This window comes from Microcoleus sp. N9_B4 (genome assembly GCF_036701635.1).
Taxonomy (GTDB): Bacteria; Cyanobacteriota; Cyanobacteriia; order Cyanobacteriales; family Microcoleaceae; genus Microcoleus.
The window spans coordinates 120,464-167,679 of the sequence record NZ_JAUBRC010000010.1 but is presented as its reverse complement, the minus strand read 5'-3'; the positions used below and the strand labels follow the sequence as shown (position 1 = coordinate 167,679).

The 47,216-nt window shown below is 45.3% G+C and carries 32 protein-coding genes and 1 pseudogene; 14 read left to right on the top strand and 19 right to left on the bottom strand.

The annotated features are described in order from the left end of the window. Window positions 1–293: 293 nt before the first annotated feature. On the bottom strand, window positions 294–770 hold the full coding sequence (locus QUA43_RS09605; protein ID WP_333373228.1) for an orange carotenoid protein N-terminal domain-containing protein: 477 nt from the start codon (window positions 768–770) through the stop codon (window positions 294–296). Window positions 771–1,058: 288 nt separating this feature from the next. On the opposite strand from QUA43_RS09605, the pseudogene QUA43_RS09600 reads away from it, so the two are divergent. Beyond that, window positions 1,059–1,196, top strand: a pseudogene (locus QUA43_RS09600) (Uma2 family endonuclease); the annotation flags it as partial. A gap of 98 nt (window positions 1,197–1,294) precedes the next feature. Here the strand turns inward: QUA43_RS09600 and QUA43_RS09595 are convergent. The 4 genes from QUA43_RS09595 to QUA43_RS09580 form a co-directional block, all read right to left on the bottom strand. After that, window positions 1,295–4,426, bottom strand: coding sequence for an MFS transporter (locus QUA43_RS09595; RefSeq protein ID WP_333373225.1), 3,132 nt, complete (start codon window positions 4,424–4,426; stop codon window positions 1,295–1,297). A 369-nt stretch (window positions 4,427–4,795) separates the two neighbouring features. Beyond that, window positions 4,796–5,101 (bottom strand): hypothetical protein, encoded by a 306-nt coding sequence (locus QUA43_RS09590; protein ID WP_333373222.1) that lies wholly within the window; start codon window positions 5,099–5,101, stop codon window positions 4,796–4,798. An 80-nt stretch (window positions 5,102–5,181) separates the two neighbouring features. Beyond that, window positions 5,182–6,195 carry a hypothetical protein gene (locus tag QUA43_RS09585; protein WP_333373219.1) on the bottom strand — a complete coding sequence of 338 codons (1,014 nt, stop codon included), beginning with the start codon at window positions 6,193–6,195 and terminating at the stop codon, window positions 5,182–5,184. 66 nt (window positions 6,196–6,261) lie between these two features. Next, entirely contained in the window at window positions 6,262–6,576 is a 315-nt protein-coding gene (locus tag QUA43_RS09580) for a hypothetical protein (RefSeq protein WP_333373216.1), read from the bottom strand. Between the two features lie 85 nt (window positions 6,577–6,661). Here QUA43_RS09580 and proS point away from each other — a divergent pair, with 85 nt between their 5' ends. From proS to QUA43_RS09565, 3 genes are all read left to right on the top strand, one after another. After that, window positions 6,662–8,467 carry a proline--tRNA ligase gene (gene proS / locus QUA43_RS09575; protein WP_333373213.1) on the top strand — a complete coding sequence of 602 codons (1,806 nt, stop codon included), beginning with the start codon at window positions 6,662–6,664 and terminating at the stop codon, window positions 8,465–8,467. 393 nt (window positions 8,468–8,860) lie between these two features. Then, a complete protein-coding gene (locus tag QUA43_RS09570) occupies window positions 8,861–11,833 on the top strand; it encodes an adenylate/guanylate cyclase domain-containing protein (protein WP_333373212.1) in 2,973 nt (990 codons plus the stop codon). Window positions 11,834–11,965: 132 nt separating this feature from the next. Then, window positions 11,966–14,026, top strand: coding sequence for an adenylate/guanylate cyclase domain-containing protein (locus QUA43_RS09565; RefSeq protein ID WP_333373209.1), 2,061 nt, complete (start codon window positions 11,966–11,968; stop codon window positions 14,024–14,026). An 85-nt stretch (window positions 14,027–14,111) separates the two neighbouring features. Here the strand turns inward: QUA43_RS09565 and rpmB are convergent, their stop codons facing one another. From rpmB to rppA, 5 genes are all read right to left on the bottom strand, one after another. Continuing rightward, on the bottom strand, window positions 14,112–14,348 hold the full coding sequence (rpmB, locus tag QUA43_RS09560; protein ID WP_006634309.1) for a 50S ribosomal protein L28: 237 nt from the start codon (window positions 14,346–14,348) through the stop codon (window positions 14,112–14,114). A gap of 162 nt (window positions 14,349–14,510) precedes the next feature. After that, window positions 14,511–16,499: a molecular chaperone HtpG gene (gene htpG / locus QUA43_RS09555; protein ID WP_333373207.1), complete on the bottom strand. Its 1,989-nt coding sequence runs from the start codon at window positions 16,497–16,499 to the stop codon at window positions 14,511–14,513. Window positions 16,500–17,112: 613 nt separating this feature from the next. Next, a complete protein-coding gene (gene rppB / locus QUA43_RS09550; protein WP_333373205.1) occupies window positions 17,113–18,444 on the bottom strand; it encodes a two-component system sensor histidine kinase RppB in 1,332 nt (443 codons plus the stop codon). A 183-nt stretch (window positions 18,445–18,627) separates the two neighbouring features. Next, window positions 18,628–18,852, bottom strand: a complete 225-nt coding sequence (locus QUA43_RS09545) for a hypothetical protein (protein ID WP_333297073.1) — start codon at window positions 18,850–18,852, stop codon at window positions 18,628–18,630. 160 nt (window positions 18,853–19,012) lie between these two features. Further along, window positions 19,013–19,702, bottom strand: a complete 690-nt coding sequence (rppA, locus tag QUA43_RS09540) for a two-component system response regulator RppA (protein ID WP_333373202.1) — start codon at window positions 19,700–19,702, stop codon at window positions 19,013–19,015. A gap of 206 nt (window positions 19,703–19,908) precedes the next feature. On the opposite strand from rppA, the gene QUA43_RS09535 reads away from it, so the two are divergent. The 3 genes from QUA43_RS09535 (at window position 19,909) to QUA43_RS09525 (ending at window position 23,134) form a co-directional block, all read left to right on the top strand. Continuing rightward, window positions 19,909–20,913: a multicopper oxidase domain-containing protein gene (locus QUA43_RS09535; protein WP_333373199.1), complete on the top strand. Its 1,005-nt coding sequence runs from the start codon at window positions 19,909–19,911 to the stop codon at window positions 20,911–20,913. Window positions 20,914–21,073: 160 nt separating this feature from the next. Next, entirely contained in the window at window positions 21,074–22,102 is a 1,029-nt protein-coding gene (locus QUA43_RS09530) for a helix-hairpin-helix domain-containing protein (protein WP_333373197.1), read from the top strand. Between the two features lie 87 nt (window positions 22,103–22,189). Then, entirely contained in the window at window positions 22,190–23,134 is a 945-nt protein-coding gene (locus QUA43_RS09525; RefSeq protein ID WP_333373195.1) for an FTR1 family protein, read from the top strand. Window positions 23,135–23,247: 113 nt separating this feature from the next. Here QUA43_RS09525 and QUA43_RS09520 read toward each other — a convergent pair whose 3' ends face one another. The 5 genes from QUA43_RS09520 to QUA43_RS09500 form a co-directional block, all read right to left on the bottom strand. Then, complete coding sequence (locus QUA43_RS09520) at window positions 23,248–23,727, bottom strand: hypothetical protein (protein ID WP_333223868.1); 480 nt, start codon at window positions 23,725–23,727, stop codon at window positions 23,248–23,250. Window positions 23,728–23,766: 39 nt separating this feature from the next. After that, the gene (locus tag QUA43_RS09515) at window positions 23,767–26,880 is read right to left on the bottom strand and encodes an efflux RND transporter permease subunit (protein WP_333373192.1); all 3,114 of its coding nucleotides are present in this window, start codon (window positions 26,878–26,880) and stop codon (window positions 23,767–23,769) included. 90 nt (window positions 26,881–26,970) lie between these two features. Then, window positions 26,971–28,917: an efflux RND transporter periplasmic adaptor subunit gene (locus QUA43_RS09510; RefSeq protein ID WP_333373190.1), complete on the bottom strand. Its 1,947-nt coding sequence runs from the start codon at window positions 28,915–28,917 to the stop codon at window positions 26,971–26,973. 202 nt (window positions 28,918–29,119) lie between these two features. After that, complete coding sequence (locus QUA43_RS09505) at window positions 29,120–29,317, bottom strand: hypothetical protein (protein WP_333373187.1); 198 nt, start codon at window positions 29,315–29,317, stop codon at window positions 29,120–29,122. 473 nt (window positions 29,318–29,790) lie between these two features. Continuing rightward, window positions 29,791–30,522 carry a DUF305 domain-containing protein gene (locus QUA43_RS09500; RefSeq protein WP_333373186.1) on the bottom strand — a complete coding sequence of 244 codons (732 nt, stop codon included), beginning with the start codon at window positions 30,520–30,522 and terminating at the stop codon, window positions 29,791–29,793. 321 nt (window positions 30,523–30,843) lie between these two features. Here QUA43_RS09500 and QUA43_RS09495 point away from each other — a divergent pair, with 321 nt between their 5' ends. From QUA43_RS09495 to QUA43_RS09475, 5 genes are all read left to right on the top strand, one after another. Beyond that, window positions 30,844–31,038, top strand: a complete 195-nt coding sequence (locus QUA43_RS09495) for a heavy-metal-associated domain-containing protein (RefSeq protein ID WP_333072949.1) — start codon at window positions 30,844–30,846, stop codon at window positions 31,036–31,038. 36 nt (window positions 31,039–31,074) lie between these two features. Next, window positions 31,075–33,330, top strand: a complete 2,256-nt coding sequence (locus tag QUA43_RS09490; protein ID WP_333373183.1) for a heavy metal translocating P-type ATPase — start codon at window positions 31,075–31,077, stop codon at window positions 33,328–33,330. A 124-nt stretch (window positions 33,331–33,454) separates the two neighbouring features. Beyond that, window positions 33,455–33,691, top strand: coding sequence for a hypothetical protein (locus QUA43_RS09485; RefSeq protein WP_333373181.1), 237 nt, complete (start codon window positions 33,455–33,457; stop codon window positions 33,689–33,691). Between the two features lie 74 nt (window positions 33,692–33,765). Beyond that, the gene (gene gloA, locus QUA43_RS09480; RefSeq protein WP_333373178.1) at window positions 33,766–34,194 is read left to right on the top strand and encodes a lactoylglutathione lyase; all 429 of its coding nucleotides are present in this window, start codon (window positions 33,766–33,768) and stop codon (window positions 34,192–34,194) included. Window positions 34,195–34,273: 79 nt separating this feature from the next. After that, entirely contained in the window at window positions 34,274–34,882 is a 609-nt protein-coding gene (locus QUA43_RS09475; RefSeq protein WP_333373176.1) for a YdeI/OmpD-associated family protein, read from the top strand. A 104-nt stretch (window positions 34,883–34,986) separates the two neighbouring features. Here QUA43_RS09475 and QUA43_RS09470 read toward each other — a convergent pair whose 3' ends face one another. From QUA43_RS09470 to QUA43_RS09460, 3 genes are all read right to left on the bottom strand, one after another. After that, window positions 34,987–36,765 carry a hypothetical protein gene (locus QUA43_RS09470; RefSeq protein ID WP_333373173.1) on the bottom strand — a complete coding sequence of 593 codons (1,779 nt, stop codon included), beginning with the start codon at window positions 36,763–36,765 and terminating at the stop codon, window positions 34,987–34,989. A 276-nt stretch (window positions 36,766–37,041) separates the two neighbouring features. Next, window positions 37,042–38,031, bottom strand: coding sequence for a DUF459 domain-containing protein (locus QUA43_RS09465; protein ID WP_333373171.1), 990 nt, complete (start codon window positions 38,029–38,031; stop codon window positions 37,042–37,044). 5 nt (window positions 38,032–38,036) lie between these two features. After that, window positions 38,037–39,452 carry an MBOAT family O-acyltransferase gene (locus QUA43_RS09460; RefSeq protein ID WP_333373168.1) on the bottom strand — a complete coding sequence of 472 codons (1,416 nt, stop codon included), beginning with the start codon at window positions 39,450–39,452 and terminating at the stop codon, window positions 38,037–38,039. A 275-nt stretch (window positions 39,453–39,727) separates the two neighbouring features. Here QUA43_RS09460 and QUA43_RS09455 point away from each other — a divergent pair, with 275 nt between their 5' ends. Continuing rightward, a complete protein-coding gene (locus QUA43_RS09455; protein ID WP_333373166.1) occupies window positions 39,728–42,679 on the top strand; it encodes an AAA family ATPase in 2,952 nt (983 codons plus the stop codon). Window positions 42,680–42,854: 175 nt separating this feature from the next. Here QUA43_RS09455 and QUA43_RS09450 read toward each other — a convergent pair whose 3' ends face one another. Then, entirely contained in the window at window positions 42,855–43,085 is a 231-nt protein-coding gene (locus QUA43_RS09450) for a photosystem II protein, Psb35-related (protein WP_006634333.1), read from the bottom strand. Between the two features lie 574 nt (window positions 43,086–43,659). Here QUA43_RS09450 and treS point away from each other — a divergent pair. Then, window positions 43,660–47,028: a maltose alpha-D-glucosyltransferase gene (treS, locus tag QUA43_RS09445; RefSeq protein ID WP_333373164.1), complete on the top strand. Its 3,369-nt coding sequence runs from the start codon at window positions 43,660–43,662 to the stop codon at window positions 47,026–47,028. The last annotated feature ends 188 nt before the right edge of the window (window positions 47,029–47,216 follow it).

The following is a 47,216-nucleotide window of genomic DNA, read 5'->3' as shown; positions in this document are numbered from 1 at the left end:
GTTGGAGAAATCCAATTAGAGCAAGTCAGCTCGTAGATAGAAGAATCCTCATGCCTTCAGGCCCAGGAGTGTCAATAGCTGTAAAGTGCGGGTATTCGCCGTCAACCTAAAAAAACAGAACAGCCAGAAACCCGGTTTCTTGAAGAAGCCTGGTTTCTGTCGCGGCGTATTAGTTTGAGCTACTTACTAATCTTTTTGAGGACTTACGCCTCAAACGGCTAAAAACCGGGTTTTTTCCTAAATGCGTCGTTGCTACATCCTAGAAACCGGGTTTTTTTTCGTAAGTCCTATTTTTAAATGCCAGCCCCCGGAGCGGCTTCAGCACCCATTTCTAAAATTGTACCGCGAAGGAAATCAATTTGCTGCTGGAAGTCCATACCTTCAATCTTTCCTAATAAAGCTTTTCCTGCTTCGGGCAGTTGATAGTCTGGAGGCACAGGGATAATAGTTCCTTCGTCCATTCCTACTGCTAGGAAATACCAAAAAGCCAGCTTGGTTTCAGGACTCATTGAGCCGTACATCCGGCTGATTTCAGTATTGGCTTTTGAGGCAATGTCGCGCATTACTTGTAGTTGTTCTTGGTGGGGCAGCGGCTTGACTTGCTCGAACAAACCCTGAGCAATTTCGGAACCGGAAGCACCGGGAGCCGCTGGCGTTATTGACTTGCCCATTTGGGTGTAAACAAACCACAGCAAACCTAATTGGTCGTCTACACTCAACTTCTTAATATCTGCTTTTCCTTGGTCGTAAGCACTGGTAGTAAAGGTCATTCAAGCCTCCAAAATAATATGTATTGCTCAGTTTTCTTATTTCTGAGAAAACTTTTGTTTGCTACTTAAGTTAAAGTACCTAATAAATAGTGATGCTAGAATCTTGCTTAAGACAGAGATGATCCCGGACATAAGTTCGGGGAGTAAATTCACCAAAATTGGGAAAATTTGCAACCAAAGGATGAGGGAAATTTGACAAGATTGTTGTTAGCGGATCTGATGATTAGCATTGTTTAGCCGATCGCCGATCGCCTATAATCGCAACATACCTGTATTGAGGTGGCTGTTATGTCGATCGCAACTGCAAAACGCTTCACCATAGCGGAATATCACCGCCTGACAGAACTGGGCTTCTTTGGTGAGGACGATCGAGTTGAGCTAATCAAGGGAGAACTTGTCAACATGGCTGCTAAAGGTACTGCTCACTTTGAATTATAAAAAACTTTGATATCATTCCAAAGAAAATAGGCTGGCAAACAGCCAGCCTAGAATCAGGAGAACTTTATTTCAAACTCGTTGAAAGTCTAGCTAAACAAACCCGAAATACCACCGACTGCTATTGCTCCAGCCAAAGCAGAAACAACCACAGAAGTTAGAGCCGTACCGAACAGCCACCACGCAGCAGTTGCTGCGGCTTCGCGTGCATCTTCTGCTTGCTGCTTGGCATTGTTTTTGAGCTGTTTGATGCGTTTTTTGGTTTCATTTTGCAGGCGTTCCGATCGCAATAAAACGCTGTCCCGGGCTCCTTCCATTTGGTCAACAATTCGGTGAGCGTCAGTCTCGGAAATATCGGAACGAGAACTCAGCAGGGCAACTAAAGTACCGCGATCGAACTCACCTAAACGCTCTTTAATCGCGTCAAATCCTGCCTGCGGGTCATCAAACACTTTGCGGAAGTCCCGCTTGATCCCTTCGTAGTTGAGTTCTGGTCGATCGAGCGAATTGAGGTAATCCCGGATTTTGCCGAAAATACCATCCATTGCTGACTGAAACTTGTCCTGAACCATTTGAACTTGTTCGACAATTTGGTTGCGGACAGATTCAATTTGGTCGGCAATTTTGTTGGCTTCCTCTTCCGAGATGTCTTCCCGCTGCGACAGCAATGCTACCAGAGTCGATCGATCGAAGTGTTTCACGCGATCGCCCAAACTTTGCATCCCCATTCCCGGCTCGCTAAAGAGCAACTGCAAATCGCGTTTGATGCTTTCAGGATTGAGTTCTTCCTTGTCCGTATTCCGCAAGTAATTTTCCAAACTTCCTTGGAAATCCCGGACTGTTTTTTGAGCGCGAGAGGCCAAGCGGCGGGGCGATTTCACGATGCTGCGAATCGAATCTTGCACGCGATCGATCGTCCGATTGATCTGTTCTTCGCTCAAATCTTCCCGCTGCGACAGCAACTTGACTAAAGTTTCGCGATCGACCTGAGAAAGTCTTTCCCGAAGTGCCAAAGCACCCTCTTTCGGACTTTCAAACAATTTGGTCAAATCCCGATTGATGCCTTCAGGATCGAGTTCTTCCAGGTTAGTATTCCGCAGGTACTCGCCAATTTTTGCAGTAACTTCCTCGTACTGTTGCTTAGCTCTATCTGCAACTATTTGCGGCGCGTGGATAATGTTGTCGCGCACAGATTCGATCCGGTCGATCGCCTGATTTATCTGTTCTTCGCTGAGGTCTTGGCGCTGTGACAGCAACTGCACCAGCGTATCGCGGTCGAATTGAGACAAGCGTTCTCTCAGCGCTTTAAATCCGGCTTCCGGGTCGTTTAACAGGGTTTGAAACTCGCGCTCGATCGCTTCAGGATTGAGTTCTTCCTTATTAGTATTGCGGAGATAGTCTTCTACCTTTTGTCGCAATTCTTGCGCTTTCGATTTCGCTTGCTCTTGCAATTCTTGAGCTTTAGAAATCACGCGATCGCGCGAACTTTCGAGCCGCCCGATTAACTGATCGGCTTCCTCTGGACTAAAATCTTCCCGCTGACCCAGCAACTGCACCAAAGTATCGCGGTTAAACTGCGAAAGGCGATCGCGCAAAGCTTCAAAACCAGCATCGCGATCGTCCAAAAGCGCTTGGAAATCCCGCTCGATACCTTCAGGATTCAGCTCATCTTTGCCGGTCGATCGCAAATAATTCTCAATCCGGCTCCGCAAATCTTGAGACTGTTCTTCACCAGCAGCAGCTTGCACAATTTCCAACACTTCTTGTCGGACACCTTCAAGCTGTTCGGCAATTTCCGTCACCTGTTCAGGAGCAAACCCCTCGCGGCGGCCCAGAATCCCTACAAAATAATCTGGATTAAACAGCTCTAACTGGCGCAAAACTGCCCCCGGAGAAGCTTCCGGGTCGTAAATCACATCCCTAAATTCCTGCTTGATTGTCTCCCGGTTGAGATGCCACGGTTGGGCATTCATCAAGTAGTTTTCCACATCAGCCTTAGCTGTATTGAAAGGCAGCGCAGGCACTTTATCGCCCACCTGAGAAGCAAAAGATTTAGCTTTTTGAGTCCCTTGTGCTGTCAGTTGTTGTAACTGGCCAGAGATTTTTTCAACATCCAAATCCGACAAATCCGTCCGCGACAAAACAGTGCCCACAAGAGCTTCCACACCCAACTGCATCGCTCGCTTCATGCCGCTGCTGGATTCCGATTTGTTTTCCCTACTTTCGAGAATTTGAGACAGCTTGGCGTTGAGTTCGTCAGACTTCAGCAAATCCGGAGCCGCAAACTTGAGAAAATCAACCAACTCCAAATTCGGGTCTTTTTGCTGTTGCTGCTTGCCGAAAGTTTGCTTCCAAACGCCTTCGAGTTGGTCAGCAACTTGAGTTATTTCCTCTTGAGAAAAGTCTGTGCGACTCTTAATTAAATCCACAAAAGTTTGGCGGTTAACATTCTTCAGAACATCGCTTCCCGCAAGAGATTTGATATCTGCATCGCCCAGCAACTTTTCAAATTGACCGCGAATTTCCTTAACATCTAGTTTCGGTAACTGCAAAGAGCCCACATAATCTTGCAGCGTTTCGCGAATGCTATCGGGGTCTACCGCCGAACTCAATTCGCGGCGGACAGCGGCAACAGATGCCTCTACAGTGTTGACCATTTGGTCGCTGGCCATCTTGCCGCCGATCGCAGCACCAGCAGTACCCATGACGCCTTGAACCCCTGAAAAAGCAGTTTTTATCAAGGAACCGATCATGGAACCGACGGCGCTAGAACCGAGCCACACCAGCGTTAAAAAGTACGCCGACCAAATGACCACACCAATAATTGCCGCTCCGTCTACCGAGGCAATGGAAGTTAGTTTGACCGCCAGAAAACAAGCCAAAAATAAAGCCAGGTTAACGGTGACTAAAATCCAACCCCCGACTAAACCTTCGATTTTCCGAACTTTACGGCCTATACTTTCCGACTCATCATCATCGTCATCGTCGGGTAAAGCCTCGTCCCAATTTGAGATTTTGGCCGCGATCGAGAAATTTGTTAACAGGAATTGGAAGCCGAAAGCCATAATGACTCCGGCGATTAATGCCACGAAAAACTGCGGGCTTAAAAACATCAGTCCTCCGATATCGGGGTGGTCAAATGGCACATCTATTTCTACTGGCATTTGGGCAATATTGAATTTGGGACTGTACAGCGACATTAATAACTCGCTTTCAAACATAATTTACCTCCTAAGTTTTTATGCCTAACTAGGCATAGCGAAAACAGTCCCCAACTTTTTTATAGGGGATTTGGTAATCTTTAGATGATGGTTTGTTTTGGTTCGGCTTTATCTTACGGAAGGCCTTATTAGTGAAATTGGGATGAGTAGTAAATTAGTTCTTTAGTGATCTCATCCTTACTGCTTATTATGGCTGTGGAAGCTAAAAAATAAATCCGTCTAAAGTCAGAAATTAGTTTTTATAAGACTGATAGCAGCAGAGTTCGCATAAAAGTGGCAAGTTTGATGCGGGGGGCGATCGGCACCAATTATCAATAGTAGTAAAGTAATTTTCGGCGCACCCTACATATCGTAGAGTGCGCTAGCGAGTTAGGATTCCGTTGGATGTTCAGGCTCAAAACGAGCGAGTAATTGCGATCGATCGAGCTGCATACTCAGTCGCGCGATTTCAAGAAATTCTAGTTGAATCAAAGGCTCAATTATTTGGGCTAATTCTTCATCAATTTCGCCAAATCTTACTTGTAATATACTTTCAAGATTCTGGCGTTTACCTTGCTGAATACCTTCCTCGATACCTTGCTGAATACATTGCTCGATACCTAGCTGAATACCTTCCTCGATACCTCGCTGAGTTGCTTCTTCAAGCCGTTGTAAATAGAGGGGTGATAGTTCCATAATTAACTCCAGATTTTGTCGATAATAAATAGTAAAGTGATATTTAGCGCACCCTACCGATTGTAGAGTGCGCTGCTGAGTCAGGATTCCGGTTGATTTTTTTGTTCAAAATGAGCTAGCAATTCAGAGCGATCGAGCTGCCTAATTAGTCGCGTGCGATCGAGGGGTTCTAGCTGAATCAAAGGCTCGATTATTTGGGCTAATTCTTCATCAATCTCGCCAAATTTTAGTTGTAGCAGACTCTCAACCATCAGGCGTTGAGCGCGCTGCATAGCTTGCTGCATACCTTGCTGAATACCTTGCTGAATACCTTGCTGAATACCTTGCTGCATACCTTGCTGAATACCTTGCTGCATACCTTGCTGCATACCTTGCTGGATACCGCGCTGAGTTGCATCTTCCAGCCGTTGCAAGTAGAGGGGTGACAGTTCCATAATTAACTCCCGATCTTCTCGATCTATGTCTTGACGTACTTCTAATATCGTTCGCAAGTTGTACAACAATTCTAGCGCATTCAACCGAAACACATTATCTGAGGGTAATTCTCTCAATTCGGCAATAGCTTGCTTCTGCACGTTTCCCTTCCCCAAAACTCTCAGCCACAGCGTTTCTGGAGTCCGGGGGAGTTGGTGAATGGCAATAATCGCTGCTTTCAGAGATGGGCCCATAAAATAAACTCCACTTACCCAATTTTCCGGTTCGGGAATCGCTCGAAATCCAGCTAATATCGTGTCGGAAACAGTCGGCGACAGTATCCAGAGTTGGGGCAAGTCTGCCTCTGCAATCCGGGTATTTTCTCTAACTGCGGCGCGTTCAAATTCGCCGTGGATATCGAAGAGTTTGCCCAGACAACTGCGAATTTCTCCGATCTGGACTGGACTGCGGAAGGGTTCAAATACAGCGGGTTGTGCTGCTATTTGACCCAGAAGGCCGAGGGCTGTTGCTTCGACTTCCGGTTCTGCTTTCGGGGAAAATAAAACGTCAACCTGCCTTACTTCTCCAGCAACATCCCGGCTGGTTTCTACATTACCGAGAGGGGTTAATAGTTCTTTCAGATACTGTTTGGCAAATTGGTCGTGGATGAATCTAGTCATGATAATTTTTAGCTATCAACTGTTTAAAAACCTCGCCATCAACTGTCAACTTTCAACTTTCAACTTTCAACTGTCAACTGTCAACTGTTTGCAGCATTTACCCTCACAGTTGCGAATGCTGCGAATACATCCGTACTCCTCGAAACGTTGACTGTGTTTGCGAACAGTAGGATAGGCCAGTAAATATAAGGGAATTCCGATTATTTTGTAAAGCAATCGACCAGCAGCATGAACAATATCCCAAATTTCGCTTAAATTAGGTTCTTGAACAAATTCTCTTATTTCATCTTTTAAGGCAAGCCACTGAGATTGCACAGTAGGAGAGTGACAATTATCAAATACTGCCATACCTTTTTCGTAGTTTTGCCAAATTTTATTCATATATTTAATCAAATCGGGCTTAGTTCTGATAATATCAGAAGTTGATCTAAAATTACAATCATCCGGTATTTTAAGGAAATCAGCCATGCGACTCTCTCAAATGCTTTTTGTTACCCTGCGCGAAGACCCGGCAGAAGCAGAAATTCCCAGCCACAAACTATTACTCCGTGCCGGATACATCCGGCGCATCGGTAGCGGTATTTACGCTTATCTACCTTTAATGTGGCGAGTTCTCAAAAAAGTATCTCAAATTGTGCGCGAAGAAATGGACGCTACCGGCGCTCAAGAATGCCTCCTCCCGCAATTGCAACCGGCCGATTTGTGGCGGGAATCCGGCCGCTGGGACACCTACACTCAAGCTGAAGGTATTATGTTTGCCATGACAGATAGGCAGCAGCGAGAATTGGGACTGGGCCCAACTCACGAAGAAGTGATTACTACAATTGCTAAAGATATGATTCGTTCCTATCGGCAATTGCCTGTACATCTATATCAAATCCAAACTAAGTTTCGCGATGAAATTCGCCCGCGTTTCGGGTTGATGCGCGGTCGCGAATTTATTATGAAAGATGGCTATTCTTTCCACACTAACGAAGAAAGTCTGAAAAAAACTTATCAGGATATGGCTCAAGCTTACAGCAATATGCTGCGCCGATCGGGCTTGCAATTCCGAGCAGTAGATGCTGATTCTGGAGCAATTGGCGGTTCTGGTTCTCAAGAGTTTATGGTGCTGGCTGAAGCGGGCGAGGATGAAGTTCTTTATACAGAAGATGGTCAGTATGCAGCTAATGTGGAAAAGGCTGTATCGATGCCGGCTGATGTGGAACCGTCGCCCTTTGCAACTTTTGAAAAGCGGGAAACGCCGGGAACTGAAACAATTGATAAACTTTGCAAATTTTTGAAATGTTCTCCGACGCAAGTTGTCAAAAATGTGCTTTACCAAGCTGTTTACGACAATGGCATCACAGTCTTGGTATTGGTAAGCATTCGCGGCGACCAAGATGTGAATCAGGTAAAGTTGCTGAATGAATTGACGAAGTTAGCGGGAAATTATCAAGCTAAAAATGTTTTATTTTTAACTGTTCCCGATGCGGAAGCTCAGCAGAAATGGGCGGCGAAATCTTTACCTCTGGGTTATATGGCTCCCGATGTTGCTGATGATTATATCGCTGGGAGCAAGGAGGTAAACTCTAAGTTTTTGCGTTTAGTCGATCGCACTGCAGTTGAGCTGACAAACTTTGTCACTGGTTCAAACGAATCAGGATACCACGTTGTCGGCGCTAATTGGAATCAAGAATTTCCGCTACCAGCAACGGTTGTAGGTGTCAGAAGCGCCAAAAAGGGCGATCGGGCCGTGCACAACCCCCAACAAACCTTGCAAAGCGCCAGAGGCATCGAAGTCGGCCACATCTTCCAATTAGGCACAAAATACTCCCAAGCAATGGGCGCCACCTACACCAGCGAACAAGGCGAAGAAATGCCCTTTATGATGGGCTGCTACGGCGTCGGCGTGTCGCGGCTAGCTCAATCGGCCGTAGAACAATCCTACGACAAAGATGGGATAATTTGGCCAGTGGCGATCGCCCCGTATCACGCCATTATTAGCATCCCCAATATTTCCGACGCCCAACAAGTAGAAGTCGCCGAAAAACTCTACGCAGAACTCAACCAATCGGGCATTGAAACCTTACTAGATGACCGCGACGAACGAGCCGGAGTTAAATTCAAAGATGCTGATTTAATCGGCATTCCCTATCGGATTGTTCCGGGCCGTTCGCTGAAAGCAGGAAAAGTTGAAGTCGTGGAAAGAGCAACTCACAAATCACATGAAATTCTCATTGATGAAGTAAATTCTACTTTAAAACAGTGGATTGAAGCCGCCATCAACTAAGCCTTTTTAATTGGTAAGGTGCGCGCTGCACCTACATTTAGGCTCGCAATGTGCGCGGTGTACACCCTATATTAGCTTCCCTCTTGGGAGCATCTCAATCAAAGCAGCCCAGCTAAAAAATGGAGTTTGGAGGCAGGATACAGGAGGCAGGATACAGGAGGAAAGAGGAAAAAAGAAGGAGGCAGAAGAAGTGTTTTTACAAATATGAGATGCTCTTCCCTCTTCCTTCTTCCCTCTTCCCTCTTCCCTCTTCCTGACATCCATTACATCCATTACATCCGTTACATCCGTTAAACAATCCGTTGCCGAACTTCCTTCTTCCCTCTTCCCTCTTCCCTCTTCCTTCTTCCTTCTTCCTTGAGATGTGAAATTATCTAAAACTTAAAGCTCGGTATGAATCTGAACCTAAATCAGTTTCTGCGATTCCCTCAATCCCGAATTGGGCGGTACTTAGCCCAAGTAACTGTCGTTGCTGTCGCTTACGCCGTGGGGGCGAGGCTAGCAATTTCAATTCAAGGTGTCAATCCCTTTGCTGCCTCGGTGTGGCCGCCTGCAGGAATTGCCCAAGCCGGACTTTTATTGTTTGGGAGTAAAGTCTGGCCTGCCATAGTTTTGGGCACATTTTTGCTCAATTTGGTTAACCCAACTGAACAGATATTTGCACTTTGGGTGGGAGGAAACGCCGGGGCGATTCTGCAAGCTGTTTTTGCAGTAACTGTCCTGGGCTGGTTCCGGTTTCGTCCCTCTATCGAGCGCTTGAAAGATGTAATTAATTTAATCTTGTTTGGCGGTCTAATTGCTACTCAAATTAGTTGCACTATTGGCGCGTTTTCTCTATTTTTAGCAGGCAAAATAGAGTGGAGCGAATATTGGTCTGCTCGATGGAATTGGTGGTTGGGAGACACAATGGGAGTTTTAATTATAACTCCATTAATTTTAATATTAACTCGTCCTAAAGTGGCCGCAGATTGTTTAAAGATACAAACAGAAACCAAGAAAAATTATTTGACTCAGCGGGTAGTATGGTTAATATTATTAATTGGGGTGAGCTGGCTGGTCTTTGAGTCGAAACAAGAAGCTTCTATTTCTCGTTATCCCCTGGAATATTTGCCGTTTCCTTTAATCATGTGGGCGGCGCTTCAATTTGGTCAGCGAGCTGCTGTTTTAGCATCGTTTATTGTCTCAATTATCGCAATTTTGGGCAGTTCTCATGGAGGGGGGCCATTCACAGCCAAAGCCGACAATATTAATCAGGCTATCTTATTTTTGCAAGCTTTTATGGGTGTAATTACGATTACCTCGCTGTTGTTGGCAGCGACAGTAGCTGAACGCACATCAGCAGAGTATTCTCTGCGGGAGAGCGAAATTAAATATCGAGAATTGGTGGAAAATGCTAACAGCATTATTTTGAAACTGGACGCTGACGGCAATATTACTTTTTTTAACGAATTTGCTGAAAAATTCTTTGGTTACAAGGAGGAAGAACTTCTGGGAAAAAATGCCTTGGGAACCATTATTCCACCGACGGATATTGAAGGAAATAACTTAGAGTTGGTTCATAGTCAAATTTTACAAAATCCCGATCGCTTTACCAGCTATGAAAATGAAAATATCCGGCGCAGTGGCGATCGCGTTTGGGTATCTTGGGCAAATAAACCGCTGGTTGATGCAGCGGGAAAACTTTTGGGTATCCTCTGCATCGGGACAGATATCACCGATCGCCGAAAAGCTGAAATAGCGCTGCAAAAGCTCAATGAAAAACTGGAAATCCGAGTTGAAGAGCGGACAAATGCCCTGAAACAAAGCGAACTTCAGCTACAGAAACAGAAATCTGCCTTAATTGATTTAGCCAAAAATAAAGCGCTGAATCAAGGCGACTTAACAAAGGCGCTTCAAGAAATAACTGAAACTGCTAGCCGTACTCTGGAAGTTGCCCGATCGAGCGTCTGGCTGTACGATCGTACTAAATCCAAGATCGAGTGCCTAGATTTGTTCGATCGCACTCTCAACCAGCACTCACACGGCTTGGAATTAGCAGCAGCAGACTATCCTGTCTATTTTCAAGCACTGCGAGAAGAACGTGCAATTGCTGCCTTTGACGCCCAAAAAGATTTTAGAACTAGAGAATTTGAGGAATCTTACCTAATTCCCTTCGGCATCACTTCCATGCTAGACACGCCTATTCAAATAGGCGGTGAAACAGCAGGAGTTCTCTGTTTAGAACACGTAGGAATGCCCCGCCCTTGGACGATTGAAGAACAAAGTTTTGCTGTTTCTCTAGCAGACTCTGTAACTTTCGCAGTGGAAGCGCGGCAACGCCAGCGGGCTGAACAAGCGCTGCGGCAAGCTGAAGAAAAATACCGCAGCATCTTTGAAAATGCGATCGTCGGCATTTTTCAAACTACCCCAGATGGGGAATATCTCAGCGCCAATCCTGCTTTGCTTCGCATTTACGGTTACAGTTCGCGCGAGGAATTGGTCGGCACATTAACTGATATTAGCCAACAACTTTATGTTGACCCCGAACGCCGCGCAGAAGTTGTCCGCTTAATAGAAGAACAAGGCAAAATATCAGATTTTGAATCTCAAATTTACCGACGAGATGGCAGCATAATTTGGATTTCAGAAAATACTTATACCGTGCGCGATTCCTACGGAAATTTGCTTTATTACGAAGGTACTGTTCAAGACATCACAACTCGCAAACAAGCTGAAGCAGCTTTGCGCTTAGAACAAGAAAAATCCGATCGTCTCCTACTCAACGTTTTACCGCAACCCATCGCAGACAGATTAAAACAAGACCAAAGCATCATTGCCGATACTTTTGCCGAAGTAACAGTATTATTTGCAGATATAGTCGGTTTTACGCAAATTAGTTCCAAAATTTCTCCGCCCGAATTAGTTTCCTTGCTTAACGACATTTTTTCCACATTCGATCGCCTAGCAGAAAAGCACGGATTGGAAAAAATTAAGACCATTGGCGACGCCTACATGGTAGTAGGAGGGCTGCCGATGCCCCGCAGCGATCATGCAGAGGCGATCGCCCAAATGGCCCTCGATATGCAGCAGGCAATTACTAACTTTAGCCATACCCACAATCAAGATTTTAGCATCAGAATTGGCATTAACACCGGCCCGGTTGTCGCCGGAGTAATCGGTATTAAAAAATTTATTTACGATTTATGGGGAGACACCGTTAATACCGCTTCCCGCATGGAATCCCACGGCTTGCCGGGGTGCATTCAAGTCACGTCTGCAATTTATGATATATTGCAGGACAAGTATATATTTGAAAGTCGCGGCGCGATCGAAGTTAAAGGAAAAGGCAAGATGAACACTTATTTTCTTACAGGCATCAAGTTATAGCAGTAAGGAAAAAGGCTTTTCGGCTTCGCTCAGCATAAAAAGAAGGAAGAAGCAATATAATAACTCATGTTTCAGCAATTAATAACATCCTAATATTCAGTCGCGGTTACTATAGTTAGTTAAAAATACAAAATGAACCCACACAACAATCGGTTTCTGCGATTGCCTCAATCTAGCAATTGGCAATACTTAGCAAAAGTAGCTGCCATTGCTTTTGCTTACGCTTTGGGAGCCAAAATAGCAGTTTCAATCCCAGGCGTCAATACATTAGCTACCTGCGTCTGGCCGCCGGCAGGAATTGCACAAGCGGCAATTTTATTATTTGGTCGCCGCGTTTGGCCGGGAATAGCTTTAGGCGTATTTTTTTACGAAACTATTAACCTTAAGGTATCTTTAACACTTGCAACAATTAGTGCCTTTTGCGCTTGTTTACAAGCTTTGTGTGCATTTACTTTGTTGCAGAAACTCAAGTTTCGCCCGTCACTATATCGGCTGATTGATGTAGTCTATTTAATTTTTGGCGGCGCTATAGTTGCCACTCAAGTAAACTGCACTCTCGGCACGTTACGCCTGTCTTTAACTGGTTTAGTTGACTGGAGCGAATATTGGCACATTCGATGGAATTGGTATCTCGGAGATACATTGGGAGTTTTAATTTTTACTCCCCTGCTTTTGATTATATACAATCACAAACCAGCGCCCAGCCCTTCACAAAATACAGCTTCTCAAACAATTCTCAATCGCATCGGTGCCGGAATATGCCTGCTGTTATTAGTAACAGTCAGTTGGCTAGTATACAACTCAAAAAGTGACAGTAATCTCTCCGGTTATCCCCTTGAATACTTGCCATTTCCCTTAGTAATTTGGGCAACTATTCAATTCGGCCAGGCCGGGGCGGTTTTAGCATCTTTCATTGTATCCAGTATCGCTATTTGGGGCGGTTCTCAGGGAGGTGGCCCCTTTATTGCCAAAGCGGAAAATATCAATCAGGCAATCTTATTTTTGCAGGCTTTTATGAGCGTAATTGTAGTTACATCGCTGCTGTTGGCCGCCACTGTAGCCGAACGCGCCTCAGCAGAGGATTCGCTGCGGCAAAGCGAAATTAAGTATCGGGAATTAGTGGAAAATGCTAACAGCATTATTTTAAAACTAGATAGGGAAGGAAATATTACTTTTTTTAACGAATTTGCACAGAAGTTTTTTGGTTACGATGAAAAAGAGATAATTGGCAAAAACGCCGTGGGAACAATTATTCCCCAGACAGATACAACAGGAAATGACTTGGCAGCAAAGTTGAGAGATATTTTGCAAAACCCAGAACAATACACGCGAAATGAAAATGAAAGTATCCGGCGCAGCGGCGATCGGGTTTGGGTATCCTGGGCAAATAAACCGCTGTTTGACGCGGCAGGAAATTTCGTGGGAATGCTGGCAATCGGTACGGATATCACAGACCGCAGGCGGGCTGAAATGGCACTTTACAAGCTGAATGAAGAGTTAGAATTTAGAGTGAAAAAACGAACTAATGCTCTGAATGATACTTTAAGTGCACTGCGAGTTCAACAGGAACAATCAGAACGCTTGTTGTTGAATATTTTGCCGGAAGAAATAGCAAATCGGTTGAAGCGGGGAGACAGTACGATCGCAGATACTTTTGCTGAGGTTACTGTCTTGTTTGCCGACATAGTAGGCTTTACTCAATTGAGTTCGCAAGTTTCTCCAACGCAATTAGTAGCCTTGCTGAATGACATCTTTTCGACATTTGACAACCTAGCAGAAAGGCACGGTTTGGAAAAAATTAAGACGATTGGCGACGCTTACATGGTAGTTGGAGGGCTGCCAATTCTTCGCCCGGATCACGCAGCAGCGATCGCAGAAATGGCCCTCGATATGCAGGAGGCAATTACTGACTTCAGCAATCTCCACAATCAAGATTTCAGCATCAGAATCGGCATTAACAGTGGCCCGGTTGTTGCCGGAGTTATTGGAATTAAAAAATTTATTTACGATTTATGGGGAGACACCGTTAACACTGCTTCCCGCATGGAATCTCACGGCTTGCCGGGGTGCATTCACGTAACAGAGACAACTTATCAGCAGTTGCGAGAAAAGTATTCCTTTGAAAACCGCGGCGCGATCGAAGTTAAAGGCAAAGGCCAGATGACTACTTATTTACTGAAATGCCGAAAATAGCTCTAGTAAAGGTTTTTCTCTAAAAGTAAGGGCGATCGCACCAGTTAATTTGCCCGATCGCCCTTTTCTCAATTAGCCAAGTTTTTTAAAGCTTGTACAGGTTAATTCCAGCTTCCTTCGCCATGATTTCCAAACCCTTGTGTTGCAAGGTTTTAATTGCCTTTGTAGAAAGGTGCAATCTTACCCAGCGCTTCTCCTGCGGCCACCAAACCCGCTTCCACTGCAAATTGGCGTCTTGCAATTTGTGAGTGCGGTGGTGCGAGTGAGAAACTGCAAAACCGTTATTCGCCTTCTTCCCCGTTAGCTGACATTTCCGTGACATACTTCCCTCCAGATTACCGTTTTTTGCGTGCAGCATTTCATTATACCCGAAGGAAGAAGGAAGAAGGAAGAAGGAAGAAGGAAGAAGGCTTGACTTATCCCTTTACCAATAGAAATAAACTCTTGCTCCCCCCCTTAGCAAGGGGGGGTTGGGGGGGGTTAATTACATTGCACGTTCGGTCAACTTTGTCAAGACTTGATTCGATCGCTCGACAAAATCCTTCATCCCTTCAGCATCGAAACCCTTCTGGGCCATCAAAGCCAAGTCGTAAACGTGGTGACAAATCATACTCGCCAACTCAGCCGACGGAGACTCCCCGCCACCTTGAATAATCGCACCCTGACTCAAACTCGCCAGATTTTGAATCAGCGGGTGAGACGTATTCACCAGCAAAACGTGTTCTTCGGGGAATTCGGCCGCTTGCTGCTGCAAAAGCGCCGTCATATCCCGCATCCGGCGCAAAGCTTCCGGCAAAAGTACGATCGCAGGTGGCGTCGCCTCCGCAGAGTCAGACTTCAAAGCTTCTGTGCGAATGTTCACTTTCGGCTTATTGAGAGCTTTTTGGAACATTTCTTTAACTTGTTCGCTGCGAGTTTTATTCGTCGCCGGATCGACAATTTCCGCTTCTTTCTCTTTGTCAATTAGCGTTTCGTCGATGTCGGAATCAACCCGCGAGAATTTGACATCTGAGTGTTCTCGTTCCAAGAAGCTGATAAAGTGCGTGTCGATGAAAGAATCCATAAACAGCACTTCTAAACCTTGGCTTTTGTGCATAGCAACGTAAGTTGCTTGAGACGCCGGATCGGTACAATAAAACACACGATTTTCGTGGCGTTTTTGATTGCGTTCCAAATACTCTTTCAGCGTCGTGTAAGGTTGCGTCGAAGTAGAATTGTCCGACTTTGGAGTGACATCTTGCCACAAATCTCCTTCCTCTGTTTGCACCTGAACTTCTGGCGTTACAGTTTCTGGCTTCTCCGCTGTTGGCTCGTAGGTGCTGCGGTAGATTAAAATATCTTCGACTTGCTTTTTGAACTTGTCATCGTTGAGAGTTCCAAACTTGACAAAAGTGCCGATATCTTGCCAGCAGCGGATGTATTCGTTGCGGTCGTCGCGGTAGAGTTCTTTCAGGCGATCGCCCACTTTTTTTGCAATATAATCAGCGATTCTCCGCACAGTGCGATTGCTTTGCAAAGAACTGCGAGAAACGTTCAGGGGAATGTCGGTACTGTCAATAACTCCCCGGAGTGGCATCAAGAATTTGGGGATAATTTCTTCGCAGTGGTCGCTGACAAAAACCTGGTTGCAGAATAGCTTAATATTGCCTTGGGTAACATCGACATCCGGGCGCAGTTTTGGAAAGAAAAGAATGCCGTTGACAATAAAAGGATAATCTGTATTCAGGTGTACCCACAGCAGCGGCTCGTCTTGGAACGGGTAAAGGTAGCGGTACAGTTCTAAGTAATCTTCTTTTTGCAAATTGCTGGCTGATTCCCGCCAAATTGCTTTGTGCTTGTTGAGTTCCTCTCCCTCAAATTTGATGGGAACTGGCATGAAATCGCAGTAAGTTTTGATTAACTGCTTAATGCGACTGGGTTCTACATATTCTTGTTCTTCGTCTTGGAGGGTAAGAGTAATAGTAGTGCCGCGTTCGGTGCGGGAAGATTCTGACAGTTCAAAAGCGGGAGAACCGTCGCAAGACCAGTGTACTGCTTGGGAGCCTTCTTGGTAAGAAAGAGTATCAATGTCTACTTTCTTCGCCACCATGAAAGAAGAGTAGAAACCTAAGCCGAAGTGACCAATGATTGCGTCATCACCACTGCCTTGGTATTTTTGAATAAATTCTTCGGCGCTAGAGAAAGCGACTTGGTTGATGTATTTTTTTACCTCATCGGCGGTCATGCCGATGCCGTTATCGGAAATTGAGAGGGTTTTGTTTTCTTTGTCGATCGCTATGTTGATTTGCGGTTCGCCCACCTCGCCGCTGTATTCGCCGGAACGAGAAACCATTTTGAGTTTGGCAATGGCATCGACGGCGTTAGAAATTAGTTCCCGCAAGAAGACTTCGTGGTCAGTGTATAGCGACTTCTTGATAATCGGGAAAATATTTTCGGTATGGATTGAGATTGTTCCCTGTTCTAAAACTGTCATAATTTTTCGCTAGGTATTTGTCGGTAATGAACCGTGATTAGTCATTGGTCATTGGTCATTGGTCATTAGTTATTAATTGTTAGTCGAGCTGATTTTTCCTGTTATACGTTGTTAACTACTAACTACTGACTACTGACTACTGACTGAGGACTAATGACTATTTAATGATTTTCGGCGATCGTGCTACGTTTTGCCGAAGGGATTACCCTAAAAAGATGATTCGGTTTCCCTCACCATAATTGAGCGAGAAGCCAATGGCTTACATCATGGGGAGGAACGCGGCGGTTGAAACCGCCCTCAATATGCTAGAATTAAATTGCAAGTAAGAACAACCATCTACGTGAAGAAGTGTTTTATTAAGGAGAAACCCCTGAGTTATCTCGTCTCGGCATGACCGTAGCCTGGGTAAACAAGTAATGGTGAACATGGAGCGTACCTATCTGGCGTTGTGATGGACTCCGAAAGTAAAACAAAAGTAAGCGCAATTGCAATACCTCTGGTAATGGTAGTTGTTTTGAGCGTGTAGAGGTGATTTGTCAGCACCTGTAAGACCTCCATTATAGTCTTATGAATCCCCGTCTATGAAAGGGCTGGGGAGATGTCAAATAGTAGCTCACAAAGGTAACTGCAGGAGAAAGGTGCTGCCGGAACCCAATTCGCTGCGGGCGCTGAGGCTGCCGCGGTGTGCGCGGGCGATGGTTTGGGCGATCGCCAATCCCAGTCCCGAACCGCCTGTATGGCGCGATCGATCGCTGTTGACTCGGTAAAATCGATCGAATATTCGCTCTAAATCTGCCGCGGCGATCCCAATACCGGTATCTTGAACCTGAACGATCGCCTCGATGTGATTGCAATCTAAAATAACTGTTACTTTCCCGCCCGCCGGAGTGTATTGAATGGCATTAACAATTAAATTAGCAACTAAGCGATAAAGTTGGTCGGAATTGCCGACAACATTCAATTGCTGTTGCACCCGCACGGACGCTGTTAGGGCTACCTTAGAAGTGATCGCCAAAGCTGCCAATTCCTCTACTAAATCGCTAACCAGGTCATTCAAACAACACAATTGAGGGCGATCGCGTATCGCTTGATTATCCATGCGAGCCAGTAGCAGCAAATCAGCCACTAACTGAGTCAGTCGTCGGTTTTGGCGATCGATCGTCCGCAAAATTTCCCGAGCCTCTTTTTCATCCCATTGAGGCGTCAACAGTGCTGATTCTACTGTCGCCTGCGAAGCTGCTAAAGGCGTCCGCAATTCGTGAGCAGCATCCGCTGTAAACTGTTGGATTTGTTGGTAGGAAGAATAAATCGGTTTCATGGCTAATCCTGCCAATAACCAACTAGCAAAGCCGATCAAAATCAATGCTGTAGGTAATCCTAATTTTAAAACCCATTTCACTGTACTGAGATAATCATTAAAGTCTTGCAGGCTCCGCCCAACTTGAAAATATCCCCAATCTTGCTGTGTTTGGGTGTGTAACGCTACAGAAATTTGGTGATAAACATTACCTTTGGTGTCAGTTATTGTTTGCCAGTATTGGGAGTTAAATCCTGCTGGTAATTCTTCGGGATAAGCGCCGGCAGTAGCAATTAGTTGCCCCGAATAATCAAATAAACGAATGTAGTAATAGCCTTGGTTGATAGCGCTTAAAATATGGCGGCTTGGCAACTGTTTTTTAAGGCCATTCACTCCTATTACGCGGAGGTTGGGCAAAAGCTCATTGACTATTGGTTCTAGGCGTCCGGGCTGCTGCAATTTTGTTTCTAGACTGTCGTGTAGCGTCCCCGCTACCGATTCTAATTCCCGGTCTATGGCTACCCAGTGAGCGTGGGCGATCGCCTTATATACGCCAAATCCCAACAAGCTTAAAATCAAACCCATTACTGCTGCATAGGAAATGGCTAATTGCCAGCGAGTGCGGTTAAATAGTTTATTTTGATTCATTTAAACTTAAATTTTATATAATTGTTAAGAACAGGCAAGATGCCTGTTCCACAAAATTCAATTTTACTCGTTCCCAGGCTCTGCCTGGTAACGCATATCTGGAGGCTCTGCCTCCAATTTTCATGGAGTCTCTTCGAGGCAGAGCCTCGGTAAATGGATTTCCAGGCAGAGCCTGGAAACCAGTTAATTTTCATGTTTTAGGAGTTCTGCATATTCGCTCATTCCGAGTTCTGCAAGTTGTCGGTCTTCTTCGGCAAATTCGCTGTAGAGTGCAGCTAAGTTACTTTCATCTATTTCTGGAATAGTAGCTAATCTGGCACGGAATTTCAGAAATGCAATAAATTCAAATACTTGTTTGAGTTGTTCGATATCCAGCTTTTCTAACTCTTGTTGGATTAAATCTTTCATGGCAGTTATTTTTCCGATCGACTTTTCTATATTCTACGGGTTCCCAGATTCTGGCTGGGAACCCGTAGAATGCTTAAGAACAGGCAAGATGCCTGTTCCACAAAAATTAAATAAATTTTTTTGTGGGGAGGAGGGGTGGGGCCGGAGTTCCCGCCCTACTTTAATTGCTCATGCGGTATCCGACGCCGTGAACGGTTTCAATTAAATTCGTGCCGCCAACCGACTCAAGTTTGCGCCGCAGCAAGCGCACTTGAGCTGCTACCACATTGCTAAAGGTATCTGCACTCGCCTCCCATAGCTGATTCCGAATTTGGTCAGTGGTGATAATTTGGTTGGGATGTTTCATAAAGTATTCTAGCAGTTGAAATTCTTTGTTTGTCAGCGAAATTATCTGGTTGTTGCCGTTGCGATCGAGATGGCACACAGTTCGAGTTCCGCAATCCAAAACCAGATTCCCTACCTGTAGCTGTTGCGGTTGAATTTGGGGCGATCGCCTTTGCAAAGCTCGCAATCTTGCTAACAGTTCCGCCATGCCAAATGGTTTAACTAAATAATCGTCAGCCCCGGCATCTAGTCCCGCAACTTTATCTTCCATTCGGTCTTTTGCGGTCAGCATCAAAACGGGCAGGGCGCTATGTTTAGCACGCAATCTCCGCAGCAGTTCCAATCCAGACAATCCTGGTAGCAACCAGTCAAAAATAGCCAGGTTATATTGCATCCAGTGACTGTCTAAATATTCCCAAGCTTCACTGCCATCTAGGGCCCAATCAACTATATATTTTTCCTGCTTTAAGGTTCGCTCGATCGCTTTCCCTAAATCGGGCTCATCTTCAACTAGCAAAACTCTCATAACTCTAATTTATAGCGGTAAATCCTTATACATTGTTAGCGATCGGCAGCATCTACCCCAACATCTAACCTCACATACTGAGATGAAATCAGCATGAAATTTTCTAATTTCGCAGAAAAAAATGATAGTTGACAATTATTGACAACAAGCTGGAAATGTCTTATACTCAAACGCAATCAAATTTTTGAGAATAATTTTCAATAAGTATGACAGATTTATCCGATCGCCCCGCCATGAAAAAGCCGGGGCGCTGGAGTCGCCGCCAACTGCTACAGCTAGGAATAGCTGGGGCTGGGGTAGCGGGCGGCGCGATCGCACTTCAACACTTGACTCGCAAACCGACATCAGTCGCGAGAATACCGCCCATGCCCGCAGATGCACTCACCGTCAGCAATATCAACCCGATGCAAATTGCGCGGGATTTTGATTACGGCACCGTGACGCGCGAAAACGGGCGCACGGTTCGGGAATTTCGCCTGGAAGCTAATACTTCGATCGTCCAACTTAATAGCGCCGTCACTTTCAACACCTGGAACGTGAACAATCGCGTGCCGGGGCCGACATTGAGGGCAACAGAGGGCGATCGTATCCGCGTCATTTTTTATAACAAAGCCGGACATTCTCATTCGCTGCACTTTCACGGCGTTCATACCAGCGACATGGATGGCGTTAAACCAGTGAAAAACGGTTCGGTATTTATTTATGAATTCGATGCCAATCCCTACGGAGTGCATCTTTATCACTGCCATATTGCTCCCGTAACGCGCCACATCGGTAAAGGACTCTATGGAATGTTCATCATCGATCCGCCAAAACCCCGTCCTCCCGCCGATGAAATCTTGTTGATCATGGGAGGGTACGACGTAAACGACGACGAAAAAAACGAACTATACGCTTTTAACGGGTTGCCAAATTATTACATGAACAACCCTATTTCAATCTATAAAAATCAGCTAGTTAGGCTGTACGTTCTCAACCTGATTGAGTACGAACCAGCCGTGACTTTTCACCTGCACGCCAATTTTTTTGACGTATATCGCACGGGAATGACTTTAACTCCCAGTGAAAGAACTGATGTCATCACAATGGGAGTAGCTGAAAGACATATCTTAGAATTTACCTACGGCTACGCTGGAAAATATATGTTTCATCCCCATCAAGATGCGATCGCCGAAGCTGGCTGCATGGGTGTATTTGAAGTCATCACTTAAACCAAATCCTGCTACCACGGTGCGCCGATTCAAATAAAGTATGAAATTATTTGACAAGCTCGATCGCAAATAGGTAGAATGAATAGCTCGCAAATAATTGAGAATTATTCTTAATAACTTGTGAGTCGAAATGCACATAACGTAAAAATTAGCAACTGCCATGTTACCATCCTTTCGCTTATTACCGACCGCCACGGCTACAGCCATCCTCGTTGCTCTGACCGGTTGCGTTTCCCCCACAGCCAGCAACACCGACAGCACAGTCTCACCCGCTGCCACAGCCACTCCCGCATCCACAAACGGTCACAGCATGAACCACGGCGGCAAAGGCGGCATCAACATCAATACAGCCATTCTTTCAGAGTTAGATAAACTCGAAGCCAAGTTAGGAGTACCGGCACTTTCTAACAAAATTCAAGCCAGCCGCCCTTACGGCAAAGTCGAAGAATTAGTCTCAAAAGATGTCATTACTCAAGCCCAATTTGACCAAATCAAAGACTTGGTAACTATTGAAAATGTGGTGCTGACAGGCGAACCAAAAGATGTAGACTTCATGACTAAAATGGGCTTGATGAAAGGGCATCTTTTTGTAGCAAAAGAACTCTTGGATCAAGGCAAACCCGACCAGGCCGAACCTCACATCGGGCATCCAGTCGAAGAAATTTATGCCGATGTGGAAGATCAGCTAAACGAGCGTAAAATTCCCGAATTTAAGACTACTTTAATTAAATTGCAGGATTTAGTTAAAGCGGGTGCAAAAGATCCGGCTCAAGTGAATGCCGAATTTGACACATCAATGCAAGCAGTTGACGGAGCAATTGCCGCTCTTCCCGAAGCCCAACGAAAAGATCCGAAATTCGTGCTGCAAGTGATTAACGGCTTGCTGGATACAGCTAATTCCGAATACGGAGCGGCAGTTGCTAACGGCAAAATTTCCGCAATTATTGAATACCAAGATTCGCGGGGTTTTGTCATGTACGCGGAAATGCTGTACAAAGATATCGCCGATCAAGTGGCTAAAACTAGCCCCGAAATTGACAAAGCAATTGTTGCCAACATGACTGAACTGAAGACAAATTGGCCAACTGCGATCGCACCCCCCGCCCCTGTAAAAACAACCGAACAAGTCAGCCAGCTAGTTAAAACGATCGAAAGCGACAGCCAAAAAGTTCTCAAACCCGCATCTTAAAAACATTACTCCCATCAACAGCGGTAATTGGTAAATAATCTGCCAATTACCTCGCTCGTTAACCAGTCCCATTCCCACCATAAAAAAATGAATTTTGGCGAAGCATTGCCCACCTTTGTAATTACTCTCCGCGAAGGAGTCGAAGCCGCCTTAGTTGTCGGAATCGTTCTCGCTTGTCTCAAAAAATCAGGACAAAGTTATTTAAGTCCTTGGGTTTTCGGCGGTGTTGGCGTTGGACTGATTGCCAGCGCTTTGATAGGTGTACTTTTCGGCTGGACTATTCAAATTTTGTCCGCATCTAATCAGCCTTTTGCACCGATTATGGAGTCGCTGCTAGAGGCAATTTTTGGGGTTATAGCGATCGCAATGCTGAGTTGGATGCTGATTTGGATGACCAAGCAAGCGCGATTTATGAAAGCCGAAGTCGAAGGCGCTGTAAGTGCTGCCTTAACGCACAACTCTCATGCCGGTTGGGGCGTATTTAGTTTAGTTTTTATTGCCGTTTTACGCGAAGGGTTTGAAACTGTTTTGTTTGTCGTCGCCAAGTTTCAACAAGGGATTATTCCGGCAATCGGCGCTTTGGCGGGCATTCTCTCAGCCGCCGGACTTGGTGTCCTGCTGTTTAAATGGGGAGTCAAAATTAATATCCGCCTGTTTTTCAAATATATGGGCATTTTATTGCTGTTTATTGTAGCGGGTTTAGTGGTATCTACTTTGGGAATTTTTGACAGCGCGATGAATATTTTATCGCAAACAAACCGCGAATCAGCAGCACTGTGTTTCTATTACGAAAGATTTACTAAAATCCACTCTTGCATTCTCGGGCCGATGGTCTGGAATACCTCGCAACTGCTTCCCGAAGAAAAGTTTCCCGGTTTGTTGCTGAGCGCGCTGTTTGGCTACACGGATAAGCTCTATGTCGTGCAGGCGATGGCTTATTTCGTATTTTTAATTACCGTGGGCGGGATTTACTTTCAAAGTTTGGCAGGTCGAGTGTTTTTTCCGTTTAAAAAAACTCAGGTAACGAAATAGGAAATTAAGTGCGATCGAAACGCGATCGGCTTTGTAGTCGAAATGCAGGAGGCAGTTGTTTGTTGCTAATAACTAATGCGCCCCTAACTTAGAGCGCATTAGTTATTAGCCATCTATTGATTGAAGGTAAAACGACCGTCAACTTTTTCTCCGTTAATATCCGCAGTCACTTTCACGGGATAACTTCCTGCATCTTTGCCGGGAAACACCACAGCGTAATGTTTGCCCTCAGCATCATACTTGAGAGCTAGGGTTTGCTGCTTTCCATTCGGCAACTGCACTTGAGCCGTCACTTTGGCGTTAGGAACTGGTTCCTTTTTCTCCCCTTTTTGCAAAAAAACATCTAAATGAGTTCCGGTAGCTTCTTTTTCAGGTACAAACTCTAAATAGTAAGCTCCAGACTTTACAACTTGCCCTCCTTGAGTTGCTGTTGCAGGAGCGGTGGCGGGAGCCGAAGACGCAGGTTGAGAGGCGACAGGAGGGGATGCTGGAGTGGTATTTGGATCGCTTGCTTGGTCGCTTTTACTGCAAGCTCCCAAAAATAACAATCCGACACTACCTAAAATAATTAAATTTGACTTGAGCGATTTCATTGGTTTGACTCCTTGCTGACTGACAATAATTAGAAAATATCACACCTTAACTACCTTTCCGTCTTCAATAACTGGCTGAGGTTGTTGAGGTCGTAAAAAATGCCCAAATTGAGCATACAAAGCTGGCAAAACTAACAGAGTTAAGGCTGTAGAAGTAAATAACCCTCCTAAAACTACTACTGACAGCGGTTGCAAAATTTCCTTGCCCGCCCCGCCTTCAAATACTAAAGGTGCTAAACCCAAAGCTGAAGTTAAAGCGGTCATCAGGATGGCGTTGAGCCGTTCCATCGAACCTTTAATAATTGCTTCCTTAAAAGGCAGTCCTTCAGCAAATTTAGTGTTGTAGTTGTCTACTAAAAGCAAGCCGTTACGGGTAGCAACGCCGAATAATGTGACAAAGCCAACCAGGGAAGCTACAGAGATGATGCTGCCAGTCAAAGCTACCGCAATTACTCCTCCCACTAATCCGATCGGCAAATTAATCATAATCATAGCAGTTGAAGGAATTGACTTGACGGACAAGTACATCAATACTGTAATTACCAAAAAGGCGATCGCACTAAATATCATAATATTTTGCGAAGCTCTTTGCTCAGCTTCAAATTGACCGCCGTACTGGATAAAATAGCCAAAAGGCAACTGTACCTCTCGTTTGACTTTAGCTTGAATTTCATTCACAACCGATCGCAAATCTCGACCTTTAGCATTCGCCGCCGCCACAATCAAGCGAGAAACATTCTCGCGGTTAATCGTATTTGGCCCCGTACCGTATTTTACAGTAGCAACTTGGGCCAGGGGAATTTTGTTGCCGCTTGGGGTATCAACCAGCAAATTCTGAATAGTTTCTAAGTTATTTCGAGCTTCAGGCTGCAACCAAACAACTAAATCAAAAGTTTGCTGCACCTCCAAAACTTGAGACACAACTTTGCCATTCAAAGCAGTTTCAATTATTTCTGAAAGTTCTCCAATCTTTAAACCGTATCTACCCGCAGCTTGACGGTTAAACTTAATTTGAATTTGTGGCACAGGCACCTGCGGTTCGAGTTGCAAATCCACAATTCCTTCAACTGTTTTCATTTGCTCTTCAACTTTGGCACCGATGCTGCGAAGTTGCTCCAAATCCGGGCCAAAGATTTTGACAGCAATCTGACTTCTGACACCTGATAAAACCTCATCCATCCGGTGAGAAATAAAACCCCCGATATTTGGTGCAACTCCCGGCAATTTACCAAACTCCTGCCGCAGCGCTTCCAAAGTTTTCGGCCTGTTTTTCATGCCCTCCTCGCTTAAACCGATATCAATGTGAGCTAAATTGACTCCCGCAGCATCAGCATCTCCCGGAGCTCTGCCCGATCGCACTTGCACGTATTGAAACCTGGTATCATCCTGAAGTCCATCTTCAATAGCAAAAGCTGCGCTATCTGTTGTCTCCAAAGACACCCCCGGATAAAGCATAATAGTATTCACCAAAGTTTGCTCCTGAAACTCCGGCAAAAACACCCGCCCAAAAGATGGCAAAATAATTAATGCAGCCACTATACTAGCAGCCGCAAAAGCTAAAATAATCGCCGAATAACGCATTGAAATTCTGATACAATAATGATAAATATGCTTGCAAAATCTCGGCAACCAAGGTTCTTTACCACTCATGCGTTTGGTAGGCAACAAAATAGCGCAAAGGGCCGGAGATATTAACAGCGATTCCAGACTAGAAATCACCACAACTACCAGATAAGTAATCCCCATAGGCGTAAAAATTCGACCTTCTACACCGGGCAAAGTAAAAATAGGAGAAAACACCACAATGCCAATAACAGTGGCTCCAATTAACGAATCGCGCACCTCCTGACTGCCATCAAAAATCACATCCATCACCGGACGCGGATGAAGAGAAGACGTATTTTCTCTCAAATTGCGGTAGGTATTTTCGGCATAGACGATCGCATCGTCGATCGCAGTGCCGATCGCCACCGACAAACCCCCCAAAGTCATCGTATTCAGCCCCAGCCCCAGCCAATACATCGCCAGCAGCGCCAACAGCCAAGTCAGAAAGAAATCCAGCAAAACAACCGCCAGAGTGCGCCAATTCATCAAAAACGGGATGAGAATAAGGGTGACAATGATGCTGCCTTCAACTAAAGCCGATCGCACATTCTCCACCGAGGAATTAATATATTCTTCCTGTCGAAAAGTCACAGTAACTTTAATATCTTTTGGCAGAGCTTCCTGCACCTCAGCCATTGCTGCCTCAACCGCTTTCGTTACCGTCGGAGTATCAGCAACTGGCTGTCTGTTTACCATCACAATCACAGCTTTTTTGCCGTTAAAACTGCCATCGCCCCGCTTGATTGCAGCACCAATCTTGACCTCAGCCACATCACTAATTCTGACGGGTGTTCCGTGGCGAGAGTCGATCGCCGATTGCTGCAAATCTTCCAGAGACTCAATCCGCCCCACCCCCCGGATTAAAGTTTCTCGATCCGGCGTAATTAAATACCCCCCCGGCGCGTTAACATTCGCAGCCGCCGCCGCTTCAGCTACTTGCTGCAACGACACATTAAAAGCTTTCAACTTGGCAGGTTCTACTAATATTTGATACTGCCTTTCTTCGCCACCGTAAGCTACTACTTGAGCAACGCCAGTCACAGCCAAAAGGCGATTTGTGACTTGCGAATCAACTAGACGGCGCACTTCCATCAAAGGAGTAGTTTCCGAGGTAAAAGCATAGGTAATAACAGTGCCCACAGGAGAAGTTGTGGGAGAAATTTGTGGTGTTTCTACCCCAGCCGGGAGTTTGCTTTGCGCTTGCTGCAACCGTTCTGTGATCAACTGCCGCGCTTGATAAATTTCAGTTCCCCAATCAAAGATTACCTTAACCGAAGAAAGCCCCACAGCGGAAGACGATCGCACTGCTGTTACCCCAGGAGTTCCATTAATCGCACTTTCGATCGGTAGTGTTACCAAAGACTCGATTTCTTCCGGCGCGAGCCCCGGTGCTTCCGTCTGAATTTCCACCTGCGGGGGTGCAAAAGGAGGGAAGACATCAAGGGACATTTGGGGGATGATATACAATGTCCACAGACTAACAATAATCGTAGCGATAACAACTAGCCAGCGACGGTTAATTACCCATCTGAGAATTGTGCTGAACATTTAATAATTTAGGAATTGGGAATTGGGCATTGGGCATTGGGCATTGATAAAAACAGCTATCCGTCAATCCGTGACTTCCGTGTCGTGCTGTTACTTTAAACTCTTGACTTCTGTCTCTTGAGTTTTAACGTGATGGTTGTTATTGTGTAACAGCAATTCATCGTCCCAGGTCGATGTAGAGGCGGAAAAACCATTATTTGCAGCATTGTTTCCAGAATCCGCTGCTATTGCTGGCAATTTGCGCCGATTTCCCCACAACACGCCGGCTGTGAAAGTCAGGGATGCGATCGCAACTCCTCCCCCTATTCCCGCCCACCATAAAGACACGGGTAAATTATTAAAATTAACCTCTGCTGCCTTGGGAGTTGCCTCTTTCTTTTCCTCGTCTTTTGAGGCCTTGCTGCCGCCCCGCAAAGATTGTGCGTAAAGTTGAGGTGCTCGCTGCGTTACTATCAAATCTCCCTCGAATAAACCCCTCTTCACTTCAACTAAATCTCCGGCTGTTTGACCCAGTTCAATTTCAACAGCTTGATAAGCATTGCCATTTTGGAGGTAAACGGTTTTTTTACCGCTAACATCCACTACCGCCGCACTCGGAATTGCTAAAATATTTGTGGCAGTTTTGTCTGTTAAAATCTCCAACTCCGCAAACAGTCCTGGCTTTAATTCACCGTTAATATTATCTAGTTCTGCTTTGACTGGCACAACCCGCGTTTCTCCTTCCACGGATGACCCAATTAAGGCGATTTTTCCCTTGAAAGTGCGATCGGGTAAATTAGCGACTTTTACCCTGACTTCCTGACCCTGTTTTACTTGATTCAGGTCTTTTTCGTAAATATTGGCTGTGGCAAAAACGCGGCTGTCATTTAACAGACTCATCAACGGTTTTTCAGCGTTTACTGACTCGCCTGGGGTGATTTCGCGATCGGCGACCGTCCCCGAAATCGGAGCAACTACGGTAACGAGTCCTTTTTCGTTGGCAGCAGTTCCTAATTGTTGCAGCCGCGCTTGATAGGCTGCATCAGCCAAGCGAATGCGCGACTGAGCGACTTCTACGGCAGTTTTGCCGCGTTTGAGTTGGTTCTCGGCTTCTAGGACTTCCCGGCGGCTCAGAGCTCTGGTAAGTTGAGCTTTTGCTTCTGCTACTCTGCCTTGAGATTCCCGCAATTCCCGCATTGGCAGGTCTACTTCGGCTTGTTTAATTTCGGTTTGGGCTTTGATAACTTCAGGACGGCTTTTTGCCTTAGCAACAGTGGCTTGTGCTTCGGCGAAGTGGGCTTGCGATTCCAGCATTGTGCGCCGCGCGATCGCCCCAGATGCCACTAATTCTTTGTCGCGATCGAACTGTTCTTTAGCAATAGTTAATTCTGTTTCTGCCCGCGCTATTTCTGCTTGCGCTATTTCAACTTGACGCTGATAGTTTTCTTTAGCGGCTTGCACCACGGAACGATTATTTACTAATTCTTGTTCTTGCTGGTACTGCTTAGTTACCGCTGTCAACTGGGTTTGGGCTTGGGCGATTTCTGCGGCGGATATTTGACTTTGGCGATCGTAATTTTCTCGTGCTAATTTGAGATCGCCTTCCGCTTGCTGCAAATCTGCCTCAGCTTCGGCACGTTTCGAGAGAGATTCAACTCGCAACTGTCCTAATTCTGAACTCGATAAAACCGCAAGCGGTTGACCTTTTGATACTTTGTCCCCAGGCTTAACCAGCAACTCTACTACTTTCCCAGCAACAGGAGCAGTCACTTCTACTTTTTGGTTGGGTAAAGTCTCAATTTGTCCGGTAGTTTTAATGCCCACAGCCAATCGCTGAGCTTTCACTGACTCAACTTTAATTCCGATCCGCTTCGATGTTTCCGCATCAACAGAAATAGCAGTAGGAGTTTGAGTTGTTTCGCCGCTTTGGTGAAATTCATTTCCGTGGCCAGCGTGGGCAAAAACAGCGGCAGGAGAACTTAGGAAAATTAGGCTGAACAAACTTCCCGAAAAGCTGCTAATAATTGCCGGATATTGAGCATATTTGTGAAATATCATCGTTGGCATTGTCCTTGAAATCAGGTTGAGTGCCACAGGTTTAGCAGTTGGTATTTTGCCAAGGTAAGTAAGTGATACCCATTAAGTAAAGTTACTTATTAGCATTTTCCAAGAAGCGACCGCTAAGCAATGACCAAGAGCTAGAAATGCTCTACTCAACCTAGTATTTCATGGTCAAATGAAATTAGGATGAAATTTCGCATCAGCAGCCCAGATGCCCACCAGATTCTAAAATACGAAGATAAGTTTCGCCTAATGACAAGCGATTGGGCTGTATATTTTTTTCCGGTTTTTTTATCTCTGCTCGCGCTTCAATTTCGTTTTTCAATGAGCTCACTAGCTCATCTACGGCTGTATTTGATTTATAAGTGGTGTTTAATTCCAAGCTATTCAATATCATACACTACCCCTTCTATCTATATAGCTTTTTGCTGACCTATCTACTACTTTATAGGTAGAGCCGATCCATTGTCTACAGTATTCTTACGTAACTTTCTACTACTTGAGAGGTATGAGGGTTCAATTATCTACAGTATGTGTAGATACTCTCAGGAAACTGAGGTGGAGTCAGACAAATGCTGACAGCCACAGTCGAGCTACATTACTTTGTCTACCAAGGTTGTCGCCACTTTTTCATTTGCTCAATTTCGGGCTTTTGTGAAGCAAGTATTTTCTTAACTATTGAGCTACTGTGATTAATGTCACTCATTTTCTGGATTTGGGTCACGTTTTGTTGAGGTGAGCTAAATTACTGGGGAGCATTTCATATTTGTAAAAACACTTCTTCTGGCTCCTTCCTTCTGACTCTTTCCTCCTGGCTCCTGTCTCCTGCCTCCAATTTCTAGCTTGGGTGCAAAAGTCAGATGCTCCCAATTACTGTTTATACCAAGCTTGGCGCCACTGTTTCATTTGCTGAATTTCTTGCTTTTGCGAAGTCAGAATTTCTTGAGCTAATTTCTTCATTTCCGGGCGTTTTGACTTCTTCAAAGCATCTTCAGCCATCATTAAAGCTCCTTCGTGGTGAGGAATCATCGCATTGATAAATCGCAAGTCAAATTGGTCGTCAGCGGCCCCTAAATCCATGCTCATCATCATGCTTTGCATTTGTTCGGGAGTCATTGCCATCATGTGACCCATGGGACCGTGATAAGCCATCGGCGTACTGCTGGCTTTGGGATACCAAGTTTTTCGCCACTCTTTCATTTGATTTATTTCGCGTTTTTGAGCAGCAATTATATCAGTGGCAAGTTTCTTCATTTCCGGGCGTTTGGATTGTTTAAGCACATCTTGAGCCATGTTTACAGCACCTTGATGGTGTACTGTCATGCCATCAATAAATCGCAAATCGTAGTCGGCATCAGCAGTGCCTAAATCCATTGACATATCGTGATTCATGCCATGATTCATGCCATGATTCATGCCACCCATGCCACCGCCTTGTACCACGTCTTGCTTGTTGTTTGCTTCGGTTGCAGCCGTAACATTTGGGGCGGGAGTTTCACTGGAAGGGGCATTTGAACAAGCTGCAAGCACTCCACTGGTAAAAGCGGCTGTGGCGGTCAACATCAGCGCTGCAAAGCCTGTTTTCAATGAAGTTGGTTTCATAGAGCTTATATCCTTAAAACTGCCATTTATTTTCAGTTTTTCATATATAAATGAAATTAGGATGAAATTTTTGTGGCAAACTTGTAAAGAATTATTTCTGTGCCGTCGATCGCACTCAAATTTAAGATTTACAGAACTCACTTGAATCTAATTATGTAGGGTGCACAGTGCGTGCCTTACCCTAGGGGTAGCGTGTCAAACCAGTTTTTTCATAATTCCTGATTTATTTTGCAATTCCCCTTGACTCTCCTGTGTACTGGAGACTTTACAATGGAGTTAATTCATTGATTGAGCAGAGTAGTTTCTGCTGAGGTTCAAATTATGACTTTACAGCTAAAAGTTCCTAAAATGGCTTGTTCTGCTTGTGCGACTACAATCACAAAAGCAGTCCAAGCCATTGACTCAGCCTCAACGGTTGAGGCGGATCTCAAGACAAAATTGGTCACGATTCAAACCGCTAAGTCAGAAAGTGAAGTTAGGAAAGCGATCGCATCGGCGGGCTATCCAACTATTTAAAGACAAAGGGTAAATGTCTCATTGAGGATGGCATCTATGGACAATCTCACACTTAAATTGCGGGGCATGAGTTGTGCTTCTTGTGCTTCATCTATCGAACAAGCAATTCAATCTGTTCCCGGCGTAATTGAGTGTCATGTCAATTTTGGGATGGAACAAGCAACCATCCAATACGACTCCAAGCAAACCAACTTAGAAACCATTCAATCTGCTGTTGATGATGCGGGATACCAAGCTTTGCCGCTTCAAGAAATGGCAGCGCCAGAGGATGATTCCGAACAAGCCGATCGCAAATCTGAATCTCAAACCTTGCAGCGGAAACTCTGGACAGCAGGTATCATCAGCATCCTGCTAGTTGTGGGCGCTATTCCAGCGATGACCGGCTTGCATCTGCCATTTATTCCCGCATGGCTGCACAATTATTGGGTGCAATTAATCCTGACATCCCCCGTACAATTTTGGTGCGGGAAATCGTTTTATGTGGGAGCTTGGAAATCCCTAAAACGGCGGGTGGCGACAATGGATACTCTGATTGCCTTGGGTACAAGTGCTGCTTACTTTTATTCTGTATTTGTGACATTTTTCCCAGGTTTATTCACAGCCCAAGGTTTAAATTCTGGCGTTTACTACGAAGTTGCCGCCAGCGTTATCGCCTTAATTTTGTTGGGGAAAACCCTAGAAAATCGGGCCAAGGGAGAGACTTCGGAGGCCATTCGCAAACTCATGGGTTTGCAAGCAAAAACTGCTCGGATAATTCGCAACGGGGAAGAGTTGGAAGTGCCGATCGCCCAAGTGGAAATTGGCGACATCGTGCAGGTGCGGCCGGGAGAGCAAATCCCCGTAGACGGAGAGGTAATTGAGGGTGCTTCGACGGTAGACGAAGCAATGGTTACGGGAGAAAGTTTGGCTGTCAAAAAGCAGCTTGGCGACGAAGTTATCGGAGCCACAATTAACAAAACTGGCAGTTTAAAGTTTCGGGCGACAAGAGTGGGAAAAGATACATTTCTAGCTCAAATTGTCAAGATGGTGCAGGACGCACAGGGGTCAAAAGCACCGATTCAAAAGTTAGCAGACCAAGTGACTGGTTGGTTTGTTCCTGTAGTAATTGCCGTCGCTTTAGCTACTTTTATTATCTGGTTTAACGCGACGGGAAACTTCACTCTCGCCACAGTGACAATGGTGGAAGTGCTGATTATTGCCTGTCCCTGCGCTTTGGGTTTAGCGACTCCGACTGCTGTGATGGTTGGCACGGGTAAAGGTGCAGAAAATGGGATTTTAATTAAAGGAGCCGAGAGTTTAGAATTGGCTCATAAAATCCAAATTATCGTATTAGATAAAACTGGAACTCTCACGGAAGGTAAGCCGACTGTAACTGATTTTGTGACAATTAAAGGAACGGCGAACAGCAATGAGTTAAAGTTGCTGCAATTGGCGGCGTCAGTAGAGCGAAATTCGGAGCATCCTTTGGGGGAAGCTGTTGTTAGATACGCTCAATCTCAAGAGGTTAATTTGACGGATGTTAAGGATTTTGAGGCGATCGCGGGAAGCGGCGTGCGCGGGGTTGTGGAGGGAAAGTCGATCGCCCTGGGAACGCTGAGGTGGATGCAGGAGTTAGGCTGCGATACTGAATATTTGGAACTGCGCGCGAGAGCTTTGGAAGCTGCGAGCAAAACGGTTGTTTGGATGTCTGTAGAAGGCAAAATAGAGGCAATTCTCGGCATTGCTGATGCTCTCAAACCGTCGTCAGCGCAGGCGGTGAAAGCACTTCAAAAACTTGGTTTGGAGGTGGCGATGCTGACGGGGGATAATCGCGCGACTGCGGAGTCGATCGCCCAATCCGTAGGCATTACTCGTGTTTTTGCCGAAGTTAGACCCGACCAAAAAGCAGCTCAAATCCAAGCCCTGCAAGGCGAAGGAAAAATTGTCGCGATGGTGGGAGACGGGATAAACGATGCACCGGCTTTGGCCTTAGCAGACGTGGGAATTGCGATCGGCACCGGCACAGATGTGGCGATCGCCGCCAGCGACATTACCTTAATTTCAGGAGATTTGCAAGGCATAGTTACAGCAATTAAACTTTCCCGCGCCACCATGCGGAACATCCGCGAAAATCTGTTTTTTGCGTTTATTTATAATATCGCTGGAATACCGATCGCGGCGGGGATTTTGTACCCCATTTTTGGCTGGCTGCTCAATCCAATTATCGCCGGTGCAGCAATGGCTTTCAGTTCAGTCTCTGTACTTACTAATGCTTTGCGATTGCGGAATTTCAAACCCAAATCTATTGCATAAATTTAGTCATTAGTCATCAGTCAACAGTCATCAGTCATCAGTCATCAGTCATCAGTCATTAGTCAACAGTCAACAGTCAACAGTCAACAGTCAACAGTCAACAGTCATAGGATAAATTTAAAAAATGTTGAACCAGCGCCAAATGTTAGGAAGCCTCGGAAGTTTAGGAATTATGCTCGGAATTGCATCGGGGGTTCGAGCAAATCAAATCTCAACTCATCCGGCAAAATCAACAGCTCAATTTCGGCATATCGAACAGCCGTTAAGTTTAAAAATAGGCGTAACAGCAGGCGGACTGACATTAATTGGTTTAGAATTATGGTGGTTTTTGTTCAGTAAAAAGCCAGCTAAAACCAAGTAAACTTTGCCGAGGCGGTTTTTTCCAGGGAGATATCGCTAAAATTGAGGAAGCTTAAAAAATTTGGAGTGAGCTAAATGCAACTACTACACACGATGCTCCGAGTCGGCAACCTGGAAGAATCCCTCAAATTTTACACTGAGGTTCTGGGCATGAAATTGCTGCGGCAAAAGGACTATCCAGACGGTAAATTTACTCTGGCTTTTGTGGGCTACGGCGATGAATCGGACACTACAGTTTTGGAATTAACATACAACTGGGGCGTCACAGAGTACAATTTGGGTGATGCTTACGGTCATATTGCGATCGGCGTTGACGACATTTACGGTACTTGCGAAGAAATTAAAGCCCGCAGCGGTAAAGTTATTCGGGAACCCGGCCCGATGAAGCACGGTTCAACAGTCATCGCTTTTGTGCAAGACCCAGATGGATATAAAGTTGAATTAATTCAACTGGAAAATCAAAGCAGCAGCAGTCAGAAAGTAGCTGCGGTAAGCGCATCCTAGAACCTCTCTTGCTAGGGCGTCCTGGAAACCAACTTTTTGAGTTAGTTTCTAACTCTGGTTCCGGGGCACCTTACTGTCGATGATAGACCCTTCTTTGATTATGCCGAAATTTGACGACAAACTCGATACGATCTATGCCAGCGATCGCGCCTGCTGGCGGCAATGGTTGGAGCAAAATCATCAGGACTCGATCGGCGTTTGGCTCGTCTATTACAAGGTCAAAAGCGGTCGATCGAGCGTTCTGTACAGCGAAGCCGTGAAAGAGGCACTTTGCTTTGGTTGGATTGATAGCAAAGTCCAATCCTTGGACGAAGCGCGTTATCGGCAAATCTTCACACCCCGCAAGCCCAAAAGTGTATGGTCGAAACTGAACAAGCAATATATCGAAGAACTGATCGCGCTGGGACAGATGACCGAGGCGGGGTTAGCAAAAATTGCAGCGGCAAAACAAGATTTTTCATGGACGATCTTAGATGAGATCGAAGCGTTAATTATTCCAGAAGACTTAAAACAAGCCTTGGCGTTAGACGAGACTGCGAACAGATGCTTTACAGAATTCAATAACACCACTAAAAAAAACATTCTCCTTTGGATTCAAAGTGCTAAACGTCCAGAGACGAGGTTGAACAGAATCGAGAAAACGGTGAGTTCATCTGCACAAAACAAAAATCCATTGCTGAAACTATGACCAAGGTCATTAGCAGCCACTCATCGCAGTGGCGGCTGCGTTTTAGTATGGTGCCCCGGAAACCCACTTTTTGAGTGAGTTTCTAACTCTGGTTCCGGGGTACCCTACTGATGCGATCGCACCGACGGTACAAACTGCTGCAAGTAACTCTTTTGCCACAAAATAGAAAAACTGTTGCCTATTTGACTTAAACTATCAAATTTAGGGATTAATTTAGATTCTCGGCGCTTGTCTAAGGCAGCGAGCGCGGAAAAGAATACAGCTAATACTAACAAAAATACCACCATCACACTAAATAAAATAGTCCAATAAACTAGAAATTCGCTTGTGTAGCTGATGGTGAATATCGAGTTAATCACTGAATCCGATAAATACAAGAGCAGCCCTACTGAAAACCAGACTCCCAACAATACCCACGTCCACTTAAACATATCTGTGGCAGTCTTCTTATTTTTAGACACAGAAAGTTCTAAATCTCTAATTAGGCTGTTAATTTTTGATGTGACTTCATACAAAGTATATTGCAAAGACTCTCTGATATAATTTAGCTCGTTGTCAAGGTTTATGCACTGCTCGGAGGTGCTTTTGTCAAAACTGAGGTTTTGGAGTTTCTTGCGGTGCACAGACAGTTTATGGCTTAGGGTGTAATCCCATTTTTGCAGCCGCTCTATAGTCAAATACAAAAGTTCCCTATTAGCATCTAACAAGCTCTGGCAATCTACGATCGACTTCACTAACTTGCTGAGATTGTTGATATGCTCGTCTACAGTATTTTGGTATTCCCTCTGTTTTGCTGACAAGAAACTTGCGAGTTCGACATCCCGATCGCCGCACAGCGCCAAAGCCTCACAATACAAGTCGTCAATTTCCCTTTTACCGAAATACAGTGACGCTTTGTACTCCTCGATTTCGGGAAGAGTCAGGGATTCTAAAGGCTGATATTTTACATTAAATTTATATAGGAGCGCTGTCAGAATCTGCGCCGATTTTCGCTCCAGCTTGTCTTTGTAGGGTGCTAAAATAATTGCAGCTAAATTTTTGACTTTCGCTTCGGGGTGATGCAGAAACTCAAAAATTTGGGCAAGTATTTTAGATAATTCCAAGTCATTAAAATTATTTTCTGCAACTTCCAAAAAGTTTTTTACCGCTGCATCGTTTTCGGCATTCAATTTGTACGGGCCTCTAAGTGCGATCGCAGCAAATACTCGATCGATCCAAAACAGATATTCCTCGCAATCCATTGGCAGACTGGGCAGCAGCCAGCTAGGGCCGTACACCCAAAAATCGAGACAATTCTCATATTCCTTGTGGCTGTCATTTCTGCTGCTGTCGTCCAAAGCAAATTTGTTGCTTGCTAACAGTTTAATTTGCTCTTCTACAATCAGCCGCTCAATTTCCCCTGCATTGATTGTGACATTGACAGCACCTTCCTTGCCTTGCCCTTGCCCTGCTTCATCCAACGAAATTGACTTAATACTAACAGCCGCAGACCACCGAATTAAAGGAGTAGATCCCCCTACCGCTTCCTGTTCTAACGCCGCCAGCAGATTTTTGCTAAAATTACTTGCTCTAGCCTTTCTCTCACTTGATATCAGTCCCTCTCGCACCTTCCCCAATGCCTGAATTGCCAAAGCGCGAAACAGCAAATTCGGATGCGGTTTTCTGACGGATTCCGGTATATTTTCTCTGAATATTCCGCTGTTGGGTACGCCCAAAACTTCAGCAAAAGGATCGATACCGCACTGTTGCAGGATTTTTTCAACTAGGTTTATTCTTTGCCAAGGTTGAGTATATTTAGTGAGAGTGAAGATTAGCGCTGTGCCGCTGCACCCCATTGACTCAGGGATGTTAGTGCGATCGAGTTTCCACAAATTGCTCGTCATAATTTGTCGCGATGACAATTACTATATCTTGGCGCTGTTGTTTGATGCTCAATTCAATTTTAGATCTACTGCTGCTTTTTGTCAATATTAGTCCTGGACGTATAGGCAATTAGAAACCCGGTTTCACGAGTAAATTTATTATAACTCAAGCCTATATTTTCCCTATAAACCTAGTTGATCAAGGCCAATGTGCGCCCCTAACTAAATATATAATTTTGCAATAATTGGTCAAATGTCCAAATTTTAGGTTGGGCAACGAAACCCAACCTACTATAGTTATTTCTTTGTCGGAGCTTTTAATATTTTGTCGCTTACCATTTTGTCAACGATTAAGTCGCTGATAATTTGAGCTCCGTGGGAGGTAAAGTGCAAGCCGTCATTATTTTTCACATAGCCTCGCTTACCGGATTTATTAGCAACTACTGGAACAAATCTTCCTGCTTGTGCAAAAGTCTCCCAAGTAGAAATAAATTCGATTTTGGATGAAGATTTGCTGGCACTTTTATAAATATCGTTCATGATCGGAAAAGCTTTGAGATACGAAGATTTGTTAGGAATCGATTGACCGACCCAATACACTTTTCTCACGGATGACGAATCCAGTAAATTGGCATATTTTTCAACTCTTTCTTGATAAGCTTTTTGCCATTCTTTGGTCATAACAGCCCGGGCTTTTCCTTGAGAATCTATAATATTTTGACGGTCATTAGCCCCGAACAAAACTATCACTACATCCGGCTGGTAATTATTAAGAGTTTGGCGAGTTCGGGCATACCAATCATAATAATCTATCCGATTTAATCCGGTCGAGACCTTGTAGTCAATTTTCGTATCGGCGATATTGTATTTTTTCTTAAGAGTGTACTGGAGTTGAATTCCTAAGTCGAACATTACGGAATCTCCAATAAATAAAAATCTGCGATAAGGTCTGGTCAGTTTGGGTTTAGCTGGGGTTGGTTTTTTAGCGGGAGTTGGTTTTTTAGCATTAGCAGGCTTTGGGGGTTCAACGGCTGCTTTTGTTTCGGTTTGGACAGGAGGAAGTTCTGATTCTTTCGGGAGGCTATCGAAGTTAATATCTTTAATTTTGCTCCAAAAATCTTGTTCGGATTTTCGGAAACCGTCTATTTCGATCAGGCGCGCAGCTTGTTTAATTTCTGGACTGGCGAAAGGAGTTGAAGCAAAGCTTTTGAGAAATAATGATAAGTTTGAAAATATTAAAGTGAGAATTACAGAAGTAACAATCAGCAAAATTTCCCGGTCTTTCATATTTCTTAGAAATTAAAGTAAATAAAAGGCGGCATGGTACTCGGCCCCAACATCAAGATAGTATACACGAGCAGCGAAACAAAGACAACCCGGAAGAAAATGTTTTTTAATGACAATACGGTTTGCAATAGTTGGGAGATGCGATCGCCCCACAAGTTGATCGCGCCAATGACTGCAATTACTACATACAATTGCCAAAAGTTAAACTGAAAAGTTGTGACGGCAGGATAGACAATTCCTTGAAAAAAACTCACCGCAGTTTCCCAGTTGGGAGTGCCGAAAAATACCCAGCTACAAGTAACAAAAGTAAATGTTAGCAGCCAACTGCAAAATTTAGCAAATCTGGGAAAGGCATAGTCTAATTTAAAGTGGATAGCTTGGGGGATATCTTTACATAAATGGTTGACAATTAATCCTAAACCGTGAATTGCTCCCCAGAAAATAAAGTTTAAACCTGCGCCGTGCCACAATCCACCGATCGCCATTGTCATCAGTAAATTTACGTACTTCCTCAACTTGCCGTATTTGTTGCCACCAAAGGGAAAGTAAACGTAATCCCTCAGCCACTCGGAAAGACTGATGTGCCACCTTTTCCAAAATTCTTGCAGGCTGAGCGATCGGTATGGCATATTAAAGTTGGCAATGGGTTTAAAACCCAGCAAACAGGAGATGCCGTTGGCTAAATCTGAATAGCCACTGAAATCTACGTAAATCAAACAGGAATAGGAAATTGCCGCGAGGATTAAATCGATGCTGCTGTACTGCTGGGGGACTTTGAATGGCAAGTCAGTGAAGTTAAACAAAAAGCTCGATAAAGTATATTTTTTGAAGAGTCCCGACAAAATCAAAACTATAACTTCTTCAATTTTATAGTCATATTTTTCCGGTGAATTTAGCTGCAAGTAAAATTCGCGAGCTCGCGAGATTGGCCCGGAGGCAATTTGGGGAAAGTAGGTAATGTAGGCGGCATAGTCTACAAATTTCGGACAAGGGATTTTTTGCTGGTAGCAGTCGATTAAATGAGAAATCATTCTAAAAGTGTAGAACGACACGCCGACGGGGGCGATTATTTGCAAAACTGGAAAGTTGGCTGGAATTTGTAGCTGGTTCAGTACCTCAAATAAAGAAGTTACAAAGAAGTTGCAATATTTAAAGATGCCGAGATAGCCAATGTTGAAAATTAGACCGGAGATTAAAGCAAATTTTTTATACTTACTCTTGCAGAGAACCCGGAGAATGATATAATTGTAGACTGTAGAGAAAATGAGGAGCAAGAGAAAGTCAAAACTCCAAAACGAATAAAATAATAAACTCGCAACTAACAAGACAATTTTATACAAATCGACTTGGGGTTTCACAGAGACGATCAGGCTAAAAATAATTAGGAAAAAAACTAGAAATTGGTAAGTGGGAAATAGCATAAGTCTCAGCCGATAAAAAATCTTGTTTCGGGCAATATTTTTATAAGTACGGCCAGCGAACCTCTCCCCAAGGGTATCGCCAGAGTCGGTCTGAACGCACCAAAATTCGGGGTGGATTGCGGAGTGTAAGCTTTTGCAACAGGTCAATTAGGTCACAACTTCCGCCCTAGTTAACCGCACTCATAAATTCATAATCCTGTTTAAAGATTATGATGGTTGTGAGACGATGTATTAACGGATAACAACAGGAATCCCCTTGATTGCGAGGAACCAACGTGCAGCCAACAGACCCTAGCAAATTTACAGATCAAGCCTGGGAAGCCATTGTCAAATCCCAGGATGTAGCCCGCCGCTTTGCCAATCAGCAGCTAGAGGTTGAACATTTAGCCATTGCCCTTCTCGAACAGCAAGGCCAGGCCAACAGCATTCTCAGCAAAGCTGGAGTCGATGCCCCCCGGTTGGCCCAGCAGTTAGATGCTTTTGCCAAACGACAGCCCAGAGTTGCCAACGCTGACCAACTATACCTCGGTCGCGGCTTAGAAGTGATGTTAGATGTTGCCGAGGCCACCAGGGCGACTTGGCAAGATAATTTTATCGCCGTTGAACATTTATTAATTGGCTTAGTAGAAGACGAACGAGTCGGCCGCAGGTTGCTGACAAAAGGCGACGGCCCGCCGGGTCGCCCCGGTTACGATCGCAAACCCCCAGCCGGTACACTCGATCGACCAAAACTCGAAGAAGCCATCAAATCTTTCCGCGCCACTGCTAAAGCCCAAGAAAAAAATTCCGAAACGGGGAAAGGCAGCCGCAGCAACGCTAAAGCCCAAGATCAAGATGGCGAAGCTAACTCCGACGCCCTCAGCAAGTACGGCCGCGATTTGACAGAAGCCGCCAAAGCCGGCAAACTCGACCCAGTAATCGGCCGCGACGAGGAAATCCGCCGCGTGGTACAAGTTCTTTCCCGCCGCCAAAAAAACAATCCAGTGTTAATTGGCGATCCCGGAGTCGGAAAAACGGCGATCGCCGAAGGTTTAGCGCAGCGAATTGTCAACGGCGACGTACCCGAATCTTTGAAAAATCGCCAGCTATTCAGCCTCGACATGGGCAGTTTAATTGCTGGGGCCAAATTCCGGGGCGAATTTGAAGAACGATTGCGGTCTGTTCTGCGGGAAGTCATCGATTCCGACGGGCAAATTGTCCTATTTATTGACGAATTGCACACGGTTGTCGGGACTGGTGGCGGCGGCAGTTCCGGTTCGGGAATGGATGCGGGAAATTTGTTAAAACCCATGTTGGCGAGAGGCGAATTGCGCTGCATCGGCGCTACAACTCTCGACGAATTCCGCAAGAATATTGAAAAAGATCCTGCCTTGGAACGCAGATTTCAACAAGTATTTGTCGGCGAACCCAGCGTTGAAGATACTGTTTCGATTTTGCGCGGATTGAAAGACCGTTACGAACGCCACCACGGGGTAAAAATTACTGATTCGGCCCTGGTAGCTGCTGCAACTCTGTCTTTTCGCTATATTTCCGATCGCTTTTTGCCGGACAAGGCGATCGACCTTGTAGATGAAGCGGCCGCCCACTTGAAAATGGAGATTACCTCTAAACCTGTGGAATTGGAAGGAATCGACCGCCGGGTGATGCAGTTGGAAATGGAAAAATTGTCGATCGAGGGCGAAGGAAAAGGTGCTCTAGCCCCTGGCCTCGGCTTCCGCGTCGAACGCATCACATCTGAGATTGACATCTTAAAAGTTAAGCAGGAAAAATTGTCCTCTCAGTGGTTGGGCGAAAAGCAGTTGTTGGATGCAATCAATAAATTGAAAGCAGAAGAAGACCAATTGCGAGTCCAAATCGAACAGGCAGAAAGGGCTTACGATTTGAATAAAGCCGCACAGTTAAAGTACGGCAAGTTGGAAACGGCGGTGCGCGATCGCGAAGCCAAAGAAGCGGAACTTTTGAAACAGCAAGCTCAAGGTTCTTCCCTGCTGCGCGAAAAAGTTACTGAGGGCGATATTGCGGAAATTGTCGCTAAATGGACAGGTATTCCGGTTAACCGGTTGTTAGAATCTGAACGCCAAAAATTGCTGCAATTGGAAAAACACTTGCACCAAAAAGTCATCGGTCAAGAGGAAGCTGTAACAGCCGTGGCAGCGGCAATTCGGCGCGCTAGGGCGGGGATGAAAGATCCCGGAAGGCCGATCGGCTCTTTCTTGTTTATGGGCCCCACAGGCGTCGGAAAAACTGAGTTAGCGCGGGCGTTGGCGGAGTTTTTGTTTGACAGCGATGATGCGATCGTCCGCATCGATATGTCGGAATACATGGAGAAGCACAGCGTGTCCCGGTTGGTAGGAGCTCCTCCCGGATATGTCGGTTACGACGAAGGCGGACAACTTTCCGAAGCAGTGCGGAGACATCCTTATTCGGTAGTGCTGTTTGACGAAGTGGAAAAAGCGCACCCCGACGTATTTAACATTTTGCTGCAAGTGTTGGATGACGGCAGAATTACCGATTCTCAAGGTCGAGTGGTTGACTTTAGAAATACCGTAATTGTGATGACTAGCAATATCGGCAGCGACCACATTTTAGACGTGTTTACTAAGAAGGAAAAAACCGTCAAAAAACCTGCGAGTCGGAAGCAGGAAACGAAAGATTTGTCAAGTCAAAAGACAGATTATAAAGTCGCTGCCGACGGTACTGTTGAGGTGTCGGCCCAGCGAGTTGATGTTGATAGTGTAACTAAGAGTGAAAACAAGACTGAAAACAAGACTGAAAATGAAAATTTATTGACTCAAGACCGGGAGACAGACCAAGAGTACGAACAGATGTTAAAACGGGTGATGACAGCCCTGCGATCGCACTTCCGACCCGAATTTCTCAATCGGGTGGACGAGATAATTTTGTTCCACACTTTGAGCAAGGTCGAATTGCGGCAAATTGTCAGCATTCAAGTCAAGCGGATCGAGCGTTTGTTGGCCGAGCAAAAAATTACTTTGGAACTGTCCGATGCGGCGAAAAACCATATCACAGATGTCGGTTACGACCCGGTTTATGGCGCTCGTCCCTTGAAACGCGCTATCCAGCGGGAGTTGGAAAACCCGCTGGCTAACAAGATTCTGGAAAATGCGTTTGTGGAGGGTGATACAATTGCGATCGACTGTGAAAATAACTCTTTGCAATTTCGCAAAAAAGAGTCTCGCCCAGCGCTAGTCGGTAACAGTTTGTAGTTGCCGAATAGTTAGGAACAGGCAAGATGCCTGTTCCACAAACCATCAATTTTCTTGTGGAACAGGCATCCTGCCTGTTATTGAAAATTAGGAACAGGCAAGATGCCTGTTCCACACACAATCAATTTTCTTGTGGAACAGGCATCCTGCCTATTATTAAAAATGGTGAAAGATGTCAAGAATTAGACATCGTGCGGCTGCCATAGGCGTCCATGCTGTAGGCGGGAACGCGAACGCGGTAATCAATTTCTGTTCCCGTCACTGATTTTGCCAGTTGTTCAAAAGATTCATCGTTCCAATTCCGCTCGTGGATGGGCTTTGACTGTTCCCCGAGGAAATATGCTTGAGTGCCAATTACTGAGGCTGCGACCCAACCGACGATTAAAAGAGCGATTACAATAGTCATTTTTGCTTTTTCCTTAACTTTTGTTGCTTTATGTAAACTAATGTAACGAAAGTTTGTAATAAACGTCAAGGTACTGTAAGGCCGTGGCAACCGTCCGGCAGGTAGTAAATACCGCACCTCATCCTGAGTCTGTAGGGTGCGCTTAGTGTCAACAAGGGATCGATCCCCCTAGCCCTCCTTAATAAGGGGGGGACAAGAGTGTTCTCAAAGTCCCCCTTATCAAGGGGGATTTAGGGGGATCTACACTGGACTACCAGCGAGAGATACAGAGGGGTTTCAGGCTTAAGTTGACACGCCTTGGTAGGGTGTGCACCGCGCATCGGTAGCTAGCACAGTACCCGGATTGTGAACTGTATCCTAAATAGCAAAACAGATTGTTGAGATTTTATAGTTAAGAAATTATAAGTTTTGCGTTAATAAATTACGATTAAAAGTCTGCCGCTAGCATGAGGAATAGCGGCCAAATTATAAGTTATGATTTATCAGTTTGGATTGGAACTAACAAATCCCAATTACCAAATTTTAAGTAGAAATTACCAATTACCAATCATCGCTACAAATTATGCCAAACTCAATGTTAAATGACGACCCATTGTGGTTCAAAGACGCGATTATTTACGAAGTACCAGTTCGGGCTTTTGCCGACAGCAATGCAGACGGGATCGGCGACTTTAGAGGACTGACAGAAAAACTGGATTACCTGCAAAACTTGGGAGTAACAGCAATTTGGGTACTGCCATTTTTTCCCTCGCCGCTCCGAGACGACGGCTACGATACATCTCACTATACTACGGTCAACCCGATTTACGGCACATTAGAGGACTTTAAAGACCTTTTAGAAGCAGCGCACCAACGGGGAATTCGAGTCATTATTGAGTTAATTGTTAACCACACTTCCGACCAGCACGCTTGGTTTCAGCGAGCGCGTCGCGCCCCGAAAGGCAGTAACGAAAGAGATTTTTATGTGTGGAGTAACACGCCGGAAAAATATCAAGATGCTCGGATTATTTTCCAAGATTTTGAAACATCTAATTGGGCTTGGGATGCGGTAGCAAAAGCTTATTACTGGCACCGTTTTTATTCCCACCAACCAGATTTGAATTACGACAATCCCGCCGTCCGCCAAGCCATTTTAGATGTAGTAGATTTCTGGTTGGCACTGGGAGTAGACGGACTGCGAATGGATGCGGTGCCTTACCTGTACGAGCGCGAAGGTACTAACTGCGAAAACCTGCCAGAAACTCACCAATTCCTGAAGCAATTGCGGCAGCACGTAGATGAGAAATTCCCGAACCGGATGCTGCTGGCTGAGGCGAATCAGTGGCCGGAGGATGCGGTTGAATATTACGCGAATGGGGATGAATGTCACATGAACTTTCATTTTCCGCTAATGCCGCGTTTATTTATGGCTTTGCATATGGAAGATAGCTTCCCAATTAGCGACATTCTCCAACAAACTCCACATATTCCCAATAATTGTCAGTGGGCATTATTTTTGCGGAATCATGATGAATTGACGCTGGAAATGGTGAGTGATGAAGACCGAGATTATATGTATCGGGTTTACGCTCAAGACACTCAGGCGAGAATTAATTTGGGCATCCGCCGCCGCTTGGCTCCTTTGATGGGAAATAACCGCCGCCGTATCGAGTTGATGAATGCTTTGCTGCTGTCTCTTCCGGGTACGCCGGTGCTTTACTACGGCGATGAAATTGGCATGGGAGACAATATCTATTTGGGCGATCGCAACGGGGTGAGAACTCCGATGCAGTGGAGTGGCGATCGCAATGCCGGTTTTAGTCGCGCCAACCCGCAGCGGCTGTACGCACCGCCAATTGTTGATCCTGAATATCACTACGAATCTGTTAACGTGGACGCGCAGCGGGCGAATCCGAGTTCTCTGTGGTGGTGGATGAAACGCCTGATTGCAATTAGGCAGCGCTTCCAAGCATTCGGTCGCGGAACTTGCGAGTTTCTGTACCCGGAAAACCGCAAAGTTTTAGCTTTTGTACGCACTTATCAAGACGAACACATCCTCGTAGTGGCTAATTTGTCACGCTTCGTCCAGACGGCAGAATTAGACCTGGCGCCCTTTAAAGGTGCTGTTCCGGTGGAGATTTTCGGCCGCACGGAGTTTCCTGCTGTTGGCGAGAATCCTTACTTTTTGAGTTTGAGTCCTCACACGTTTTACTGGTTTACTCTTACTGTTAAACACGAAGATTTTTCGCTGCACGGTCATCATACAGACTTGCCTAGTTTGGCGGTGATAGGCAATTGGAAAACTGCTTTTGCTACAAGTCAGTTAAGCGATATGCTGCTTAATCTTTTGCCGGGATACCTGCGCCGCAATCGCTGGTTTAGCGGTTCAGATCGGACAATTCAATCTTTAGAAATAAGTGAGATTGTACCGATTGAATGTAAAGATAGTGCGGGAGAGGAATCTCAAGTTTACATTCTGTTTTTGCAGTTGAATTATACTGAAGGTATGCCGGAAACTTACGTTTTGCCTTTAGGGTGGGAAGAGATTAAAGGCGATGTGGACGATCGGGCGATCGCGCGCCTGCATTTCCCAGAAACCAAAAAGGAAATCGGGGTACTATTTGATGCTGCTGGGGAGAAAGGTTTTCTGACCGCGCTGCTGGGGGCGATCGGCAATTCTCGCAGTTACAGAGGTGTTGCAGGTCAACTGGTAGGAATTGCCGACAGTGCATTCAGCTCAGAAGAAGATTTATCCCACCTCGACCCCCACGTGTTCAAAAAAGAACAAAGCAATACATCTGCAGGTTACGGCGACCGCTTCGTCCTGAAAATATTGCGAAAAGTCGAGGAAGGAATCAACCCCGAATTAGAAATCGGACGCTTTTTAACAGATGGCAACTCGATCCAACACTATGCTCCAATTGCCGGAGCATTGGAATATCACACAGCAGCAAAACAAGTCCTTACAGTCGGAATCCTACAAAAATTAATCCCCGACAGCGTAGATGCTTGGTCTTATACATTAGACACACTGCGGGACTATTTCGAGCAAGTAATGACAGTAGAAGCAAAGCATTCCAGCGAGAATTTATCTACTGCCCCCGAAAATTATTTGCCGAACGCTTTGACCGGACAAACCCAGCGGCAGCCCAACTCGCTAGTAGCCGATTTATCCCTAGAAATTCCGCCATTAGCTCGCGAACTCATCGGCTCTTACTTAGCATCAGCCGAACTTTTAGGTCAACGGACAGCCGAACTTCACCTCGCTTTAGCTTCTGACGCAGAAAATCCCGCTTTTGCCCCAGAAAGCTTCACCTCCTTTTACCAGCGTTCCATTTATCAACACATGAGAAATCTGGCAGGAAGAACTTTGCTGGATCTGAAAAAACGGCTGTCCAAACTGCCACCAGAAATACAAAAATCGGCGCAAAAGCTCCTCAACCGCGAAGATTTGCTCATGGAACGTTTCAAGTCTATTTTGAACTTGAGAATCACCGCCGATAGAATTCGCTGTCACGGGGACTTTCATTTCGGGCAAGTTCTTTATACAGGCAAAGACTTCGTAATTATTGATTTCGGAGGAGAACGCGATCGACCCTTAAGCGAGCGGCGGATGAAGAGGTCGCCCCTGCGAGATGTTGCGGGAATGCTGCAATCTTTGAATTATGCTGTTACTTTGGCACTCCGCAATGAAGTAGAAAGTGGCATGATTCGCCCTGAAAATCTCCCGGAGATGCAGCAGTGGGCGAACGTTTGGCATCGCTGGGTTAGCCTGACTTTTGTCAAGAGTTATTTGGCGACTGCCGCCGATGCAAATTTCTTGCCAAAATCTATCCCGGAACTACAAGTTTTGCTGGATGCTTACATTTTGGAAAAAGCGGTTGCCGAACTAGCCTACGAACTCAATTACCGCTTAGATTTCGCGGAAATTCCGCTTCAGCGGATTCTACAATTGCTGAATTAATAAGGGCGGGTTTATCTATACTCGTTAGGGTGCGTGGCTTTTTAGTTCCTCAATTAACAGCGATATGCTGGAAACTCACGCACCTTACACCATACCCAATCTACTTTGATAACGATGTGACCTGCGAATATAATTCGCTCTTCTACAAAGAAATTTCGCGCCCAGCGAGGCTAGAATAAAAGATGGTA

Excerpts from the sequence above, each read along its gene's own strand:
- QUA43_RS09605 (WP_333373228.1), bottom strand. The coding sequence starts at position 770 with ATGACCTTTACTACCAGTGCTTACGACCAAGGAAAAGCAGATATTAAG.
- QUA43_RS09595 (WP_333373225.1), bottom strand. The coding sequence starts at position 4,426 with ATGTTTGAAAGCGAGTTATTAATGTCGCTGTACAGTCCCAAATTCAAT.
- QUA43_RS09590 (WP_333373222.1), bottom strand. The coding sequence starts at position 5,101 with ATGGAACTATCACCCCTCTATTTACAACGGCTTGAAGAAGCAACTCAG.
- QUA43_RS09585 (WP_333373219.1), bottom strand. The coding sequence starts at position 6,195 with ATGACTAGATTCATCCACGACCAATTTGCCAAACAGTATCTGAAAGAA.
- QUA43_RS09580 (WP_333373216.1), bottom strand. The coding sequence starts at position 6,576 with ATGAATAAAATTTGGCAAAACTACGAAAAAGGTATGGCAGTATTTGAT.
- proS (WP_333373213.1), top strand. The coding sequence starts at position 6,662 with ATGCGACTCTCTCAAATGCTTTTTGTTACCCTGCGCGAAGACCCGGCA.
- QUA43_RS09570 (WP_333373212.1), top strand. The coding sequence starts at position 8,861 with ATGAATCTGAACCTAAATCAGTTTCTGCGATTCCCTCAATCCCGAATT.
- QUA43_RS09565 (WP_333373209.1), top strand. The coding sequence starts at position 11,966 with ATGAACCCACACAACAATCGGTTTCTGCGATTGCCTCAATCTAGCAAT.
- rpmB (WP_006634309.1), bottom strand. The coding sequence starts at position 14,348 with ATGTCACGGAAATGTCAGCTAACGGGGAAGAAGGCGAATAACGGTTTT.
- htpG (WP_333373207.1), bottom strand. The coding sequence starts at position 16,499 with ATGACAGTTTTAGAACAGGGAACAATCTCAATCCATACCGAAAATATT.
- rppB (WP_333373205.1), bottom strand. The coding sequence starts at position 18,444 with ATGAATCAAAATAAACTATTTAACCGCACTCGCTGGCAATTAGCCATT.
- QUA43_RS09545 (WP_333297073.1), bottom strand. The coding sequence starts at position 18,852 with ATGAAAGATTTAATCCAACAAGAGTTAGAAAAGCTGGATATCGAACAA.
- rppA (WP_333373202.1), bottom strand. The coding sequence starts at position 19,702 with ATGAGAGTTTTGCTAGTTGAAGATGAGCCCGATTTAGGGAAAGCGATC.
- QUA43_RS09535 (WP_333373199.1), top strand. The coding sequence starts at position 19,909 with ATGACAGATTTATCCGATCGCCCCGCCATGAAAAAGCCGGGGCGCTGG.
- QUA43_RS09530 (WP_333373197.1), top strand. The coding sequence starts at position 21,074 with ATGTTACCATCCTTTCGCTTATTACCGACCGCCACGGCTACAGCCATC.
- QUA43_RS09525 (WP_333373195.1), top strand. The coding sequence starts at position 22,190 with ATGAATTTTGGCGAAGCATTGCCCACCTTTGTAATTACTCTCCGCGAA.
- QUA43_RS09520 (WP_333223868.1), bottom strand. The coding sequence starts at position 23,727 with ATGAAATCGCTCAAGTCAAATTTAATTATTTTAGGTAGTGTCGGATTG.
- QUA43_RS09515 (WP_333373192.1), bottom strand. The coding sequence starts at position 26,880 with ATGTTCAGCACAATTCTCAGATGGGTAATTAACCGTCGCTGGCTAGTT.
- QUA43_RS09510 (WP_333373190.1), bottom strand. The coding sequence starts at position 28,917 with ATGATATTTCACAAATATGCTCAATATCCGGCAATTATTAGCAGCTTT.
- QUA43_RS09505 (WP_333373187.1), bottom strand. The coding sequence starts at position 29,317 with ATGATATTGAATAGCTTGGAATTAAACACCACTTATAAATCAAATACA.
- QUA43_RS09500 (WP_333373186.1), bottom strand. The coding sequence starts at position 30,522 with ATGAAACCAACTTCATTGAAAACAGGCTTTGCAGCGCTGATGTTGACC.
- QUA43_RS09495 (WP_333072949.1), top strand. The coding sequence starts at position 30,844 with ATGACTTTACAGCTAAAAGTTCCTAAAATGGCTTGTTCTGCTTGTGCG.
- QUA43_RS09490 (WP_333373183.1), top strand. The coding sequence starts at position 31,075 with ATGGACAATCTCACACTTAAATTGCGGGGCATGAGTTGTGCTTCTTGT.
- QUA43_RS09485 (WP_333373181.1), top strand. The coding sequence starts at position 33,455 with ATGTTGAACCAGCGCCAAATGTTAGGAAGCCTCGGAAGTTTAGGAATT.
- gloA (WP_333373178.1), top strand. The coding sequence starts at position 33,766 with ATGCAACTACTACACACGATGCTCCGAGTCGGCAACCTGGAAGAATCC.
- QUA43_RS09475 (WP_333373176.1), top strand. The coding sequence starts at position 34,274 with ATGATAGACCCTTCTTTGATTATGCCGAAATTTGACGACAAACTCGAT.
- QUA43_RS09470 (WP_333373173.1), bottom strand. The coding sequence starts at position 36,765 with ATGACGAGCAATTTGTGGAAACTCGATCGCACTAACATCCCTGAGTCA.
- QUA43_RS09465 (WP_333373171.1), bottom strand. The coding sequence starts at position 38,031 with ATGAAAGACCGGGAAATTTTGCTGATTGTTACTTCTGTAATTCTCACT.
- QUA43_RS09460 (WP_333373168.1), bottom strand. The coding sequence starts at position 39,452 with ATGCTATTTCCCACTTACCAATTTCTAGTTTTTTTCCTAATTATTTTT.
- QUA43_RS09450 (WP_006634333.1), bottom strand. The coding sequence starts at position 43,085 with ATGACTATTGTAATCGCTCTTTTAATCGTCGGTTGGGTCGCAGCCTCA.
- treS (WP_333373164.1), top strand. The coding sequence starts at position 43,660 with ATGTTAAATGACGACCCATTGTGGTTCAAAGACGCGATTATTTACGAA.